The sequence below is a fragment of the Collinsella sp. CLA-JM-H32 genome (assembly GCF_040098165.1).
Lineage (GTDB): Bacteria > Actinomycetota > Coriobacteriia > Coriobacteriales > Coriobacteriaceae > Collinsella.
On record NZ_JBBNMZ010000007.1, the window covers coordinates 1 to 56782 of the forward strand.

The following is a 56782-nucleotide window of genomic DNA, read 5'->3' on the forward strand; positions in this document are numbered from 1 at the left end:
GCCTCCCAACCTCGTTGCGGCGCGGCTGCGCCTATGGCACTTCAACATCATTGTCGCAGCCCCGACCCGCGGTCACGAGCGGGGGCTCCTATCTTTTTAGTGCCCTCGGATTGGGTCATAGTGTCTGTCGGTAACGAATCACCGGCTATTTCGTTGCTGGTCAATATAAGATGATTAATTGCATTAAACGTAATTCGATGATCTTGAGGGTAGGGGATTGATTTGGGTCGTTCTGCGGATATGACGCCGCCTTTGCGTTGGCGGTTGGGTGTTGCTGGTGGGGTGGCGCTGGTTGTGCTGCTTGTTGACCAGCTGACCAAGCTTTCGGTTCGTGCCGTGGGCGACGCTTTGCATGTGACTGTCATCCCCGGTGTCATCGACTTTATGTTTGTCCGCAATATCGGTGCTGCCTTTAGCATAGGCGAGGGGCATGGCATCGCGTTTGCCGTGCTGGCGTTGGCGGTCATTATCGCTATTGCCGTGTACCTCGTTCGTGCACCCCAGCTCGCCCATCTTGAGGTTGTGGGCATGGCGATGGTTGCGGGCGGTGCTATCGGCAACGCTATCGATCGTTTGGCCTTTGGCTTTGTGACCGATTTTATTGCCACCACTTTCATCGACTTCCCTGTCTTTAACGTGGCCGATATCGGCATTACCGCGGGCGTCGTGCTCGCCCTCATCGGCTACATGTTCTTGAGCCCTGCGGCCCGCGAAGTTGATGCGACTGCCGAGCTCAATGCCCGTGATGAGGCACGCGCCAAGCGCAAAGCCAAGCAGCGTGGGGAGCGTGCCCGCAAGATTCGCGAAAGGAATGAGCGCTAATGGCCGACATCCATATCCTTGTTGCCGACGATTGCGCTGGCCAGCGTCTCGATGCCTATCTGGGCGCCAATGACGGCTGCCCTACGCGCTCTGCCTGCGCTCATCTGATCGAGGGAGGCGCCGTTGCCGTCAACGGTGAGACTTGTCTCTCTAAAAAGTACGCCTTGCGAGCCAGCGACCGTATTTCGGTTGATCTGCCCGAGCCTCACGATCCGACCGATGTGATTCCTGAGGCCATCCCGCTCGATATTCGCTATGAGGACGACTACCTCATTGTGCTCTCCAAGCAGCGTGGCCTGGTGTGCCATCCTGCCCATGGCCATGAGAGCGGCACACTTGCCAATGCTCTGGTTTATCACTGCGGCATCGACCATCTGGGGACCGTGCAGGGTGAGGATCGCCCCGGTATCGTGCATCGTTTGGACCGCGATACCTCTGGCCTTATGCTCGCGGCCAAGGACGACGACACACAGCGCGCGCTTCAAAATCTCATTCGCACGCGCACGCTCGATCGTCGCTATATCACGCTTGTCCACGGGCACATCGCCATGGACGAGGGCACCATCAATACCGGTATTGCCCGATCGACGCGCGACCGCGTCAAGATGGCGATTTCGGACGACCCCTTTGCCCGTCAGGCCATCACGACCTTTAAGGTCCTCGAGCGCTTCGATTCCACGCGTTTCGACGACGGCTATACGCTCGTCGAGTGCCACCTGTTTACGGGCCGCACACATCAGATTCGCGTGCATATGCGCCATATCAACCACGCCTGCGTGGGCGATCCGCTCTACGGTAAGTGCGATGCGCGTGCCGATCAGGGTCTGACCAGGCAATTCCTTCATTCTTGGCGCGTCGCATTCGACCATCCCGTGACGGGGGAGCGCATTGAGTGCCGTGATGAGCTGCCGTGGGATCTTGCCGCGGTTCTTGACGACCTGGCCCCGCGCTCGCTCGGTCGCACGGCCGTTGGAGATGAAATCGTTCCGCAGCTCGGTCTTCTCGAAGCCTAGCCAGTATTAGGTGGTTTCTTGAACTCGGTAAGCCTGCGGTAAGATATACGATTGTTTACGTTACGCGTTGCTGGGAGCCTGCATGCTCGCCTTTTTACAAACCAACACACCCATTGTGATCTTCAACCAGATTGTCGTCACGCTGCTCACGGTCTGCTTTCTGTACCAGGTGGTCTTCTTTGTCATTGGCGCTCTTCGTGGCGAGGTCGCGCCTCCCAAGGCCAAAAAACTCCATCGCTATGCCTTTTTTATCGCGGCGCATAATGAGGAGGCCGTGATCGCCAACCTCGTTCGCTCCATCAAGGACCAGGATTATCCGTCCGAGCTCATCGAGGTTTTCGTGGTCGCCGATGCCTGCACCGACAACACGGCGCAGCTCGCGCGCGAGGCCGGTGCCATTGTTTACGAGCGCAATGACCTGGCCCGCAAGGGCAAGAGCTGGGTCATGGACTTTGGCTTCGACCGCATTCTCAACGAGTATCCCGACACGTTTGAGGGCTACTTTATCTTCGATGCCGATAACGTTATCTCCCGCGATTATGTTTCCAAGATGAATGATGCCTTTGACCAGGGCTTCCATGTGGTCACGAGCTATCGCAATTCCAAGAACTTCGGCAGCTCGTGGATCTCGGCTGCTAATGCCACGTGGTATCTACGCGAGGCGCGCTTCCTCAACAACGCGCGTAATATCTGCAAGACGTCCTGCGCTGTTTCGGGTTCGGGCTACCTCATCTCCGCCAGCGTTATCGAGGGCATGCACGGTTGGCAGTTCCACACGCTGACCGAGGACATTCAGTTCACCACGTTCTGCGCCATTCACGGCATTCGCATTGGCTATGCGCCGGCGGAGTTCTTTGACGAACAACCCGTGACGTTTAAGGCGTCCTGGAAACAGCGCATGCGTTGGACCAAGGGCTTCTACCAGGTGTTCTTTACTTACGGTAAGCACCTGGTCAAGTCGACCTTCCGCTACCATCGCTTTGCCGCCTACGACATGTTCATGACGATCGCCCCGGGTATGCTGCTGTCGCTCATCTCGATGCTCGCCAATGCGACGTTCCTGATCGTGGGTGGACTCTCGCACGGCTTTTTGGCTACCGAAGTCGAGATGCAGGCCTGTGCCGCTTCGCTCATTATGACCTTCGCCATGATGTATCTGACTTTCTTTATCCTGGCGCTGCTCACGACTATCTTTGAGTACAAGCACATTCACTGCGCGCAAAAGTGGCGTCTGGTGACTAACCTGTTTACCTTCCCGATCTTTATGTTCAGCTATATCCCCATCACGGTGGCCGCGCTGTTCCTGAAGGTCGACTGGGTCCCGACGCAGCACGCCGTCAGCGTTACCCTTGACGAGGTCATGCAAGGCGCCAAATAACCACCACCAAAACCACCGCAAAGGGGACAGGCACCTTTGTGGTGGTTTTTGCTTTTGAGCAGCTGCTCAAGGAGGTTTTCGATGATCTATATCCCGTTTTGGATTTGCATCTTTGCCGGCGCGTGGATTGATGCCCGTGAGCGGCGGTTTCCCAATGAGCTTGCCGGCGCATGTGCCGTGGCGGCGTTAGCAGGCGTTTGGCTCGACAGGGGCGTTAACACTGCACTTGATCATGCCGGTCTTGCGGTCATCGTCTACCTTGCCCTTGTGCTTACTGAGTCGCTCTGGCGGCGCCTTCGTCAAGCCCCGGGGATTGGCATGGGGGACGCCAAAGCACTCTTCGCGCTTTGCACGCTCGACCCTATGGGTGGCATCGTGGCATTTGCCGTCGCACTCCTGGCCCTGGCCCTCTCCTGCCTCTTCACAAAATCGCGCTCCCTGCCATTGCTCCCGTTTTTAGTGCCGATTTTTGCCATAATCGAGGTCGTGGGCTGCACTCTGTAACCGATTGCGCATCGTTCTTAAGGAGCATGCCATGGCAACTAATCAAGAAACGGCCGCCATCAAGGCACGTATGGACCGTATTCCTTCGGCGTTGTCGCCCGAGCTCGTCGAGCGCATTGCCGCCAATCGTGCTTCGGCCACTGTCAATCCGTATCGTTGCAACGACGACCAGGTCATTCGTCGTGTCGATCGCGATGCGGACAAAGGCACGCTTATGCGTCCGGCGTTTATGCGCGATACCGAAAAAATCCTCCATCTACCGGCGTACACCCGTTATGCAGGCAAAACGCAGGTTTTTAGCTTTCGAAGCAACGACGACTTGTCGCGTCGTGGTCTACACGTGCAGCTCGTCTCGCGCATTGCGCGCGATATCGGTCGCGCCCTCGGGCTCAACTGCGATCTGATTGAAGCGATCGGTCTGGGTCACGACTTGGGGCACACGCCTTTCGGCCATGCCGGCGAGCGATTCCTCAACGATATCTATCACGAGCGCACGGGTCGTTATTTTTTCCATAACGTGCAGTCGGTCCGCGTGCTCGATGCGCTGTACGGTCGCAACGTGTCGCTTCAGACGCTCGATGGCGTGCTCTGCCACAACGGCGAGTACGAACAGCGTGTTTTTGAGCTTTCGGACATGGGCTCTTTTGAACAGTTTGATCAGACGGTTGAGGATTGCATTGCCGCGGGTTACGGCGCAATTGAGCACCTGCGTCCCATGACGCTCGAAGGCTGCGTGGTCCGCATCTCGGATATCCTTGCCTACGTGGGGCGTGATCGCCAAGACGCCATTGCGGCGGGCCTGCTGTCACCCGACGCTTTTGACGATGGGCTTGGCGGAGCATACAACAGCTGGATTCTCACGCATGCCTCTATCGATATCGTCGAGCACAGCTATGGCAAGCCGCGCATCGAGATGAGCGAGGACCTGTTCGAGGAAATCCGCCGCGCTAAGCGCGAGAACTACGAGAAGATCTATAGCAAGGGCGGCATCGAGGGCGACTCCGAAACGGAGCTGCGCGAGGCGTTCGAAAAGCTCTATGACCGTTGCCTGCAGGATATAAACGAAGGCGACGAGTCTTCGTATATCTTTAAGCATCACATTTCGCGCATTGAGCGGCAGCTTTCCTACTACAATCGCACCTATGCATGGCAGGATGATAAAGATCAGACCGTAGTGGATTACATTTCGAGCATGACGGACGGCTATTTCTGTGAGCTGACGAGCAAGCTGTTCCCGGGGCTGAAGTTTCCGCATCGTACCTATATTAACGAACGGTAGTTCGTATATTTTCGGTATACTGTTGAGGAACAACGATTTTGATGGATGCACGGGATGGCTATGGACGACCTTTTTTCTGCCTCGACGCGCGAGCGTTCCTTTAAAAATGCGCCGCTTGCGGTGCGCATGCGCCCCAATTCGCTCGACGAGTATGTGGGCCAGCAAAAGGCCGTCGGTAAGGGCTCATGGTTGCGTGCCGCGATCGAGCACGACGTGCTTTCGAGCGTGATTCTGTACGGGCCGGCCGGTACGGGTAAGACGACGCTGGCCCACATTATCGCCAACCATACCAAGAGCGAGTTTGTCGAGGTCAGCGCCGTCACGGGTACTGTGAAGGACCTGCGTCGCGTGATTGACGAGGCCAAGACGCGCCTGAATACCTACGACCGCCGCACCATTCTATTCATCGATGAGATTCACCGCTTCTCTAAGTCGCAGCAGGATGCCCTGCTGCATGCAGTTGAGAACCGTACCGTCATTATGATTGGCGCTACGACAGAGAACCCGTACTTTGAGGTCAACTCGGCACTGTTGTCGCGCGGGCGCGTGGTGGAGCTTGAACATCTGAAGGATGAGGATATCGCCACGCTTATTGAGCGTGCGCTCGAGGCACCACAGGGCTTGAACGGAAAGTTCTCGGCCGATGAGGATACGGTCAAGACCATTTGCACGCTGGCAGCGGGTGACGCTCGCTCGGCGCTCACGACGCTCGAGCTTGCGAGCGAGATTGCCGTCACGCGTCCCGATACCGAGGGAACGCCAGCGCCTGCGGCGGGGGAGCGCTATCCCATCACCGTGGATGACGTGAAGATTGCCAACCCGCGTCGCGGCTTTACGTATGACAAAAACGGCGACATGCACTACGACATCATCAGTGCGTTCATCAAGTCCATGCGCGGTAGTGACCCCGATGCCACGATCTATTGGCTCGCGCGCATGATCGATGCTGGGGAGGATCCTAAGTTTATCGCTCGCCGCATTATGATTCACGCTTCTGAGGATGTTGGCAACGCCGACCCGCAGGCGCTTTTGGTGGCGCATGCCGCGTTTAAGTCTGCCGAGGTCATTGGCTATCCCGAGTGCCGCATTAACCTGGCTCAGGCCGCTCTCTATGTGTGCTTGGCGCCAAAATCCAACGCGTGCGAGGCTTCGATCGATGCGGCGCTGGCCGATATCCATTCTAGTGGGCTTCGCGAGGTGCCGAGTTATCTGCGCGATCGCCATCGCCCGGGCAGCGATGAATACGGTATGTATAAGTATCCACATGATTATCCCGAAGGCTGGGTCGATCAGCGCTATTTGCCCGAGGGACTGGAGCGCGGCGCGTTCTGGCAGCCTGCCGGCCGCGGTTGGGAAGAATGGCGCGTAGAGCAAAGTGAACGTGACCGCAGCGGGAATGCACCGAAGTAGCTGCTGATAATTTTGTCCCACGTTGCTGCTCTTGGCATGTTCGGTCCCCTTTGGGGTACCATGGAAACCGTCTGTATATCGATTCCTTTGGGAGGCTTGTATGAGTCCCATTCAGATTGCCCTGCTGCTGCTCGCCGTTGCCGGCGTGTGGGCCATCGTTGAGCTCGCGCTTACCCTGCGCAAGACCCGCAATGTTGTCGACTCGCTCGATAAGACCGTGAACGACCTCAACAACACCATCGCCGAGGCTCAGCCTGTGGTGGCAAAGCTCGATGGCGCTGTCGATGAGCTTACGCCGGCGCTTGCCCAGATGGAGCCGCTGCTTAAGTCGAGCAAGACGGCAGTTGATGCCCTTACCTCCAATCTCGTAGAGGTCGAAGCCGTGGTTCGCGACATTTCCGAGGTTACGGGCAGCATGGCCGAGGCCAGCAATGCTGTGTCGAGCGTGACTGACTCTGCCGCTGGTGCTGTGCAGAAGCTCTTCAATAAGGTGAAGGCTCCTGCAGCCGATGCCGATCGCAAGCTCGCCGCTGCCGCTGCGGAGGCCGAGCAGCCTACCGAGCGCGTCCTAATTGGCGAGGACGAGGCCGCCGATGGCGCGGATGTGGCTCAGAATTCTGTAGCCAAGCCGGCTCAGTATTACACCTATACGCCCGCTGAGACCTCTGAGGAGTCCTGCGATGAGTAGCGAAGCAACCTGCCCTATCACGCTGACCGTTGCTGGTGACCCGCGTCTCGCTCGCCTTGTGCGCATGACGGCAGCCAACGTTGGTGCCCTGTGCTCTATGTCTGTCGATCGCATCGAGGACATCCGCATGGCTGCCGAGGAGGCTTTCATCTTTGGTTGCACCGCGGTCGACTGCGACGACATCACCATCAAATTCGATGTCGACGAATCTCACGTTGGCATGACCTTTACCTTTGGCGACCAGGCCACCGTCGACGAGGATGACCAGGCCGCTGTGTATGCCGAGCTCATTTTGGCGAGCGTGTGCGACTCCTACGAAAAGACTGCGGCGCCCCTGACGCTTTCCCTCGACCTCAAGGCGGATATCTAATATGACCGAACGTTCCCGGAGCGGTAAGACCGCTTGGGACAAGGAGAAAACCCGCGAGCTGTTTCGTCGCTATAAAGAGACCGGTGACCCGGACGCACGCGAGCAGCTCGTCATGTCCCACATGAACCTGGTAAGGTTTCTTGCCAACAAGTTTAAGAACCGCGGCGAGCCGCTCGATGACCTGATGCAGGTTGGTTATTTGGGCCTGCTCAAGGCTATCGACCGCTTTGACCCTGAGCGCGGACTCGAGTTCACCACGTTTGCCACGCCTACCATCTTGGGCGAGATTAAGCGTCACTTCCGCGACAAGGGCTGGAGCGTGCGCGTGCCCCGTCGCTTGCAGGAGCTCTCGGCCAAGGTCAACCAGGCTACCGATAAGCTCACCAACGAGCTACAGCGCTCGCCTAAGGTTGAGGAAATCGCTGAGTACTTGGACGTGACGGTCGATGAGGTGCTGGAGGCCATGGAATCGTCTTCGGCCTATACCTCGGTGCCCATCGAGGCTCCTGGTGCGTCCGATTCGGACGATGCCCCCTCGATTCTCGACCGTTACGCCGACGACGACAACGAGCTCGACTTTACCGATGACCGCCTAGTGATCGAGGAAGCCATCCGTGATTTCTCGCCGCGCGAGCGCGAGGTGATTGAGCTGCGCTTTGTGAAGGGCATGACCCAGATCGAGATCGCCAAGAAGCTGGGTATTTCTCAGGTACAGGTTTCGCGTCTGCTGCGCCGCACGCTTAAGAAGATTCAGGACAAGATCGACCCCGACGGAGTGATGATTCGTTCATGAGTGAGCACCCCCAACAAACCGATCGCGTGCTGCGCGACACCCGCATTCTGACGCTGCGCATTTGGGCTGTTGTCGGCTGCATTGTTATTGCTGCTGTCATCTTTAACCTTATGGGCATCCTGGCACCGGTTATTGAGTTTCTTGCCGTCGGCTCCATCATTGCTTTTGTGATGTCCCCGATCACCAACTGGCTCGAGCACCATGGCGTGAATCGCGGCATCGGTTCGCTTATCGCGCTTATTGTTGTTGTTGCCGTGCTCGTCGGTGTCGTTTGCATCTTGTCGCCGATTCTCTTTGGTCAGATCATGGAAGTACTGAGCCGCCTGCCCGAGCAGCTTCGTGTTGCGGGTGGCGATCTCAATGAGATGATCTCGCATGCCAAGACGCTCAACAACACACCGCTCAAGGAGTATCTGGACGATAATCTTTCGTCGCTGGTTGCCGTGGCATCGAAGTATGTGTCTCAGATTGCTGCCGAGCTTGGCCGCGGTGTGTTCCCGCTCATCACCAATACGGCCTCGCAGTTGTTCGTGATCTTCCTTGGTCTGGTGCTTGCGTACTGGATGGCCTGCGACTACCCTCGCATGCACCACGAGATTTGCACCATCATCGGTCAGGAGAAGGAGACCTCGTACCGCTTTATGGTCGCCATCCTTTCTCGCTCTGTCGGCGGCTACATGCGCGGTATGGTCGTGACGTCCATCTGCGGTGGTTTCCTCGCCTTTATCGGTTTTATGATCATCGGCCATCCGTATGCGGCGCTCATGGCTTTCTTTACCGGCATCATACATTTGGTTCCGGTCGTCGGTCCTTGGGTGAGCGCAGCAATCGCCACAGTGCTCGGTTTCATGTTCAGCCCCATGTTGGCGTTATGGACGCTCATCGTGACGATGATCGCGCAAAACGTCACCGATAACGTGATTTCGCCTAAGGTCATGCAGAGCTCGGTGCAGGTGCATCCCATCATGAGCCTCACGGCGCTCGTTATTGGCTCGGCACTCATGGGCCCCATCGGCATGATTATTGCTATCCCGCTTTGTGCGGCCCTCAAGGGTATCTTCCTGTACTACTTCGAGAATGAGACCGGCCGCCAGCTTGTGGCCTATGACGGTGCCGTGTTTAAGGGCACGCCGTACCGCGATGCCGCTGGCAACCCGGTCGCCGCCTACGACGCGCTCGGCGACGACACCTTCATCTACGAGTCCGAGCTCATCGGCAACGAGACTGCGCCCGAGGCCAAGGCCATGCCCAAGCCCGAGCTCGATAATCCCTGGATTAAGCTCTCTGGTCTGCAGCCCGATGCCACGGGCTTCTTCAAGAACCCCTTTGCCAAGGACGATGACTCCAACTCGGACGACGATACCAAAACCGGTATCGACGGCTCCATGGACGATGACGACAACTAGCGGGGTAATTCGGGTTAACATTCATACGTGCTAACATGCAATTTCGCTGGAGGGTCGCTGTTTGGCGACCCTCTTTTTTGCACAGGCGCGGTGGGATGGTAATATCGTTACGTTTGAACTGTTTCGATGTGAAACCGAGGAGATTCCCTCTATGAGTGCTGACTACCCGTCAATGACTACGGCCGAGATCCGCTCCAAGTTCCTCAACTTCTTTGAGGAGCGCGGTCTTAAGCTCTATCCTTCTTCGTCCCTCGTCCCCGATGATCCCTCGCTGCTGCTTGCCAACGCCGGCATGAACCAGTTTAAGGAGTACTACCAGGGCAAAAAGACCATGAAGGAGATCGGCGCGATCTCTTGCCAGAAGTGCGTTCGCACCAACGACATCGATTGCATCGGCGAGGACGGCCGTCACCTGTCCTTCTTCGAGATGCTCGGCGACTTCTCTTTCGGCGGCGTCTCCAAGGAGCAGGCTTGCGCCTGGGCCTTTGAGCTCATCACCAAGGAGTTCAAGCTGCCGCTCGACCGCCTGTACTTTACCGTCTTTACCGAGGACGACGAGACCCACGACGTGTGGCGTTCTCTGGGCGTTGCCGAGGACCACATCTCCCGCCTGGGCGAGGACGACAACTTCTGGGCCGCTGGCCCCACTGGCCCCTGCGGTCCGTGCTCCGAGATCTACTTTGACATGGGCGAGGAGGTCGGCTGCGGTAGTCCCGACTGCAAGCCCGGCTGCGACTGCGACCGCTTCCTGGAGTTCTGGAACCTCGTCTTTACCCAGTATGACCGCCAGGAGGACGGCTCCATGCCGGAGCTGCCGCACCGCAACCTCGATACGGGCATGGGCCTGGAGCGCATGGCCGCCATCATGCAGCACAAGACCGCCAACTACGACGGCGACTTGATGCAGCATCTCATCAAGCTGGGCGAGGAGATCAGCGGCAAGACCTATGACGCCGACGATTACTCTGGCGCCAGCCGCTCCCTGCGTATCATCGCCGACCACTCCCGTGCCGTCGACTTTATGATCTCGGACGGCATCCTTCCCGGTAACGAGGGTCGCGAGTACGTCCTTCGCCGCCTGCTCCGTCGTGCCGTGTTCCACGGTCGCCTGCTGGGCATCGAGGGCGCCTTCCTGACCAAGTTCATCGACGAGGTTAACGCTCAGATGGGCGAGGCTTATCCCGAGCTGCTCAAGAATGTCGCGCTCGTCAAGGGTATCGTCGCCTCCGAGGAGGAGCGCTTCTCCACGACGCTCGACAACGGCCGCGTCTATCTGGACGAGGCCCTGGCAGCGCTTGCCGAGGGCGCCGTGCTTCCGGGCGATGTCGCCTTTAAACTGCACGACACCTTTGGTTTCCCCATCGATCTGACCGTCGAGATCGCCGGCACCGCTGGCCACGGCGTCGACATGGACGGCTTCACTGCCTGCATGGAGGACCAGAAGGCCCGCGCCCGCGCCAATGCCAAGGGCGACGCCTGGGGCAGCTTCAACGACGTGTGGGTCGAGCTTTCGGACAAGGTCGCAGCGACCGAGTTCGACGGCTATGACAACGATGTGATCGAGGGCGCCAAGGTTGTCGCCATCGTGCGCAACGGCGAGTCCGTCGAGTCCGCTGCCGCCGGCGAGGATGTCGAGGTTGTGCTCGACCGCACCCCGTTCTATGCCGAGATGGGTGGCCAGCAGGGCGATGCCGGCAAGCTTTCCGCCGAGGGCGTTGTTCTGACCGTTGCCGACACCAAGAACCACAACGGCCTGTATGCCCACGTCGCGCACGTTGCCGAGGGCACGCTGGCTGTCGGTGCCGCTGTTACCGCCGCGCTCGACGCCGAGCGCCGTGGCTTCCTGCGCCGCAACCACACCGCCACGCACCTGCTCGACGCTGCCCTTAAGCAGGTCCTGGGCGAGCACGTCTCCCAGGCCGGCTCGCTGGTGACGCCCGAGCACCTGCGCTTTGACTTCACGCACTTCGAGGCCCTGTCCTCCGAGCAGCTCAAGGCTGTCGAGGACCTGGTCAACCAGCAGATCTTCGCTTCCAAGCCGGTCGTGACCCGTGTCATGGGCATCGACGAGGCTAAGGCTGCCGGCGCTGTCGCTCTGTTTGGCGAGAAGTACGGCGATGTCGTCCGCGTCGTCTCCGTGGGCGCCGAGGACCAGCCGTTCTCCCGCGAGCTCTGCGGTGGCACGCACGCTGCCAACACCGCCGAGATCGGCCTGTTCAAGATCATTTCCGAGTCCTCCACAGGCTCCAATGTCCGCCGTATCGAGGCTGTGACCTCTAAGGGTGCCCTCGACTACATGGCCGACCGCCTGGCGCTCGTTGACGCCGCTGCTACTGCGCTCAAGTGCCGCGTGGATGAGGTTCCCGCTCGCGTGGAGAACCTGCAGGCCGAGCTGCGCGAGACGTCCAATAAGCTCAAGAAGGCTCTGACCGGTGGCTCCTCCGACGCCATCTCCAGCGCCATCGAGGGCGCCGTCGAGCTCGACGGCTATAAGCTCGTTGTCGCTGAGCTCCAGGGCCTTGAGGCTGCCGACCTGCGCAACGTATGGGATACCGTGCATCAGAAGGTCGCCGGCCCTGTTGCTTGTGTCGTCGCCAGCGTGACTGAGAAGGGCACTCCGGCCCTGCTCGCTGCCGGCTCCGATGACGCCGTCAAGGCCGGTTTCCACGCCGGTAACGTGATCAAGCAGATCGCGGGTCTGGTCGACGGTCGCGGTGGCGGTCGTCCCAACATGGCCCAGGCCGGTGGCAAGAATGCTGCCGGCATCGCCGATGCCCTCGCGGCCGCTAAGACCGCGCTCGGCGCCTAAGAATCTAAGAAGTCGCTGTGGTTGCGCTCGCGCTGGACATAGGGGAGACCAGGATTGGCATCGCCGTCTCGAGCCGTGATGGCAAGATGGCGATGCCTGTCAAGGTGCTTCCGGCTGCCGAGGTCACCGGTATGGCCAAGACGTTCCGCTACCTGGTTGAGGACTATGAGCCCGACATCCTGGTAAGCGGACGTCCCCTGACCATGGCCGGTGAGCCCGGCCCTCAGGCCGAGCGCGTTGCCGCTGTGGCGCAAAAGATTGCCGACGAGCTCGATCTTCCGTTGGAGTTTGAGGACGAGCGTCTGTCCTCGCAAGAGGCCAAGCGTATCCTGCGCGAGCAGGGACTCAACGAAAAGCAGATGAGGGGCAAGATCGACATGATTGCCGCCAGCCTGTTTTTGCAGACGTGGCTCGATCGTAAAAACGAGGAGGTTTCGCATGCCTAGTGCTTCCGATCCGCGCCAGCCGAATCGTACACAGCAGCCGGCGTCGCGCCCTGCCCAGCCTGGCCAGCGTCCGGCACAGCCGACGCAGCGCGCAGCTCAGCCTGCCGCGCGCCCGGCGCAGTCCTTCTCTCGTTCGGCCCAACCTGTTCAACGGACGGGTCAGCAGCCTTCTGCTCGTTCGGTACAGCATTCGGCTTCTCACGCGGCTCAGCAGCCCACTGCTCGTACGGCCCAGCCTGCAGGCGGCACCCGCTTTAAGCAGCAGGCACCTACCCAGCGAACGCAGGCCCCCCAATCGCATTCGCATCACGCTCGTGGTTCGCATGGCGTTGCTCCGGCGACCCGCTCGAGCTACAACACGCATGCTCGTCGCGGTGCTCAAAAGAAAAGCTCCCCGGTGCCTATGATTATCGGTGGCGTTGTTGCCGTGCTTGCGCTTGTCGCGATCGTTTTCTTTGTCGTGCCAGCCGTCAAGGGCTTCTTTGGCGGTGAGGGTGCGAAAGTCGTTGCAGGCCAGCAGGTTACTATCACGATTCCCGATGGTGCCTCGGGTGACAGCATCGCTTCGATTCTCTCCGAGAACCATATCGTCGAAAATCCCAAGGATTACTATGCGGCGGTGAAAAAGCTCAACGCCGATATGTCGCTCAAGCCTGGTACTTATTCGTTCACCACACTCATGGATGCGACCAAGGTTGTTCAGCAGCTCATGGAAGGCCCCAACGCGGGCTCCAATGCGCTGACTATCCCTGAGGGCCTAACGGTCGATCAAGTCGCCGACCGTGTGGCCCAGGCCTACGACAGCATCTCTAAGGAAGACTTCCTCAACCAGGCCAAGGCCTCCAACTACGTGGACGACTATAGCTTCCTTAAGGGCGCCGCTAACGACTCGCTCGAGGGTTTCTTGTTCCCCAAGACCTATTCGTTGGGTGATTCGCCGACGGCCGATGGCGTGATTCGCGCTATGCTCGATCAGTTTAAGACCGAGTACAAGTCGTTTGACTTTGCGAGCTGCGAAGCCAAGATCAAGGAACGCTACGGTGTGGAGATGTCCGACTACGACATCGTCAACTTGGCCTCTATCGTTGAGCGCGAGGGCCTCAACGCCGATCAACGTGCGCATGTGGCCTCGGTCTTCTACAACCGCCTTGCCGGCAAGCTCGACGGTCTGCGCTATCTCAACAGCGATGCGACCATGATGTATGTCACCGGTGGCGAGGTTACCGCCGACGACCTGCAGAGCGATAGTCCGTATAACACCTATAAACACGAGGGTCTGCCGCCCACGCCCATCTGCTCTCCGTCGCTCGAGGCACTCAAGGCCACGCTTGAGCCGACCGACTCCGATGACCTGTATTTCTACATTACGCAGGACGAGGAGTACTTCTCGCAAACCTACGAAGAGCATCAACAGTCTTGGAATTAGCATGAGGATTTTTAGCCCCAAACGATACGTTGCCTCGGTCGATCGCATCGACCTCGATACCTTGTGGGCCGACGGCAAACGCGCCATTCTGCTCGATCGCGATAACACCCTGGTGCCGCGCGACACCGAGCAGGTTCCCGCCGCGGTTTCCGCTTGGCTCGATGCCGCCCGCGCCAAAGGCTTTAAGCTGTGCATGGTGTCCAACAACTGGCATCGCGACCAGGTCATGGCATCGGCACGCGAGCTGGGACTCGAGGCCATCAGCCACGCCATGAAGCCGGCACCGTTTGCCCTCAAGGCGGGTCTTAAGCGCCTCGGCGCCACGGCTAACGAGGCGGTGCTGATCGGTGATCAGCTCTACACGGACGTGTGGAGCGGCAATTTCGCCGACGTCGATACCATCTTGGTTAAGCCGCAGGCGACGCAGGACCTGTGGTATACGCAGATCTTCCGTATCTTTGAGCGCCGGGCCCTGCGCGACCTTCCCTGCGAGGAATAGGTCTCGTCATGTCCCAGCACACCAAACACGGCTGCGACCATATCTTCTTTATCGGCTTTTTGGGCGCGGGCAAATCGACGCTCGCGCGCAACGTCGGCACTATGTTCAAGCGGCGTTTTATCGATACCGACCGCCTAGTCGTGCGCCGTTGCGGCAAGTCGGTAACCGAGATTTTTGAGACCGAGGGTGAGGATCGTTTTCGCGAGCTCGAGACCTCGGCGCTCCGTTCGCTCCAAAGCGAGCGTAGCCTGTTGGTTTCGTGCGGTGGCGGTATCGTCGAGACGCCGGTGAATATTGAGCTGATGCACGAAATGGGTACGTGTGTGTACCTCGAGGGCGACTTCGAGGATTCGATTCGCCAGATTCGTCGGTCCGACACGCGCCCCGATTTTCGCTCGCCTGAGCATGCCGCGCGCCTGTTTGAGCATCGCCGTCCGCTGTATCGCCAGGCCGCCGACCTTACCCTTGATATTCGCAACAAGTCCTTCGGGGACGTTTCCTACCTTTGTGCCGAGATGCTTTTGGAGCGTGGGCTGCTATGATTCGCCGTCAACTGATCAATTTCCAAAACCGCAGCGTCGATGTCCGTGTCGGATTGGGTGCGTTCGATGAACTGTCGCGTATGTTTGCCTCGGCCGTGGGCAAGCCTAAGCGCGCGATGGTCGTTTGGAACACCGCCACATCCGAGCGTTTTGGTGAAGTCGTCGAGCATGCGCTGGTCGACGCCGGTTTTGCCGTGTCGCCGCTAGTCCTCGAGGTTTCGCCTGCTGGTGCCACGCTGGCTGATGCTGATGCTATGTTTGGCGCCCTGTCTGCCAACGGCATTACCTGCGACGATCTGGTTGTCGCCGTTGGCGATGCCGCAACCTGCTCGGTTGTTAGCTGGTGCGCCAACCAGTGGTGCGGCCGAACCGAGTGCGCGCTGTTGCCGACGACCTTCGACGCCATGCTCACGGTCGCGACGACCATGAAGCCGCTCGTCGCCTCGTCGGCCAATGCGCTTCCCGCTATCGCGTTCCGTCCCGAACCGGGCTTGGTCGTGTGTGACCTCGACCTTGTTCGTGAGGCGGACCCCGAGGACCTCAAGCTCGGCTTTGTGGTGCTTGTTGGCACCATGCTTTCGAGCAGTAAGTCCCGCTGGAATCAGTTTACTGAGACCGTCCCCGAGATTCTCGCGGGCGAGGAGGTCGCGCTCGTCAATGCCGTTCAATGGTCTCAGACTGCCCGTAAGGACGTACTGATGGCCACGAACCCGAGCGCTCGCCATGCGCTCGATTTTGGCAAGACGGGGGAGCGTACCCTGCGCGCCTGCTTGGGCGATGCCGCTTCGCAGGTCCCTGCCTATCAGCTGTTATCCGAGGGCATGCGCTTTGAGGCGCGCCTAGCACATGATGCCTGCGACTTTGATATCGATTACGTCTTTGAGGTCGATGACTGCCTGGAGGACTTTGGTATCGAGGAACTTGCCTTCGATCTGGAGCCTGTCGCATATATCGAGGAGTTCCGCAGGCAGCAGTTTGCCCGCTCAAACCGTAGCATGTTGCCGCTGCCCGCGGCACTCGGCGCCATTCGTCTAACGAGCGTTGAGGACGAGGTTCTTGAGCGCCATGTTCACGCCTACTTGGCTTCTCGCAAAGAACTTCTCTAAGATTTATTGACATCCATCGTCTTTCGTATCATGTTGAGGGGCGGGTTTTCAATCGGTTGCGGATCGCATGCGATTCCGTCGTTCGGTTGAGACCCGTCCCGTCTATATAGAGACAACAAGAAAGGAAACTGCATGTCTGAGTTTGCTGCCGGTCCTGCCGGTCGTATCGAGCGTGTCCGTGCCCTGATGGTCGAGCGTGGCTACGATGCCATCGTGGTGCGCGACGAGGCTAACCTTCGTTGGCTCACGGGCGTGAAGGGCGTCTTCGACTACACCTTCGAGTTCCCGCACGCCGCGTTTATTACGGCTGACCAGTGCCTGTTCCACACCGACTCGCGCTACCTCAACAGCTTTGAGGAGAACACGCCCGCCGGCAGCCCCTGGGTCTACGACATGGACGAGGGCACCATTCCCGGCTGGGTCGCCGGCAAGATCGCGGCCAACAAGTGCCGCGTCTGCGCTGTCGAGGATGACATGCAGATTAACTTCTACCAGGGCATTCAGCGCGGCCTGGAGGACCGCTCTGTCGCCTGCATGCTGCCGTTGATGCACGACGACATCCGCAAGATGCGCGCCATCAAGGATGCCGAGGAGATCGAGCTCATGCGCCATGCGCAGTCGATCACCGATGCCGCCTTCCAGCATATGCTCGGCTTTATTAAACCCGGTATGACCGAGAAGCAGGTTCGCAACGAGCTCGAGAACTTTATGTTCGCCAACGGCGCCGACAGCCTGGCCTTCGGTTCCATTGTGGCGAGCGGTCCCAACACCGCCAACCCGCATGCCGTGCCGAGTGACCGTGTCATCGAGAAGGGCGACTTCGTCCTCATGGATTACGGCGCGGGCTACTGCGATTATCGTTCCGACATGACGCGCACTGTCGTGATGGGCGAGCCTACCCAGGAACAGCTCGACCTGTACGCGCTCGTGCGCCGTACGCACGAGGAGTGCGTCGCCGCCATCCATCCGGGCGTCGAGGGCAACGACATTTTCAAGCTTTCCAAGAAGATCATCGGCGATGCCGGCTATGGCGATTACTACAACCATGGTCTGGGCCACGGCGTCGGTATCGACATCCATGAGCTGCCCAACTTCAACCGCAGCAAGAACACTATCGAGGTCGGCTCGGTTATCACCATGGAGCCCGGCGTGTATCTGCCCGGTGTGGGCGGCGTGCGCCTGGAAGACTACGGCGTGGTCACCGAGAACGGCTATGAGCCCTTCACCAAGACCCCGCACGACCTGCACGTCATCGATTGCTAGCCCATTTCGATAGATTTTTGGGGCGGGGCGTCCGGAGCAATTCGGGCGCCCCGCGTTCTCTTTTTATGCGCTCGCTGCAGGCGCCGCCTGCAAGTGTATAATTCCGGTCGTATGTAATTTGGACGCTTGTGCGTTCTGCCCATAACAAGAAAGGTTGCTATGCCTACCATTTCTACCGCCGACTTCAAGAACGGCCTCGGTCTCCGCATTAAGGACAAGGTCTACACCATCGTCGAGTTCCAGCATGTCAAGCCGGGCAAGGGCGGCGCGTTTGTGCGCTACAAGACCCGCGACATCAAGAGCGGCCGCGTCGTCGAGAACACCTGCAACGCCGGCACCAAGTTCGAGAGCGTTATGCTCACCACCCGTGAGTTCCAGTACCTCTACAACGATGGCGCCGACTACATCTTCATGGACAATGAGACCTATGAGCAGGTTCCCGTTCCTGAGGACATGGTGGGCGAGAACTCCAAGTGGCTGCGCGAGAACGACATCTGCCAGCTGCTCTTTGCCGACGATGAGCTCATGGGCGTGACCCCGCCGATGTTCATCGAGACCACCATCGTCCAGACCGACCCGGGCTTTAAGGGCGACACCGTCCAGGGTTCTACCAAGCCGGCCACGATCGACACCGGCGCTGTCATCCAGGTCCCCATGTACCTCAACGAGGGCGAGGTCATCAAGGTTGACACCCGCGACGGCAAGTTCGTCTCCCGCGTCTAGCAACCAACTCTTCTAGGAGGACTCATGCCCCAGGAAATCAAGATTGACGGCATCGGCATTTCGCCCGATGTTCTGACCGCCATCGTCTCGCGCGCCGTGTCGGATGTCGAGGGCATCGCCTCCGTTGGCGTCAAGGACCTTGCCACCAACCTTGTCTCCATGATGCTCTCGTCCAAGGCCCCGGCTTCCGAGCCGGCGGTCGAGGCCGAGGTCGTCGGCGACAAGCTCGCACTCACCGTGCGTGTCGTGGTGTTCTTTGGCTATCCGTTCAAGAAACTCGCCGAGGCCGTTCGCGCCGCCGTGGTCGCCGCCATCGATGCCCAGGTGGGCGTCGAGGTCGAGCGCGTTGACGTTTGCATCGATGGCCTCGTTTTCCCCAAGGAGTAACCTTTGAGCCTTAAGGTTTATCGCGGGCGCACGCTTGCCCGCAGTCAGGCGCTGCAGCTGCTGTTCCAGGCCGAGGCCACGGACAGCCCGCTCGAGCGCGTCCTCGAGGGCGATTTCCTGATCTCGAAGGGTCCCCTCGACCCCTATGCGCTGGAGCTTTGCCGTGGTGCCTACGAGCACATCGATCGCATCGATTGTGCCCTGCGAGCCGTCGCCAAGAACTGGGATCTTATGCGCATGCCAGGTGCCGACCGCAACCTTCTGCGTATCGCCGTCTACGAGATGCGCTTCCTCACCGACGAGGAGGTCTCGGACGCCATCGTCATTAACGAGGCGGTCGAGATTGCTAAGGCTTATGGTACCGACCAGTCCGCATCGTTTGTCAACGGTGTGCTGGGTAAGATCGCTCGCAGCGAGGAACTGCCGGGCGAGGACCTGTACCAAGAGCTGCTGGCCGAGGATCGCGCTCGCGAGGAGGCACAGGCTGCCGAGGCGGCCGACAAGGTCGCTGCTGCTCAGGCTGCCGCCGGTGTACTTGACGAGGATGCGGACGCCGCTGGGGCCGTCGAGGCCGACTCCGTCGAGGAGTAGCCATGCCAGAGTGTTCCGTCCGCAACTTCGATGAGATCTCGGATCGCCTGGACCAGATCATCGCCACCGTTCGCTCCAAGGATACGTCCTTGGAGCGTTCGCTCGATTTGTTTGACGAGGCGATTGAGCTGGGCTCCCGAGCGGTCGATATGGTCGACAAGTTTGAGCTGACGCCGCGTGAGGCCGACAAGCTCGAGCAGGAATACGATGAGGATGCGGCAAACGAGTCCCAAGATAGACAGGCTGCATCTCCGGATACGAATGGTTGATGGCATTCATGAAACGCGTGCGTCTCGATGACGAACTGATTTCACAGGGCATCTGCGCCGATCGCGCGGATGCCCTTCGCACTCTTATGGCGGGCTTGGTTTCGAGCGGCGGTGAGCGTTTGACCTCTCCGGGGCTCAAGGTGGCGCCGGGCCTGCCACTGCACGTTAAGGGGCGCATTCCGTACGTTGGGCGCGGCGGCCTTAAGCTCGAGGGTGCGCTCGATGCGTTTTGTATCGATCCCACGGGCTTTGCCTGCCTCGATGTGGGCTGCTCCACGGGCGGCTTTACCGATTGCCTGCTCAAGCGCGGCGCTGCGACCGTTGTCTCGGTCGACGTGGGCCGTGCCCAGTTTGATTGGTCGCTGCGCCAAGACGATCGCGTGACGCTCCACGAGCGCACGAATGTAACGCAGTTGCCCGAGCTCGGCTACGGCGGCGCTATCGACCTGGCCGTGTGCGATGTGTCGTTTACGAGTATCGCGAATATCGTCGATGCCGTGCTGGCGTGCCTGAAGCCTTCGGGCTCGTTTTGCACGCTCGTAAAGCCGCAGTTTGAGGCGCCGGCTGCGCTGGTGGGCGAGGGCGGTATCGTGACCGACCCCGCCGTGCGTGTCGACACGCTTGTTGCGGTAATCGAGCTGTTTGCTGCCAAGGGCCTGTTCCCGGTCGATGTGTGCGTGTCACCCATTCATGGTGCCAAGGGCAACGTTGAGTTTTTCCTGTACGGCACGAGATTTGACCCCGGCGACCGCACGCAAGACGAGCTGCAATCCCAGGTATCGGTTTTGAGCGAGAAAGCTGCAACGCTATGAAGGTCTTTCTGGTTCCCAATTACTACAAGCAAGAGGCGGTCGAGAGCGGCCTGATGCTCGAGCTTTGGCTGACGCGCCAGGGCTATGAGGTCGCATGGGCTGCCGACCAGCGATCCAAGATTCAGAACACGCCTGATATTGATGGCTCCGATTTGGTCATTACGCTCGGCGGCGACGGTACGTTGCTGCGCGCTGCCCGCATCCTCAACCATCGCGAGATTCCTATCCTCGGTCTTTCATATGGTCACCTGGGCTTTTTAACTGCTGCGAGCCCCGAGGAGCGCGACATTCTGCAAGTCGTGAGCGACGCCCTGTCCGGCGAGCTGCATGTGAGCCGTCGCGCTACCATCGCCGCGGATATCGTGTCCGTGCGCGAAGACGGTACGAAGGATGTCGTGCGCACCTTCGCCCTCAACGACATGGCGCTTACCCGCGGTCCGCTGTCCGATATGGTCGAGTTCGACATCACGGTGTCCGGCCATCATATCGACCGCCTGCGCGGTGACGGTGTCGTCGTTTCGACGGCGACCGGCTCCACTGGCTATGCACTATCCGCCGGTGGCCCCATCGTGAGCCCCGACTATACGGGCATGGTCTGCGTACCCATTGCGCCGCACACCATTCAGGCCCGTGCCTTCTTGACTTCGCCGAGTGATGTCGTCGAAATCTTTATGTCTGATGACCGTCCGAGCGTTCCGGCGATCGCTATCGATGGGCAGTTTATTACCTGTGATGGCACCGTTGAGAGCGTGGCTGTGCGCCGCGGGCCCGGTGATGTGCTGCTGCTTGATTACGGCCCCGAGAGCTTCTATAACTCGGTGAGCCGCGTGTTCTACGGAGTGCGTCATGATCGATGAGCTGCAGGTTTCTAACATTGCGCTCATTCGCGAGGCGACGTTGGTGCCGAGTGCCGGCTTGACCGTCCTGACCGGTGAGACCGGTGCTGGCAAGACCGCGCTGCTTTCGGCGCTCAAGCTTATTTTGGGCGAGCGCGCCGATTCGTCGACGGTTCGCGAGGGCGAGGCGCTTGCCAGCGTCGAGGCGCGCCTGTTCGACGGCCCGCACGACACGGATGGTTTCACCGTGCAGCGCAGCCTTTCTGCCGAGGGCCGCAGCCGCGTAAAAATTGACGGCCGCATTGCCAGCGTGCGCGAGCTTTCGGAGCGCGTCGGCGTGATGATGGATCTATGTGGCCAACACGAGCATCAGCGCTTTCTCGATCCATCGCATCACGTTGCGATGGTCGATGCCTGGGCGGGGCGCTCTGTGCTCGAGGCGCTGGATGCGTACCGCACCTGCTTTAAGGCTTCGCGCGCTGCCGCTAAGGAGGTTCGACGTGTCGAAGAGGCCTCGCGTGCGCAGGGGAGCCGCGTCGAGGAGGCACGCTTTGCGCTCGAGCGCATCGGCGAGGTCGACCCCAAACCGGGCGAGTATGAGGAACTCGAGGAACTGCTGCCGCGCTCCGAACATGCCGAGGTACTGGTTGCCACGGCTAACGATGCCCATGCATCGCTTGCCTCCGAAGGGGGAGCGCTCGACGCCGTGAACAGCGCCGTGGCAGAACTTTCCCGAATGGCTACCGTCGATCGCAAACTGGGCGACATTGCCGATGCGCTTTCGGATGCCTGTATTTCCCTTGAGGATTGCGCGAACGAGCTTCGTGCCTATCGCGATGGCGTCGCCTTCGACCCGCGCGAGCTCGCTCGCATGCGTGAGCGGTATTCCGACCTCAAGGGCCTGTTGCGTCAGTGGGGTCCCACCATGGACGATGTTTTTGCCATGCGCGATCGCTCGCAAGAGCTGTTGTCTCTGGTAGACGATGGTGATGAGCGGATCAAGAAGGCGCGCGAGGCACTCGGGAGCGCCGAGCGCGAGTTGTTTGCCGCTGCCAAGGCACTTAAGCGCGCACGCAATACGGCGGCCCCGCGCTTCTGCCACGAGGTTGGCCGCCAGATGGCGCGCTTGGAGATGGGTAGTGCCGAGCTCGTCTGGGAGTCGCGCGATCTTCCCCGTGCTGAGTGGACGCCCATTGGTCCTTCGAGCTACGAGCTGCTATACCGCAGCGGTGCCGGCTTGACGCCACGTCCCCTGCGCCGCATTGCGTCGGGCGGCGAGCTCAGCCGCGTCATGCTTGCAAGCAAGGTTGTCCTCGGTAACGCGGACGGTGCCGATACGCTGGTGTTTGACGAGGTCGATGCTGGTGTCGGTGGCTCCACTGCGCGTGCGCTCGCGGGCGTGCTGGCAGATCTCGCCTCTACGCATCAGGTGATTGTCGTAACCCACTTGGCGCAGGTCGCCGTCATGGCTGACAAGCATTACGTCGTCAGCAAGGAACCGGGCGATGTTCCCCAGACGCATTTGGACGAGGTAACCGGCGAAGCGCGTACCGCCGAGATCGCCCGCATGTTGAGCGGCGATCAGTCCGAGGCAAGCCTGGCGCACGCCAGGCAGATGCTTGCGGAGGCGCGTGCCTAGGTCGAGCCGCCACAAGCATGTCCAACCCGGCCGCCACGAAACGGGTCCATCTACTACGTTTGGTAGGGCATCGGCAACCATGCCAAGAATTGCAAAAAGAAAACCGCAGGTAGAACACCTGCGGTTTTCTCTATTTTGGGTGTATGGTTGGCAGTTGCGGTTAAAACGTAGTAGATGGGCGGGTTTCGTGACGAGAGGCGTCTATCGGCTCCCCAATCTATCTACTCAACGACCTTATCCGGCTGGATGAGCTCCTCGTAGTAGCTGATATGCTCACGTGCGTCTTCAATCTCGGGCAGCAGGAAGTTGTAGATGACTTCGATGATCATCGTGGCGCTGATCTTAGAGAACGCAAAGTCGCCCGTCGTCAGCAGCGCTTCGTGGTTGACGGTATTAAAAGTGTAGTCTGCCAGGCGCGCAAGTGGAGACTTGCTATCGCTGCTGATGACGACTACGGTTGCGCCGCAGTTGCGAGCCGCTTTTGCCATGCGATTCAGTCGGCGCGATTTGCCAGAGTTTGAGATTAGCACGATGACGTCACCCGGGCGTAACGTGAGCGCAAAACCGATTGATGTCTCGCTAATGGTGCTCGCCATGCAGCGCAGGCCCAGCTGCGAAAACTTAAACGTCGCATCGAGCGCGACCGCGTTCGTATTGCCCACAGCTGCAAACTCAATAACCCCTGCATGCTTAAGGGCATGCACAACAGCCGCCAGCGTATCGTGGTCGATCCCGTCGATGGTCGCATTAAGCTCGCTCACCTTGGCAGCCAGGATATTCTTAAGGCTCTGCTCCATATTGTCGAGCGAGACCTCGTCAGTCAGGCCCTCGTTACGCTGGCTTTCCAAATCCCTCGCCAACGAAAACTGAAAGCTGCGGAAGCTACCAAAGCCAAGCTTGCGGCAGAAGCGCGAAACGGTCGCCTCGGACGTGGCGGCGGCGCGTGAGAGCTGAGCCGCCGTGAGGCGTGGAGCCTCGGACTGGTGCTCCAATATATAGTCGACAATGCGCTGCTCGGATTCGCTGTATCCCTGATGGGTGCTAATGAGGGAAAGTGCGCTCTTGCTACTATCGGTCATGGATGGCTCCTGGTTGGCATGAAAATCTAATTTGATTCGTAATGTCATAGTATACGGGCATTTTCAATTACAAGATACACCTTGCCGTTTCAAGTGTTGATGGTAAACTTTCACTTACCGTTTACGGTTATGAAAGAACCTTTCACCGGAGATTTGCACCTTAGCTCTTCTCACGCGGACGGTAGGTTGGTATCTTTCAGTTGTGGAAAAACGCGCATCGAAGCGCGTGTAGGGGAGCGCCCGCGGGCGCTGTACTCAAGAAGGAGGGACACATGGCTAAGTTTGACATCATCGCCGCGACCGGTTGCCCTACCGGCATTGCGCACACCTTCATGGCGAAGGAGGCGCTGGAGAAGGCAGCTGCCGAGCGCGGTCTGACCATTAAGGTCGAGACTCATGGCCAGGTCGGTGTCGAGAACGAGCTCACCAAGAGTGAGATCGCTGGTGCCAAGGCCGTCGTCGTCGCAGCCGACAAGGATGTCCAGGCTGAGCGTTTCGCCGGCAAGCCCATGGTTTCCGTTGGTGTTTCCAAGGCCCTGTCCGTCGAGGCCGCCGGTAAGCTGATTGACCGCGCGCTCGCCGCCAAGGGTGACGACACGGTTGCGGCTGCTGCCGATGTCGAGGACGAGGTCGAGGAGAAGGAGTCCATCGGCCACATCATCTACAAGCACCTCATGAACGGCGTCAGCCACATGCTGGTCTTCGTCGTTGCCGGTGGTGTCCTGACCGCCGTTTCGTTCCTGTGGGGCATTACGTCCTTTGATTCGACGGCGTCTGACTACAACAGCTTTGCTGCGATGCTCAAGATCATCGGCGGCATCGCCATGAACCTCATGGTTCCGGTGCTTTCCGCCTATATCGCCGAGTCCATCGGCAAGCGCCCGGCGCTCGTCCCCGGCTTTGTTGCCGGTATGATCGCCATCCAGGGCCTGCCTGTTAACGCCGAGACCGGCATGATCGACGCCGGTGGCGCCGGCGTGGGCTTCGGCTTCCTGGGCGGCATCGTTGGCGGCTTCCTCGCCGGCTATGTCATCCTGCTGCTCGAGAAGGTCTTTGCCGGCCTGCCCAAGAACCTGGACGGCCTCAAGGCTATCTTCCTGTACCCGCTGTTCTCTACCGCCATCGTCGGTCTGGTCATGCTCGGCATTTCCGGCCCCATGGCTGCCATCAACACCGCCATGATGGACTTCCTCAAGGGCCTGTCCGCCTCTGGCGCCGTTGTCCTGGGTCTTGCCATTGGCTGCATGTGCGCCTTTGACATGGGCGGCCCGGTCAACAAGGCTGCTTACGTCACCGGTACCGCTATGCTCACCGAGGCTTTGGCCGCCGGTGTTGGCACCGATACCTACAACTTCGGCACCAACTTCATGGCTGCCGTCTCCGCTGCCTGCATCGTTCCGCCGCTGATCACCACCTTCGCTGTCGTTGTCGGCAAGAAGTACTTCAGCCAGGAGGATCACGACGCCGGTGTCGTCAACCTCATCCTTGGTTGCACCCACATCACCGAGGGCGCCATTCCGTTCATGACCAAGAACATCTGGCCCGCCATGCCCATCATGATGCTCGGTTCCTCTATCGCTTCGATCCTGACCATTATGTTCAACGTTCACGATCCGGCGCCTCACGGTGGCTTCCTGGTCCTGCCCGTTGTCGAGAACGGTCCGCTTTGGGTCCTCGCGATCCTCATCGGCGCTGTGGTCGGTGGCATCCTGTTCGTGGCCTTCAAGAAGTACGACTTCGAGAAGAACCAGAAGGCCGCTCCTGCAGCCAAGCCGGTTGAGGCTCCCAAGGCCGCTGCCGTCGAGGCCCCCAAGGCCGAGGCTGCCGACTTCGTTAAGGTCGAGAATGTCTTTGTTGCCGAGGACTTCGCTTCTCGTGACGAGGCTCTGAGCTTCGTTTCCAACCAGGCTGTTAAGGCCGGTATCGCCTGCGATGCCGACGCCGTGATGAACGCCTTCCTGGCCCGCGAGGCCGAGGGCACCACGGGCATGATGGAGGGCTTCGCTATTCCGCATGCCAAGTCCGACGCCATTACCGAAGCTGCCGTCATCGTCGTCAAGGACGAGTCCGGCGTGACCGGTTGGGACACCATGGACGGCGCTCCCGTCAACGTGGCTATCGCCCTGCTCATCCCCGGTGCCCAGGCCGGCACTACGCACCTCAAGATCCTGTCTAAGGTCGCCGAGGCGCTCATGGACGAGGACTTCCGTGCCACCGTCAAGGGTTCTACCGACGCTGCCGAGATCGCCAAGACGATCAACGCCCGTCTGGTCTAATCCCCCAGCTCGCGAATAACATCGCCCCCTGTATATAAGGCGGAGTCCCTCTCCAGGGCCTCCGCCTTTTTCATCCTCAAATAAGTTGCGGTGAAATAGGGACTGTTTAAACGATTCAACCCATAATTCAGTCCCTATTTCACCGCAACTTATAAAAGGGCATAGAGGGGGCCGCCTGTCGAGTCCTTGTCGCGAACAGATCATCAGCCAGAATTCCTTTCAGCCGACATTACTTTGGACCGACTGGGTTTCCGCAGCTTGCTCGCCCACAGGGGCCCGTGCACGGCCTGTGAGATTTATCGCGAGTTCCGCACGAGCCGAAGAGCACTTAATGTGCTCTTCGTGCGAGCAGGACTGTAGAGCAGGAAATCTCACAGGCCGCGCACGGGCCCCTGTGGGCGAGCAAGCGGACGACAAACACATCTGTCCAATAATTCGTCTGAAACACAATGAAAAACCGTTTGATGTGAGTTAATATAAACAACGTCGTGAATCTGACTCCTGCCACATGCATGACAGGGGTTAAACACAAAAAGGAGTCAATTATGGTTTCTGAGAAGCCTACCCTCGTTAATCCTCAGGGTCTGCACATGCGTCCGGCTGGTCTGTTCGCCTCCACCATGGGCAAGTACGCCTGTGACGTGACGGTCGTCACCCCCGAGAAGGAGGTCAACGGCAAGTCCCCGATGGCCCTCATGGCTGCTGGTATCCCCTGCGGCACCGAGGTCGAGGTCAAGTGCGACGGCGCTGACGAGGCCGAGGCTCTGGCTGCTGCCATCGAGCTCATCAAGAGCGGTCTTGGCGAGTAGAACTCAAACGGGTCGCATGTTGAACAACTAAGTTCATATTTGGGGGCGCAGTGACCTGTTGTAAGGTAGCTGCGCTCTTTTGTCATGGATATGGCAAAACGCTTTATCACATGACACGGAGAGAGGAATGGGAATGTATCAGGGAGTCAACGCTTCCGAGGGCATCGGTATCGGCACCGTCATGGTCGCCGTCGATCCCGACTTGACGTTTGAGCCGCACGAGGTTGCTGATTCGGCAGCAGAGAAGGAGCGCTATCAGTCCGCTCTTTCGGTCTTCTGCGAGAAGACCCAGGCTCAGGCCGACCACATGAAGGAGACGGTGGGCGAGGCCGAGGCCGAGATCATGAGCGGACACATTGTCCTGGCTCAGGACCCGGGGATGACCGACGCCATCAACGCCGCCATTGACGGCGGTACCTGCGCCGAGCAGGCGCTCATGGACACCTCGACCATGTTCGAGAACATGTTCCTGTCCATGGACGACGAGATGTTCCGTCTGCGTGCGGCCGACATCGCCGACATCCGCACCGGTATTCTGGCTGAGCTGCTGGGCAAGGAGGTCGTCGACCTCTCCGTCTTGCCCGAGAACACTGTCGTTGTCGTGCACGACCTCACGCCGTCCATGACCGCCACGATCGATAAGGCCCACGTTGCCGGTATCGTCACCGAGACCGGTGGCCGCACGTCGCACTCCGCAATTATTGCGCGCGCCCTCGAGATCCCGGCTGTCCTTTCGGTTTCCAACAGCTGCACCGCGCTGCGCAACGGTATGACCGTTGTCGTCGACGGTGGCAAGGGTATCGTCGAGGCCGATCCCGACGAGGAGACGCTCGCTGCCTACACCGCCAAGGCCGAGGCCTTCGCTGCTGAGAAGGCAGCCCTCGAGGCCTTCCGTGGCAAGCCGTCCGTGACTGCCGATGGCATCAAGAAGATCATCGCCTGCAACATCGGTAACCCCGATGACGTGCCCAACGCGCTCGATCACGACGCCGAGGCCATCGGTCTGTTCCGCTCCGAGTTCCTGTTCATGGATTCTGCTGAGCTTCCTTCCGAGGAGGAGCAGTTCAACGCCTACCGTAAGGTCGCCAGCGCGCTCAAGGGTGCTCCGGTCATCATCCGCACGCTCGATGTGGGTGGCGACAAGGAGATTCCGTATCTGCACATGGTCAAGGAAGATAACCCCTTCATGGGCTTCCGCGCCGTGCGTTACTGCCTGGCCAATCCCGACCAGTACAAGGTCCAGCTCCGCGCTCTGCTGCGCGCTAGCGCCTTCGGTGACGTCAAGATCATGATCCCGCTCGTCACCTGCGTCGAGGAGGTCTTGGCTGTCAAGGAGCTCGTCGAGCAGTGCAAGGCCGAGCTGACCGAAGAGGGTCGCAAGTTCAACGAGAACATCGAGGTCGGCATCATGGTCGAGACGCCCGCCGCTTCGCTGCTCGCAGACCGTCTGGCCGAGGTCGCCGACTTCTTCTCCATCGGCACCAACGACCTGATCGGTTACACCATGTGCGCCGACCGTGGCAACGACACCATCTCCAACCTGTACCAGGTGTACTATCCCGCCGTGCTCCGCTCGCTCAAGAACATCATCGAGAGCGGCGTGAAGGCCGGCATCATGGTCGGTATGTGCGGCGAGGCCGCTGCCGATCCGCTGCTCGAGCCGCTGCTGATCAGCTGGGGCCTGGAGGAGTTCTCGATGAGCGCTCCGTCGATCCTGCGCGCCCGCAAGACCATCAGCCAGTGGACCAAGGCCGAGTGCGACGAGCTCGCCGAGAAGGCACTCGCCTGCAACACTGCCGCCGAGGTCAAGGCACTGCTCGAGTCCGCAGCTCGCTAATTTGGTATCAGAGGTAACCGCGTGGTTGGAATGGGCCGGCCACGCGGCCCTCACATATACAGGGGGTACTGTAAATGTTCTACACGCTAACCGCTAACCCGGCTGTCGACATGACGGTTTCGAGCTCTCCGCTCGAGCCCGACGAGAACGTCCGCACCGGTTCGGCCAGCTACACGGCTAACGGCAAGGGCCTCGACGTGTCCTTCGCCTTTAAGAAGATGGGCGTCGACACCGTCGCGCTCGGCTTCTTCGCCGGCTTCACGGGTAAGTTCATCGTCGAGGAGGTCATGAACCTGGGTTGCCTCTGCCGCCCGGTCTGGACCGACGGTATCACGCGCATTAACACCTACGTCAACGATGGCCAGCACGAGTACGGCATCCTGAACCCGGGTGCTCCGATCACGCCGCAGCACCAGGAGGAGCTCTACAACATCCTGGACACCGCGGGCGATCTCGAGTGCCTGATCGTTTCCGGCTCCGTGCCTCCCAAAGCTACGCCTGACTTCCTGGCTCAGGTCATGGAGCACGCTCAGGCTCGTGGCGCTGATGTCGTCCTGGACCTGTCCTCCGACAAGCTCAAGGAGCTCGCTCACAAGAAGCCTCTGCTCATCAAGCCGAACCATCACGAGATGAAGGCCATCTTCGGCGTGCCGGTCGACACCGACGACGAGGTCCGCGTTGCCATGAAGATGGCTCACGACGCCGGCGTTCAGAACGTGCTGCTCACCCGTGGTAGCCGCGGCGACGCTTACTTCTCCAACGGCGAGGACATCTGGTACGCCAAGCGTGAGTTCAACATCAAACTGGTCTCTTCCGTCTGCGCCGGCGACTGCACCCTCGCTGCGTTCCTTCACAAGTGGTACAGGGATCGCGACAACGTCGAGGAGGCCATGAAGCTCGCTATGGCCACCGGCGCCAACGTTGCCGAGTCCGTCGGCATCGGCGACTTCGGTCACGTCGACGAGTACAGCAAGCGCGTTGCTGTCCGCAAGCTCGATCGTCAGTAATCGAAACGCGACATATTCGTGCGCATGCGGCGCCCCGGTTTCGGCTGGGGCGCCTTTTTGTTCCGCCACGGGGGAGAGGTGTCCCGCCGTACTTCATCGCTTCCACACCGTTCACCGAGTTGTCCTAGCCTTTTACCGATACGTGGAATATACTTTCATTAACACGTTGCTTCGTGAAAGGAACATTCATGATTTACACGCTCACTGCAAATCCCGCCATTGACTACAACATCGCCTGCGACGGCCTTGCTGCCAACACCGTCACGCGTACTCGCAACGCCGTCTATACGCCCAACGGCAAGGGCCTCAACGTCTCGTTTACGCTTGACCACTACGGTGTCGACACCACGATCCTGGGCTTCTTCGCTGGCTTCTCGGGCGAGTTCATCGTCAAGGGCGCCGAGGCCCTGGGCGTGCCCGTCAAGCCCGTGTGGACCGACGGCATCACGCGCGTCAACGTGTTCCTCAATGCCGGCCCCGACACCGAGTACAACATGGTCAACGCCGGTGCCGCCATCAACGAGGCCAATGAGCAGGAGATGTTTGAGCTCATCGATTCGCTCGATGACATGACCTGCCTGGTAATCAGCGGCTCGCTGCCTCCCAACACTTCCGAGGGCTTCCTGGCCGAGGTTCTGCGCCGCGTCAAGGCCAAGGGTGCCGAGTTCGTTCTCGACATCTCGAGCCATCAGCTGGCAGATCTCATTGCCATGGAGCCGCTGCTGATCAAGCCCAATGACGACGAGTTGCTCGATATCTTTGGCATTAAGGTGAGCGGTGGCGACGATGAGTCCGTCAAGGGCGCTATGGCTGAGCTTCATGCCAAGGGCGCCAAGAACGTGCTGCTGACCCTCGGCGGCGCCGGTGCGTACTTCTCCAACGGTAAGCACATCTGGTTTGCTAACCGCACCTTCGACGTCAAGCTGCTGTCGACGGTGTGTGCCGGCGATTCCTCGCTCGCTGCCTTCCTGTCCGTGTGGCATGACGCCCCCGAGCGCGTCGAGGACGCCCTGCGCCTGTCGATGGCCACCGGTGCCAACGTGGTCGAGTGCCCCGGTTTGGGCGATTTTGCCAAGGTGGACGAATATAAGAAGCACATCGAGGTTCGCCAGGTCTGCTAGCCGCATCGATACATCGTTGCCGAACACCCGCTTTGGATTACCAAGGCGGGTGTTTTTTGCGCGCTGAACATATGTGGTGTCTGCTGTCTCGTTTTATCTAATCAACGACGCGATTGCGTGTGCGCGCTTTCTCGTTTCTTGTTAGACTTCTTGAGAACCATCGATTAACGCTCACAAGAGCAGGAGGCCATAGGCATGTGCAATGTTTCGCTCAACGGTACGCAACCGTCTGATGCGTCCCTACGCGTCCTGCGCGCGCTTGAGGCGGCTGGTCTTGAGGCTTGGTACGTGGGCGGTTGGGTGCGCGACGCCCTGATGGGGTGCCCCAGCCACGATGTTGATATGTGCTGTAGCGGCCTGTGGCAGGAGTCCAAGGCGGCGCTCGAGGCCGCCGGCATCGTGGTTGTGGAGTCGGGCATTAAATTTGGCGGAATCACGGCTATTTCCGATGGCGAGCGTATCGAGGTCACCACGTACCGTCTGGATGGCTTCTATACCGATGGGCGCCATCCTCAGAGCGTCGAGCGCGCCGCCTCGCTCGAGGACGATCTGGCGCGCCGCGACTTTACCGTCAACGCCATGGCCTGGCATCCCGAGCGCGGGCTTGTCGACCGCTACGACGGCCAGGGTGACTTGGAGCGCAAGCTGATTCGCGCTGTCGGCGATCCCAAGCGTCGCTTTAACGAGGACGCCCTGCGCATGCTGCGCGCGGTGCGCTTTGCCTGCCGCCTGGACTTTATGATTGAGCCCGAGACCAAGCGTGCGCTTGCCGAGTGCGCGCCGCTGCTCGATGCCGTAGCGCGCGAGCGTGTGGGTATTGAGCTCGAGGGCATTCTTTCGACCGGTCACGGGGGAGACGCCATGTTGCGCTACCCTGAGCTCATCTGCGCCGCTGTGCCCGAGTTGGCAGCGGGTCGCGGGTTTGATCAGCGAAGTGTCTATCATGCGTTTAACGTCTACGAGCATATCGCCCGTGTGCTGACGGTGGCAGGGGAGCTGGCGCTGTGCGACGGCGTCGCGCCATCGTCGAGCCTTATGTGGGCGGCGTTTTTGCACGATGTCTCCAAGCCCGAGTGCTTTACGGTCGATCACGCCGGCAGCGGACACTTCTACGGTCATCCCGAGCTCGGCGCTAAGAAAGCGCGCGTCATTATGGATCGCCTGGCGCTCTCGCACGACTTGGTGCGTGACGTGTGCCTGCTCATCAAATATCACGACAAGCCGCTGCGCCCCGAGCGCACTTGTCTGCTCAATATGATGCGCGCGCTTTCGGGTGAGGGCGTCGACACGGCCCGCCTGATTGACGAGCTCATGGACCTTAAGCGTGCCGACACACTTGGCAAGGCCCCGTCGTGCTTCTATTACGTTGAGACGATTGAGGAGATGCGCGCGATGGCGCACAAGCTGCTGAAGGCAGGGGAGCCCTATACGCTCAAGATGCTCGCCATCAATGGCGGCGACCTGATCCGTGCCGGAGTCAAGCCCGGGCCGGAACTGGGTCAGCTTCTCAACTCCGCCCTCGACGCCGTGATCGAAGACAACATTCCCAACGAGCGCGAAGCTCTTTTGGTCCAGCTCAACTTGAATTAGCTACCAAGTTTACCTGCGTGTTCCATAACCTGCCGACAATTTTTCGGCAATTTGGAATTTCTTCTTGCGCTGACGTTTTTTGTCCCGTAATATATTTCTTCGCAGCACGGCAGTGCAGATGTCATGTGGCCCGTTCGTCTAGCGGTTTAGGACGCCGCCCTCTCAAGGCGGAGATCACCAGTTCGAATCTGGTACGGGCTACCACTTCTTTTCTGCTGAGGCTTATGGCCCGTTCGTCTAGCGGTTTAGGACGCCGCCCTCTCAAGGCGGAGATCACCAGTTCGAATCTGGTACGGGCTACCACGCATCTGATACCCGGTCTTCCCATGGAAGGTCGGGTTTTTATTTTCATACAGCCCTCTGCAATTCCCGTTTGAACCAGAGCTTTGCGTTCTGCTTATGGCCCTTACGGGTACAATATCCAAGATATTTTGACTGTTAGAAGGAGTCTCATGACGGAGTCCTCTCAGCATACGTCTAAGCCCCAGGTCGAGGTTGAGGCCTCGGGCGGAGATGACAATAAGAGCGCACGCCGCGGCGCCATCTTTATCGGCGTCGTGCTGGTAGGTTATATCGTCTATCTGGTGGTAACTGGGCAGATGGGGCAGTTCTGGGCCGCTATGTCGAGCGTCCAGGTTTCATGGCTCGTTGTCGCGTGTCTTTGCATGTTCATGTACCTGTTCTTTGGCATTGTGGCCTATGCGATCGCCGTCTGGCTCGATCCCAATTCGCCCGTCGGCATCCGCGACCTGATCTCGGTCGAGGCGAGTGGCATCTTCTTTGGCAACCTGACGCCCATGATGATGGGCTCCACCCCGGCTCAGATCTATCGCCTGACCAAGGCCGGCCAAAACGTGGGCGAGGCCGGCGCCACGCAATTCACTCGTTTTATCGTGTACCAGTTTGGCCTGGTCGCCTGGGGCGCTATCCTGCTGCTCGCCCGTATGCCGTTTTTTGCCGAACGCTACGGCGACATGACGCTGCTGTGCGTCTTTAGCTTTGGTGGACACTGCTGCATCTTGCTTGGCATCTTCGCCGTCGCGCTCATGCCTAAGACCGTCACGCGCGTCGCCCATTGCATCATCAATTGGCTCGAGCGCATTGGTGTCTCGGTCACTAAGATCGAGAGTTGGCGTACGTTTGTCGATGGCGAGATCTACTCCTTCTCCGAGAAGTTCAAGCTTTCGGCCGGACATTTTTCTTCCATGCTGCTCACCGTGTTTATCACCATGCTGCAGCTCGCGTTTTTCTATCTGGTTCCGTATTTCCTGATGCTTGCCTTTGGCCACCACGAGGTCGACTTTTTCTCGGTCATGGCCGCGAGCGCCTTTGTCCAGCTGCTGAGCTCTGCGGTTCCCTTGCCCGGTGGAACTGGTGGCGCTGAGGGCGGCTTTGCATTGTTCTTGGGTCATTTCTTTGGGTCGGCTTCGACCGCCGGCTATCTGCTGTGGCGCCTCATTACGTTTATTGCGCCGACCATTTTGGCTGCGCCCCTGCTGGGACTTAAGAGCGCCCACAACGAGAGCATCCATGCGCGCTGGGATCGTGTGATGCGCAAGCTCGGCCGCACGCCTCAGACGCCCTCTGCGCCCACTATGCCGCACCCCACGAATGCTGTTACCGTTGATCCCAAGAAGTGCGCTCAGAAGGCTTCTGGGACCGCTAAGCCGGCTCATAAAGCCTATGTGCGCCAGACAGGCGATGGTATTCGCGTATCTCCGTCGGCACTCAATAAGAAGAAGCATCCCAAGTCGTAGTAGGGCAGTCGTGCGTTCTTCATGATGCGGGGCATATTTGTGCTGTATGGGGGATAATCCTCTTACGTAGATTATCTCTCATCTGTTGATGAATGCTTGCATATCGAAGGGACACGCCCATGGCAACCAGCAAACCGCGTCTTGATCGCCGCATCGTTCGCAGCCGTAATGCCATCCTTTCGGCTTTCGAGCGCCTGCTCATGGAAAAGCCGCTGGCAGACATTACGGTGAGTGCCATCGCGCGCGAGGCCAATGTCGACCGCAAGACCTTTTACGTTCACTTTGGTACGGTTGACGGCCTGCTCGATGCCATTGCCGTCGATGTGGTGGAGATGATTGTCGACTCGGTCGAGAAAACGCTTGCTTCTATGGACGGTGACACCAGCGAGCGCGCTCTTGGCGCGGCGGCGACCTTCTTTAAAACCGTTAATGAGGCACTGTGCAACAACTTAGTGCTCAATCGTCAGCTGATCGAGAATATTCCGCTCGATGATTTCATGGCTCGTCTTCGTGCGCCGCTCGAACATGAGATTGCCGAGCGCGATCTGCTGCCCCAAGGTCTCAAGGACGAGATGTTCGACTACTATCTGGCGTTTTTGCTGTCGGGTATTATCGCTATCTATCGCACGTGGGCGCTGTCTGACGGCTCGGTTCCTATCGAGCGCGTCTCTGAGGTCGCCAACGATCTGACTCTCAATGGTCTGTCGAGTCTGGAATCTCGCTTGGATTAGGCCTAGTTGGGCTCGTCGGCGTGGAAATTCCTGTTCCTGAGGTTCTCCGGCGCCTTGGAGACCTTGCCGGCGTAGGAGCTGTAGCCTGAGGATCCTTAAAAGAAAGTCCAGTTTATCCTTCCCACTCCAATTTTGGAATCCTCCGATGCGCCTTCGCACGCTCGCATGACCTCGATACCATGCGAGCGTGCAAACTCGACGAGCTCTGCGTTGCGGGCGTTTATGGTGCCGAAGGCGGCGGGGCACACGATAAGGCGTGCGCAGTGGACGAGGAGCTCTTTGGCGCGGGCTATGGTTTTATCCCCGATTGGCTCGAAGGCGCGCTCGGCCACGCATTCCGTCGCTAGGTCGCGCGCGAGCTCGCAGTCGATGTCCCCTTCGTGCAGAACGCCCGCGTAGAACGCCTTGCCCTGCCGGATGAGCTGGCGAAACACAGCCGACCCCGTACCTGCGCCAGCGATGACGAACGTGTGCGCATCGCCGTGTGGGCGCCCAATTTCCACGCTGCCGAAGCGCTCGTTGAAGGTGCCATGTTGAAGGCCGTAGAGCTCGCCAATCGTCTCGCGCGTGAATATGTCCTCGGGTGCGCCGGCGCGGAAGACCCGGCCGTCCTTCACGCAAATCACCTTGTCGGCGCTTTTCTGCGCGAGCTCGAGTTCGTGGATGGACATGATGACAGCCACATTCCGCGATTTCGAAAGGTGGCGAAGTATTCGCAGCAGGTCGATCTGGTAGCGGATATCGAGATACGACGTGGGCTCGTCGAGCACGAGCACACGCGGATCCTGCGCGATGGCTCGTGCGAGCATGACGCGCTGGCGTTGCCCGTCGCTTATCTGCATGAAGTCGCGCTCGGCGAGCTCTTCCACATGTGCGGTTTTCATGGCCTCATCGACCCGACTATGGTCGTCGGGCGAGAGTGTGCCCATTCGCCCGGTGTAGGGATGCCTTCCCGCCTCTACGATATCGCGGCAGGTGAGGAGCTCGGTCCGGGGTCGATCTGTCAGCATAACGGCAAGGTTCCTTGCGAACTCCGCCGTCTTCCATCGGGAAATCTCCCGCCCGTCGAGCTCGACCGCGCCGGCAAGCGGTGCCAGATGGCGTGTAATGGTTTTCAAGATGGTCGACTTGCCCGAGCCGTTCGGCCCGATGAGCGCCACGACGTCGCCCGCGCGAACCTCCAGCTCGACGCCTTCGACTACGACCTTCTTGTCGTAGCCCGCCGACAGGTCGCTTATGCGGAAAAGCGGCGCTCCGTCAGCCTGCGTTTTTACCGGGGTTTCGAGGTTCGACTCCCCTCCGAGCGTTTTGGGCCGCGGCACGAATTCCCCCATCTACCTCACCCGCTTCTTCAACATGAGTGCGATAACCACCGGCGCGCCGAAGATGGCGGTGACGGCGCTGATGGAAAGCTCGACGGGGGAAAACAGCGTGCGCGCGATCAAATCGCAGCCCGCGCAGAAGATGGCGCCTCCCAAGAAGCTCGCAGGAATCACTCGGATGGGCTTCGACGACTTCAGCGCCGACTTAACGAGATGCGGAACCGCGATGCCTACGAACGACACCGGACCAGCGAACGCGGTCACGCAGGCGGAGAGCATGCTCGCTAGAAGGACGAGCACCACGCGGAAGCGTGCGACGTTCACGCCGACGCTTTTTGCGTAGGCTTCTCCCAGCTGGAAGGCGGAAAGGGGCTTCGATATCGCGAATACGCATGCGCTCACGGTGATCACCACGACCGCGATGACCGCGACGTCGTCCCAGCTCGAACCCGAGAAGCTACCCAAAGACCAGTTGTGCAGGTTCACGATGGACTGGTCGTCGGCGAAGGTGATGAGGAAGTTCGTCGCCGCCGAGCAGATGTATCCCACCATGACGCCCGCCACGATGAGCATGGCCATGGAACTTATGCGCCGTGCGATGAGGAGCACGAAGCCGATGGTGATAAGCGAGCCCAGAAACGCTGCGACCACCATGGCCGGCGAGGACATGGCCTGGTTCGCGCCCAGAAGTACGATCATCGTAAGCGCGACGACGAACTTTGCGCCCGAGGAGACGCCCAAGATGAACGGGTCGGCGATGGGGTTGTTGAAAAACGTCTGCAGCAGGAACCCGGAGAGGGAAAGCGCCCCGCCGAGAAGCACGGCTGAAAGCACACGCGGCAGGCGAATCTCCCAGATGACTTGGCTTTCCATGGAATTGGCCGCGCCGCCCGAAAGGATGCCGGGGATGTGGTCTGCGGGCACGAGCACGCTCCCGATGCACAGGTTGGCCCCGACGAGCACGATGAGGGCAACGGCGAGCAGCGCCGTCACGACGCGACACCGCGCGGCGCGCCCCGATTCGTCGTATGTCATGAAAAGTCGGCTTCTCATGGTGCTAGCCGAGCTTCCTCAGATAATGGAAGTCGCTCGCGTCATCGCCGGTGAACGCCCCGTGCAGCTCGTCGATAATGTCGGCGGTAGAAGTCATCTGCTGGTACATGTCGGCGCTTGTGACCCAGACGTTGCCGTTCTTCACGGCTTTGAACTGCGACAATAGCGCGTTTTTGCCTACGAAGTCGTTCAAGGTGGCAACCGATTCGTCGATGGTGCCGTTGTAGACGATGATGTCGGCATCCTTCGCCGTCGCGTAGAAGCGCTCCATTTCGAGCGTTACTGACGAACCTGACGTCGACGCCGTCTGCGCGTCATCGAGCGCGTAGTTGCCGCCTGCAAGCTCGATCATCTGCGCCACGTAGTCGCCCGCCCGCCGCGTGACGGCGGCCCCGTTCGAGTTAATGTAGAAATACGCCACGGTTTTACCTGACGACGCGAGCCTCGACGTTTGCTCGACGCGGGCCTTCTGCTCGTTGAACAGGTGCGCGGCCTCGTCTTCCTTGTCGAATAGGACGCCGAAAAGCTTAATCCACTCGACGCGCCCGAGTGCTTCGGGCTCGCTCGACGACTGTTCGGTGAGCACGACGAGCCCGAGCTTCTGCAGCTTTCCCTTCACATCGGGCGTGTGGTTGATCATGGTGTTCTCGATGGCGAGCGTGCAGCCCGAGGCCGATATTCGCTCGTAGTCGGGCGCGCTGTACTTGCCGCCGTAGGCGATCGCCCCACTTTCGAGTGCGCTTTTGAAGCCCGCGACCGAGCAATCGTCGGCCTTCGTGCCCGACATGATGATATTGTCGTTCGCATCGAGCGCGTCGACCAGGCACATCGTCGCCGACGACACGAGGTACACCTTGTCGGCGGGGCGCCTTATGACCGCGATGTCGGAGCTCAACCCATCAGGTACCTTCGCATCTTGCGGCACCACGAGGAAGCGCTCCCCGTTCGAAATGCAGATAAGCCGCAGACCGCCTTCGAACTCGTCGACAGTGAAGTGCTCGGCGTATTCAAGCTGAAGCGTCCCCGTCGGCTTCCAGCCGCAGCCCAAATCGGCGTTGTGGAAGTCGGCCGCGGCGCTTGAAGCCGTTCCCGCAGGGGAGCCGCCGCTTGCTTCGTCGCCCGATTTCTCCTTCATGGTGGATGAGTCGAAGTAGAGCGTGTAGTCGATGGTGTGCGGCGTCGACATGGCGACGGTCTCGGCCGACACGGCGATGTCCTCGTCGAGCGTGACGGGTATCTCGAACGTGGAGTTGCCGCCGTCGTTTACGGGCGCGTAGTCCACGCCGTCGACGGTCATCTTGTCGTAGTTCGAACTCGACCAGGTGATGGTCGCGGTGTAGGTGTCGCCATCCTTCACAATTGTGGTTGGTGAGGCGATGCTTGCACGCCCTGACCCACCGGAAAGCGAGACGCTCACAGTGTATTCCTGAGAGCCCGCCGTGTCACCGGGCGCGTTCGGGCTCGCACTGCACCCCGCGAAAGGAAGCGCGAGCAGGGCGACGAGAACGCAGACAATCGCGCGCGCCGCGATGCTGTGGCGCTTCCTGTTTTCCCCCTTGGGAAGAATCGACCGCATGGCGTTACTTCAGTGCGTCGGCGTGCAGATCGACGCCGGCGGATTCGAACACGAGCGTGCGGTCGTACCACTGCTCTTTTCTAATACTCCACGCGGCGCAGGCGGTGTCCTCGTCGAGCGCTTCAACGGGCACGTCGTAGGTGTACTTGCCTTCCGCGTTTTCCACATAGGGGATGAAGTCGGCCTCGCTCGCGGTGGCAGCCTCGTCACCCGTGCCCATGAAGAGCTTGCCGTAGCCCGTGCCGGAAAGTGTCATCACGCAGTGCATGGAGCCGTTTTCCACGATGAGCTGGGCGTCCACAATCCTGAACATGTTCGAGCTGGAATCTACGGTGATCGGATAGGTGCCGTCGGCCACCTTGTCGGCGGTGATGGGGGCAGCGCTTGCGCCCTCGGGCGCATCGGCCGCCTGTTCGGTCTTTTCCTGGGAATCGGCATCGCTTGCCTTTGCACTGTCGATTGAATTTCCGCCGCAGCCGGCGAGCGAGAACGCGAAAAGCGCCGCCGACAGGGCGAAGGCGAGGGTTTTCTTCAACATGGAGGGGTTCCTTTCAATCGCTTCGACCGCCCGCGCCGTGCGGTGGGCGGGCGGGATGCGAATGCAACGAGCATGCACCGTCAGTTGGGGAAGGCGCATGCCCGTTGCACGGGGACGCGACCGGCGCCCCCGTGCGCGGCGAGTTTACAGCTTGGCGATGGCGTCGTCCACGTGCGAGACGTAGATGTCGTCGACCGCGACGTTCTGTCCCAGACCCTGGAGCAGGCACGTCACTTCGAAGCCGGCGGCCACGAACTTCGCAGCCCAGCTGTCGGGGTCGGTCTCGTCTGCCATGTCGTTGTTCGCGTGGTCGCCCGCGACCACCATGAACGGCGCGAGCACGGCCTTCTTGTAGCCTGCGGCGCTCGCGGCGGCGATAACATCCTCGCAGGTCGGTTCAGCCTCGACGGTACCGACGAAGAACTGCGTCAAGCCCTCGTTCTTAAACACTTCCTGCATCTTGGCATAGTCGGCGTTGGAATCGGCTTCGGTGCCGTGGCCCATGAGGCACAGCGCCGTCTTGCCGTCGTCGAAGGACGCCATGTTCTCCTTAATGGCCGCGGCCACCTTCTTGTAGTCGTCGTCGGAGGTGAGCAGCGGGTCGCCGAGCGAGATTTTGTCGAACTTGTCGGCGTACTTGTCGAGCTCGTCTTTCACGTCGGTGTATTCCAGGCCACCCATGAGATGCGTCGGCTGCACGACGATTTCCTTCACGCCGTCTTTCACGCAGCGGTCGAGCGCCTCGGTCATGTTGTCGATCGTGATGCCGTCGCGCTTCTTCAGCTTGTCGATGATGATCTGCGCGGTGAAGGCGCGGCGGATGTCGTAGTCCTGCCAGTACTTCTCGCGGATAGCGTCTTCGATGGCGCCGATGGTGATGTGGCGCGAGTCGTTGTAGCTCGTGCCGAAGCTCGTGACGAGGATGACCGGCTTCACGGCCTTCTCCTTTTCACTCGATTTCTCGGAACTCGCGGAGGTGTTGGAGCAGCCCGCGAGCGCGACTCCGGCGAGCGCGACGGCTCCGGTTGCTGCGGCGCCCATGAAGCCGCGGCGTGACATCTGGTCGGACATGGTTTTTCCTTTCCTCGGTTTGCCGGTCCCCCGGCGACAGTTGCTTGTCGGCACAAGCGAAAGAAAAGCGCACCCCTCGGGGTTCACAAGGAGCTAACGCCACGGCGATGCCGTGAGGAAAAGGCGAAGCAGTCTGGCTTGGGGCGCGAGGCGGTTCGCCCGCGCGTCCTATACAGTAATGTCCCTTGCCCAGGATTCCCACCTGGTTCCCTCCGCAAGCCAGCGCGGGCTGTGCGGGCGCCGCGCCGGTCATTTCCTTTTATCCGATTGTCATATGCTCGTTGCCGAAACTTTTACTATGATAGTGGGCACTTGTGAACGTGTCAAAGCCAGGGCGGGCGGCATTGCGGCTCCTGCCTGCGTATTTGCGCCGATTGTCGCCGCAGGCGCCGTGTTTTGCCCGCTGCGCGAATGGCGGCGTAAACAGTTGCGATGAGAAACGGGAAGGGAAGGCTCGGATGATTCATATCGTTGGCGCAGGCTCGGGCGCCGCCGACCTTATCACGCTGCGCGGGGCGCGTCTTCTGCGCGCGGCCGACGTGGTCGTTTGGGCGGGGAGCCTTGTGAACCCCGAGCTGCTCGCCGAGTGCAAGGAATCCTGCGTCGTCTACGACAGCGCGCACATGACCTTGGAGGAAGTGCTCGACGTGATGTGCGCGGCGGATGCGCGGGGCGAGGAAGTTGTGCGCCTGCACACGGGCGACCCGTGCCTGTACGGCGCCATCCAGGAGCAGATGGACGCGCTCGACGCGCGCGGCGTGGACTACGAGGTGGTGCCCGGCGTATCGAGCTTTTGCGGTGCCGCGGCGGCACTTCGCCAGGAATACACGCTGCCGGGAATCAGCCAGTCGGTCGTGATCACGCGGCTTTCCGGACGCACTCCCATGCCCGCGGGCGAGGGCATGCGCACCATGGCGGAAAGCGGCTCGACCATGGTCATCTTCCTGAGCTCGGGTATGCTCGCCGAGCTTTCCGCCGAGCTTTTGGCCGCGGGCCGCAGCTCCGACGAGCCGGCGGCGCTCGTGTACAAGGCGACCTGGCCTGAGGAGCGCGTGGTGCGATGCACAGTGGGCACGCTCGCTGATGCGGGCGCGCGAGAGGGCATCGACCGCACGGCGCTCGTGGTGGTGGGCCGCGTGCTCGGAGCTCGCGGCGGGCTTGCGCACAACGGCGCGCAAGCGGAGTCGTACGAGCGCAGCAAGCTTTACGACCCTTCTTTTGCCACGGGATATCGGAAGGCGAGCAGCTAGCGTGGCCTTCGAGCACTATATATATACCGGGACGACCCGCCTGCGCTGCGGTTACACCACGGGGAGCTGCGCCGCGCTCGCGGCGAAGGCGGCCTGCGAGATGCTCTTGTCACGAAAGCCCGTCGGCCTCGTTTCGATCGTCACCCCCGGTGGGCTGCCCGTCGAGGCGAACGTGGTCGACGCATGCATCGGCGAGGGGTGCGCCCAGTGCGCCGTGCGAAAGGACGCAGGCGACGATGCCGATGTGACCGACGGCGTGCTCGTGTACGCGCGCGTGGAACATGCGGGTTCGGGCACGGGTGCTGCGGGCAGCAAGGACGTGCCCGCGCACGAATCGGAAGTTTCCGTCGATGGCGGCGTGGGCGTGGGGCGCGTGACGTTGCCCGGGCTCGAGCAGCCGGTGGGGGCGGCCGCCATCAACGCGACGCCGCGCGCGATGATCACTTCGGCGGTGCGCGAGGTGTGTGCCGCGCACGGCTTTTCTGGAAATATTGCTGTGACGATTTCGGTACCCGAGGGTGTTGCCCTTGCCGAAAAGACCTTTAACCCGCACCTGGGGATAGAGGACGGCATCTCCATCCTGGGTACGACGGGCATCGTCGAGCCGCGCAGTCTCGCTGCCTTGCGCGACAGCATCGAGCTCGAGATCCGGCAGCATGCGGCTATGGGGCGGCGCGGAGTCGTGCTCACGCCTGGCAACTACGGCGGGCAGTTCATCTCGGGGCATTTTCACCTAAACGGTGCGCCGGTGGTCTTCATCTCCAACTTTGTGGGCGATGCGATTGATTGCTGCGTTCGCGAGGGATTCACCAATGTCCTTCTTGTGGGACACATCGGCAAGCTGGTGAAGGTCGCTGGCGGCATCATGGACACCCATTCGCGTACTGCCGACTGCCGCGCGGAGATTCTGGCCGCCCACGCGGCCTTGGCCGGCGCGGGCGCGAAGACCGTGCGCGAGATCATGTCGTCGGTCACGACCACGGCGGCGCTCGAGGTAATCGAGGCCGCCGGCGTGGGGGACGCTGCGCGCGCCTCGCTCGCTGCGGCAATCGAGGACAGGTTGCGCCGCCGCGCGGCGGGCGCATGCGACATCGCCGCGGTCGTGTTCGACGCCGAGCGCCGCGAGCTTTTCCGCACGTCGGGCGCCGAAGCAGTTATCGGGGAATTGGGGGCGACGTATGAGTAAAGGCGTGCTGTATGGGGTGGGCCGCGCAATCGGCTGGCCAGGGACGAAGGTGGTCATGAAGGCGCGCCGTTCGCTTGCGGACACGAAGCGCATCCTTCGCGAGGAGGGCGCCTTCGACGGTGCCGAGCTCGTAGAGGACTGTGGGCTTCCGGGCGAGCGCGTGTACCGCTCGCTCGACGATGTGCCCGATCGGGGCAGCTACTTCTCGACGATGGTGGTGCGCTAGATGAGGGTTTCCTGTATAGCGTTCACTGAGAGGGGGTATGCGTTGGCGGTGCGCACCGCACGCGCGCTTTCCGATTGCGCGCAGACAGGTGACGATGACCCTGGCTGGGACGTTTCCGTTTCGCGCGGGTTCGGCGAGGGGAAGGCCGACCTGCGCGCATGGACGGCGCTCGCGTGGGAAGCGTCGGACGCGCTTCTGTTCGTGGGCGCGGCGGGCATCGCCGTGCGGGCGATCGCGCCGCATGTCGCCTCGAAGGTAAACGATCCCGCGGTTGTGGCGATCGACGAGGCGGGGCGCTTTGCCGTCCCGCTTTTGTCGGGGCATTTGGGCGGTGCGAACGAGCTTGCGCAAACTGTGGCACGCGCGGCAGGGGCCATCCCCGTCATCACCACGGCGACCGACGTCCGCGGCGTGTGGGCGGTGGATACGTGGGCGCGCTGTGCGGGGCTCCCCGTTTCGAATCCCGAGGCCATCAAGCGAGTGTCGGCGCGGCTGCTTTCTGGCGGGCGCGTGGCGCTCTATTCCGACATGCCGATTTCGGGACAACCGCCTGAGGGAGTTGACATTGCGTCCGACCGCGCTCGGGCCGATATCGTCGTGTCGCCGTTTGCTGGCGCGAATGAAGGTGCGTCCGTTCGCGTGGCGGAGACAACGGGCAAGGTCGTGCCCGCCGGTGAGACGGGGAAGCCGGCGGGCGTGCGGGCGCAGGCGCCTGCGCCCGAGCCGCTTCGCCTTGTCGTGCCCTGCATCGTTGCGGGCATAGGGTGCCGTCGCGGTGCGTGCGCCGAAGCGATCGAGGAGGCGTTTCTTCTCGCGTGCGGGCAGGCGGGTATCTCGCTTTCGGCCGTGCGCAAGGCGGCGACGATTGACGTGAAGGCGCACGAGGAGGGTCTGCTCGCCTTCTGCCGCGCGCGCAATATTCCGCTTGCGACGTATTCCGCAGATGAGTTGTCGCAAGTCGAAGGCAGCGTTTCGCCATCTGATTTCGTGCGCGCGACGGTGGGGGTTGACAACGTGTGCGAGCGCGCGGCGCTCGCGGACGGGGGCAAACTTATCTTCCCGAAGCTCGCTCATGGCGGCGTGACCGTCGCGTTTTCCAAGGTAACTATCGAACTTTCGTTTAAGGAGCGGTGATGGGAAAGCTCTTCGTGGTGGGGATCGGCCCGGGCGGCCCCGACGGCATGACGATTGCGGCCCGGCGCGCGCTCGAGGCGGCCGACATCGTTGTGGGGTACACGAAATACGTGGAGCTCGCGCTCGCCGCCGTGCCCGACGCGGCGCATCTCGCGACGCCGATGATGCACGAGGTCGAACGGTGCCGCCTGGCGCTTTCGCGCGCGCAGAGCGGAGAAGCCGTGGCGCTCGTGTGCAGCGGTGACGCGGGCGTGTACGGCATGGCGAGCCCCGTGCTGGAGCTTGCGGAGGACTACCCCGATGTAGACGTGGAAGTTATCGCCGGGGCCACCGCGGCTCAGAGCGGGTCGGCGGTGCTCGGCGCCCCGCTTGCCCACGACTTCGCGGTCGTGTCGCTCTCCGACCTGCTCACGCCGTGGGAGGTCATCGAGCGCAGGCTCGCCGCCGTGGCGAGCGCCGACTTCTGCATCTGTTTGTACAACCCGCGCAGCAGAAAGCGCGCCGACAGGCTCTCACGCGCGGCGAAGATTATGCTCGAATGGAAGGCCCCCGACACGCTCTGCGGCTGGGTACGCAACATCGGGCGCGAGGGGCAGCAGTCGGGCATGTGCAGGCTCTCCGAGCTGGGGGAGATCGACGCCGACATGTTCACCACCGTGTTCGTCGGCAACGCGGACACGAAGCTCGTAGGCGGCCGTATGGTCACGCCGCGCGGGTATCGGGAGATTCCATGCGAAAGGTAACGATCATCGGGGCGGGGCCCGGAAACCCCGACTTGCTCTCGCGCGCGGCGCTCGACGCGATCGACATCGCCGATGTGGTCATCGGCGCTCATCGCGCGCTTGCCGGCATCGACGTGCCGCCCGACGTGGTGAGATGCGAGCTCGTGAAGACGGCGGACATCGTCGCCGCGCTCACCGATGCGGCGTCGTGGCAGCGCGCCGTGGTCGTGATGACGGGCGATGTGGGGCTGTTCAGCGGCGCGCGCCGCCTGGTGGAGGCGCTCTCCGGCAACGCGCAGGTGGACGTGCGCGTCATTCCCGGCATAAGCTCAGCGTCGTATCTCGCCGCGCGCCTCGCGCGTCCATGGCAGGATTGGCGCTTTGCGAGCGCTCACGGCGTGGCGTGCGACATCGTGGCCGAGGCCGAGCGCGCAGGTGAGCTCTTCCTCGTCACGTCGGGCGGGGAAGACCCCTCGCGGCTTTCCGGCGAGCTTGTGCAGGCGGGCTTCGGGGACGCGCGCGTGACGGTGGCCGAGCGCCTGTCGTACCCCGACGAGCGCATCATCTGTGCGACCGCAAGTGAAATCGCAGGTCAGACGTTCGACGACTTGAACGTGATGCTTATCGAGCCCGCAGGCGGCGCCGGGTCGCCTGCGGGCTCTAGCGCAGCCTCCGAGGCGCCGGCCGGCGCGTCTGCGCCCGCGGCGACTTCTTCCGTGGTGGACTCTGCGGGCGCATCCCGCGCCGCGAGCTCCCGCTGGCCGTACGCTTCCTCGGGCATTCCCGACGAGCTCTTCATCCGCGGTGACGTTCCCATGACCAAGCAGGAGGTGCGAGCCGTCGCGCTCGCGAAGCTGCGCCTTACCGCGACCGACACCGTGTGGGACGTCGGCGCCGGCACGGGGAGCGTGTCGATCGAGGCGGCGCTCGTCGCGCGAGCGGGGTCGGTATGGGCGGTCGAGCGCAACGCGACCGGCGTGCGGCTCATCCGAGAGAACGCGGATGCATTCGGGTGCGGCAACGTGTATGCGGTCCCCGGCGTCGCTCCCGAAGCGCTCGCGAAACTGCCCGTCCCCGACGCCGTGTTCGTCGGCGGGAGCGCGGGCGAGCTTCCCTCCATCGTGGAGGCGGCGCTCGAGAAGAATTCGCAGGTTCGCCTGTGTGTGCCATGCGTCACCATTGAGACACTCACTGAGGCGTGCGCGCTCCTCTCGGGTTCGCGCTTTAAGGGGTTCGAGGCGTGCCAGTTGTCGGCCGCCCGTGCCGAGGCTGTAGGCTCGCATCATCTTATGAAGGCGCAAAACCCCGTGTTCCTCGTCAGCGCGCGTGGTGCAGGTGGGGAAGGCGGTGCCCGGTGAGCACGTCCATCCCGCGCTTCATGGTCGCTGCGCCCTCGAGCGGGAGCGGCAAGACGGTCGTAACGTGTGCGCTCCTGCGCGCGCTCGCGCGCCGCGGCCTTGCATGCGCGGCCTTCAAATGCGGCCCCGACTACATTGACCCGCTCTTTCATCGCCGCGTCGTGGGTGCGCGCTCGGGCAACTTGGACGGTTTCTTCACCGACTCCCCGACGCTGCGCGCCCTACTCGCACGCGGCGCCGCGGGCGCGGATGTCGCGGTGCTCGAGGGGGTCATGGGCTTCTACGACGGCATGGCGCCCGGCGTGGCCGACGCGAGCAGCTACCAGGTTGCGCGCGACACGGAAACGCCGGTCGTTTTAGTGGTGAACGGGCGCGGGGCGTCTTTATCGCTCGCCGCCGTAATCCGCGGCATCGCCGAGTTCCTGCCTTGTGCGAACGTGCGCGGCGTCGTGCTGAACAAGACGAGCGCCGCTGCCTGCGCCTACGCGAAGCCTGCGATCGAGAAGCACACGGGCGTCGCGGTTTTGGGTAATATCCCCGCCGACGAGGCGTTCTTGCTCGAAAGCCGGCATCTGGGGCTTGTGACCGCCGACGAAGTCAAGCAGCTCTCCGCGCGCATCGACAAGATGGCCGAGCTGGTGGAAAAGAGCGTCGACGTCGACCGCTTGCTCGAAATAGCGGCGACGGCACCCGATATCCGCGAGGAACCATACCGGTTGGAGCCGATCGCGGGAGCGCGGCCCATCGTCGCCGTCGCGCGTGACGAGGCGTTCTCGTTCTACTACGAGGAGAACCTGCGCGCGCTCGAGGACCTGGGTTGCGAGCTGGCCTTTTTCAGCCCTCTGTGTGATAGCGAGTTGCCCCGGGGGACAAGCGCCCTCTATCTGGGGGGCGGCTACCCGGAGCTCCATGCGCGGCAGCTCTTCGAGAACGCGCCGATGCGCGAGGCGGTGCGGCGCGCGGTGGAATCCGGCATGCCGACGGTCGCCGAATGCGGTGGGTTTCTGTATCTGCAGCGCGAAATCGCCGATAGCGAGGGGCGGCGCTGGCCTGTTGCGGGCGCCCTTGAGGGCGCAAGCGAGAACGGGGGAAGGCTGTCCCATTTCGGGTACGTGGAGCTCACTTCTCAACGCGACGGGCTCTACGGGCCGCGCGGCACACGCATCCGCGCGCACGAGTTCCACTACTGGCAGTCCACCTGCCCGGGCGGCGACTTTTGGGCGCAGAAGCCCCGGCGCGACAAGGGCTGGCCGTGCATGACGACCACCCCGTCCCTGGTTGCGGGCTTCCCGCATGTGTACTATCCTGCGAACCCCGACGTTGCGCGCGCGTTCGCGTCTGCCGCAGCGTCGTTCGCAGAGAGGAGACGGCATGGCTGAAGCAACCGAAACCGCGCTTGCCTGCATCCGCGAGGAAGTCGAGCGCGCGTTCTCGTCGGCGCCGGGCGCCGTGCTCGAAGCCGCGCTCTCCCGGATCGCGCCCGCAGACGAGTGCGCCCGCGCCGCCGCGTACGCCGCGTGGGACTCCATCGCGCACCCCTTGGGGGGATTGGGCGACTTTGAAGACGCCGTCGCGTGTATCGCCGCAGCTCAGGGGAGCGCCGAGGTGGCCGAGTTTCCCCGTGCGCTCGCGGTATTCTTCTCCGACAATGGGGTCGTTGCCGAAGGCGTGTCGCAAAGCGGACAAGACGTGACGCGAGCCGTCGCGCGCAACATGTGCGAGGGGGCCACGAGTGCCTGCCGCATGGCGGCGTTCGCGGGTGCCGAGGTCGTGCCCGTCGACGTGGGTATGGCCCGGGGCATAGAAGACGCGCGCATGGTGCTCGCGAACGTGCGGCGGGGGAGCGGTAATATCGCGCACGGTTCCGCTATGTCTCGCGATGGGGCCGTGCGCGCGATCGAAGTCGGAATCGCCGTCGCGTGCGGGTTTGCCCGCGCCGGCGTGCGCCTTCTCGCCGCGGGCGAGATGGGCATCGGCAACACGACCACCTCGGCGGCGGTGGCCGCAGTGCTCCTCCGGGCGGACGCACGGAGCCTCGTCGGGCGCGGCGCGGGGCTCTCGGACGCCTCGTTCGCGCGCAAGCGCGACGTGGTCGAGCGCGCTATCGATGCGAACTCGCCCGATCCCGCCGACCCGATCGACGTGCTCTCGAAGGTGGGCGGCTTCGACATCGCGGCGATGTGCGGTTTCTACCTGGGGGCCGCTGCCTCGAAGGCGCCGGCGCTCCTCGACGGGGTCATATCCTGCACGGCGGCCCTGTGCGCAGCGCGCCTGTGCCCCAACGCCTTGGGCTACCTCGTGGGCACCCACGCATCAAGTGAACCCGCAAGCCAGGAGCTCCTTCGCGAGCTCGGCATAAAGGCACCCCTCGACGCAGGCATGCACTTGGGCGAGGGCGCGGGCGCCATGGCGTATCTGCCCCTTCTGGATTCTGCGCTGCGCGTGTACCGGGATGGGAAGACGTTCACGGCGACTGGCATGGCTGCTTACGAGCATTTCGAGGCTGGGAAATGACGGTGACGTTCGTTATCGGCGCCGCCGCGAGCGGCAAGAGCGCCTATGCCGAGTCCCTGTGCCTTGGGCACGACGGCCCCCGCGTGTACCTGGCAACGATGGAGCCCTTCGGGGAAGAGGGCGCCCGCCGCATCGCGCGCCATCGGGCGCTGCGCGAGGGCAAGGGGTTTTCCACCCTCGAGCGCACGCGTGACGTGGGTGCCGCAGTGTCCGGGCTTCCGCGCGGCTGCACGCTTCTTTTGGAGGACGTGGGCAACCTGGTTGCGAACGAGCTCTTCGCGGAAGGCGGCTTGTCCCCACGTGACCCCGACGCTACGGCGCGCGAGGTGCTCGGAGGCATCGAACGGCTCGTTCAGGCGGCTGCGTATACGGTGGTGGTCTCCGTCGACGTGTTCGGCGATGGGATGCGCTACGATGAGGGGACCGAGGCATGGAGGCGCGCGCTCGCGCGCGTGAACGCGGGCGTGGCGGCGCTGGCCGACCGCGCAGTCGAAGTGGTATGCGGGATTCCCGTGTGGTTGAAAGGCGAAGGACCTACAAGGTGAAGATAGCAGAGGCAATTGGCGCGGCGTTCGGAACGTTCTCGCGCATCCCCGTCCCGAAATCGGCCTGGACCGATTTCGGGTCAACCCATGCGCTTGCCGCGTTTCCCCTGGTGGGCCTCGCGGAAGGCTTCCTCATGACGGCGTGGGGGCACGTGGCGAACCTGCTCGGCGTGCCCGCGACCATCGTCGCGGCCGTGCTCGTGGCGTTGCCTGTGGCGGTGACGGGAGGCATCCACCTAGACGGGCTCTGCGACACCTCCGATGCGCTTGCAAGTTGGGCCCCGCGCGAGCGAAAGCTCGAGATCATGCACGACCCGCGGGCGGGCGCCTTCGGGGTCATCGGTGTTGTTGTGTACCTTATTCTGCAGTTTTCCCTGTTCACCGCGCTGCCGCTTACGGCGGGGGCGTTCCTCGCGCTTCTGTGCTCGCTCGTGTTCTCCCGCGCGCTTTCGGGGCTCGCCGTAGAATGCTGGCCTGCCGCGCGGGCGGACGGCATGGCCGCAGGACTCTCGCCTACTAAGAAGCGCGCGGCGATCGTCGTGCCGCTTTGCGCTTTCGCTGCGGCTTCGGCTGCAGGGATGGTCGCGTGCGCTCAGGCCGTCGGCGCCCTTATGGCGGTGGCGGGGCTTTTGGCGCTCGCATGGTACCGTCATGTTGCCCTGTCCCGCTTCGGCGGGGTGACGGGGGATTTGGCCGGATGGTTTCTGCAATGGGCCGAGCTCGCGATGCTTGCCATGCTGGTGGCGGGGGGTATGCTCCTATGATTCTCGTGGTAGGTGGCGCGCATTCGGGGAAGAGGACCTTCGTGCGCGAAAAGCTCGGGATCGCGGCGGACAATTTCGTCGACGCGGCGCAGCTTGCGGAGGGCGGCGTGCCCGCGGCTTTTGCCGGCCGTGTCGCGTACCGTGCTGAGGAACTCGTACGCGCGCTCGACGCTGACCGGGCGCTCGAGCGGCTGATCGGCTTCGACGCAGTGATTCTGCCCTTGGTCGGCTCGGGGGTCGTCCCTATGCGTGCGGAAGACGCCCAATGGCGCGAGCGCGCGGGGCGCCTGGGATGCGCGCTTGCTGCGCGCGCCGACGTCGTCGTGCGCATGACGTGCGGGATTTCCCAGGTCATCAAAGGAAACCTTGCCGATGCGCCTCGAGGGACGCAGGGCGCGGGCGCGCCTTTGGAAGTCGTCTTCGTGCGCCATGGTGCCACGGCGGGCACGGAAGACCATCGCTACAGCGGGGCGGGCACCGACGAGCCCCTGTCGAGCGCGGGCGAGCGCGCTTTGCGCGAGCTCGCGTGCGATCGTGAGGTGTTCCGTGTTATCACGAGTGGCATGGCCCGCACCGACCAGACGGCACGCATCCTCTTCCCGAATGCGGAGCTTATGGCATGCCCCGGTCTGCGCGAGATGGATTTCGGTGACTTCGAGGGGCGAAGCGCCGCCGAGCTTAAAGAGGATGCGCGCTACCGCGCCTGGGTAGACTCCTGGTGCGAGACGCGCTGCCCGCATGGCGAGGGCAAGAGCGATTTCACCCGCCGCGTCGTCGCGGCGTTTCGGGAGGCGTGCGAATCGGAGCGCGCCCAGGGGAGTGAGCGCGCCGTCTTCGTCGTTCACGCGGGTACCGTGAAAGCGCTGCTTTCCGAGCTTGCTGTCCCGAAAATGGAATACTTCGACGTGCATACCGAGCCGGGCGGCGCATGGGCCGCCACCTGGGATGGGCGCTGCCTTCGCGACGTTCGCCCCGCTTCGGGGGGCGATGCCCGGTGATGACGATTCTTGCCGTCGCCGCCGGGTTCGCGGCCGACCTTGCCTTCGGCGACCCGCGCTGGCTTCCCCATCCCGTCGTCGCCATGGGGCGCGCGATCACGTGGGCCGAAGGCCGCCTGCGGGGCGCATTCCCGCAAACGTCCGCGGGCACGCGCGCCGCAGGGCTTGTGCTCGCCGTGGCGCTTCCGCTTGCGTGTGGGCTTTTGACCTGGGGAATCCTGCATCTTTGCGGCATGGTTCACCCCGGCTTGCGCTTCGTGGCCGAGGCATGGGCGAGCTATCAGATTCTTGCGGCATGCGAGCTGCGCCGCCAGAGCCTGGCCGTGGCCCGCGCGTTCTCGAAGGGCGGCCTTGTCGCGGCGCGCGAAACCGTCGGGCTCATCGTGGGACGCGACACGTCTGTTCTCGACGAGCAGGGCGTTGCGCGCGCCGCCGTGGAAACGGTGGCGGAGAACGCGAGCGACGGCGTCATCGCGCCGCTTTTCTACCTTATGATCGGGGGTGCGCCCTTGGGCATGGCGTACAAGGCTGTGAACACGCTCGACAGCATGGTGGGCTACAAAAACGCGCGCTACATCGACTTCGGCTGCGCCTCGGCGCGCCTCGACGATGCGGTGAACTGGATTCCCTCGCGCTTATCGGCCCTGCTCATGATCGTCGTGTGCCCGATCGTCGGGCTCGACGCGTGCGGGGCGGCGCGCATCTGGCGCCGCGACAGGCGTCGCCATGCGAGCCCGAACGCGGCGCAGACCGAGTCAGCGTGCGCGGGCGCGCTCGGGCTGCGCCTGGCAGGACCCGCGGTGTATTTCGGCAAGCTCGTTGAGAAACCGACGATAGGCGACGCGTCCCGCGAAATCGAGTGGGGCGACATCGCCCGGGCGACAAGGCTCATGCTCGCCGCGTCCGTATGCGCGCTCGTCGTCTTCGGCGCCGCGCGCGCGGCGGTCGTGCTCGCCGTGGGGGCGATGGTATGAGGGAAGACCACGCCGCGCCCCGGGCTGCCGGGGGAATCCTCCGCGCCCGTACGCATGGGGGCAGCTCGCAATCGCTCGGCATCGCTTGCGAAGGGGGCGCATCCGACCTCATTGACTTCTCGGTGAACGTGAATCCGGCAGGCCCATCGCCGCGCGCCGTCGCCGCAGCTTGCAAGGCGCTTTCTCGAATCGACGCCTACCCCGATAGGGAAAGCCTCGCCCTCGTTCGTGCCCTAGCGCGCACCCAGGGCATTCCCGAAGATACTATCGTTTGCGGCGCGGGCGCGTCCGACATCATCTGGCGGCTCGCCGCGGCGGTGCACCCGAAACGCATCGTCGTGTGCGCGCCGACGTTCTCTGAATATGCGGAGGCGGCATCGTACTACGGCGCATGCGTGCAGGAGTTCCCGCTCTCCGAAGCGGATGACTTCGACGTGCCCGCCTCCTTCGCCCGCGCGATCGAGGGGCCGGGAGACGTGGCGTACCTCTGCAATCCGAACAACCCGACGGGGCGTCTCGTCGACCCCCGCGTGATCGATGCCGCGGCTTGCCGCTGCGAGCAGGTGGGCGCGCTGCTCGTCGTGGACGAGTGCTTCCTCGGATTTGCGACCGACGCCCGCGAAAGGAGCGTGGCCGCACGCGCCGCGTGTTCGCACCATGTGGCCGTGCTCTCCGCGTTCACCAAGCTCTACGGAATGGCAGGGTTGCGGTTGGGGTATCTGATCAGCGGAAACGCCCAACTCATCGAGGGGATTCGTCGGGCGGGGCAGGCGTGGCCCGTCTCCTCGGTCGCCGAGGCCGCGGGCATCGCCGCCCTGGAAGACGTCGAATACGTCTCGCGCACGCGCGATGTATTGGCGGGCGAGCGAGCGTGGCTTTCCCACGAGCTCTCCTCGCTCGGGCTTTCCGTCGTGCCGTCGGATGCGAACTTCCTTTTAGTCCGCACGCCGGCGAAAGACATCCCCGAGCGCCTGTATAAACAGGGGGTTTTGGTCCGCACATGCGACTCGTTTTCGATACTGTCCCGTTTCTGGTGCCGCGTCGCCGTGCGCACGCACAAGGAGAATGCCCGGCTTGCGATGGCGTTCAGCCGCGCGCTTCGGGCGGAAGGTGCATCGGGCGAAGGCGAACCCGACGAACGGGGCGGCGCTTCTTGCAGCGGCGCTATGGCGGGCGCGGATGGCCGAGGCTCGGCGAAGGAGGTCGATACCCGTGGGTAGGGCGAAGCCCATCATGATCCAGGGTACCATGTCGAACGCGGGGAAGAGCCTGCTTGCGGCGGGGCTGTGCCGTGTGCTTTCGCAGGACGGCCTGCGCGTGGCTCCCTTCAAGAGCCAGAACATGGCGCTCAACAGCGGTGTCACGGCCGACGGGCTCGAGATGGGGCGCGCTCAGATCATGCAGGCCGAGGCGTGCGGCATCGCGCCCGACGTGCGCATGAACCCCATCCTGCTCAAGCCCGAAAGCGATCACCGAAGCCAGCTCATCGTGGCCGGCAAGGCGCAGGGAGCCTTCGCCGCGAGGGACTACTTCGCGCGAAAGAAGGCGCTCATGCCGCAGATTTTGGAGGCGTTCGATTCGCTCGCGGAGGAAAACGACGTCATCGTCATCGAGGGCGCCGGCAGCCCCGTCGAAATCAACCTTGCCGAAAACGACATCGTCAACATGGGGCTCGCGCGCGCCGTGTCCTCCCCCGTGCTGCTCGCGGGCGACATCGACCCAGGCGGGGTGTTTGCCCAGCTCTACGGCACGGTCGCGCTCCTTGCGCCCGAGGATCGCGCGCTTTTGCGGGGGCTTGTGGTGAACAAGTTCCGCGGCGATGTGGAAATCCTGCGCCCGGGTTTGGCCCCGCTCGAGAAGATGTGCGGGGTCCCCGTCGTGGGGGTCGTGCCGTATCTTACGCTCGACCTGGACGATGAGGACTCGCTCGCGCCGCGCCTATCTGCCCGCGAGGCGCGCGGCGTCATCGACGTCGTCGTCGTGCGCCTTCCGCATCTGTCGAACTTCACCGACTTCGACCCGCTTTCGCGCGTGCCCGGCGTGGGCGTGCGCTACGTTTCCTCGACGACTGATCTGGGCCGACCCGACCTGGTGGTGCTCCCCGGCTCGAAGACCACGCTCGACGACGCGCGCTGGCTTGCGGCTAGCGGCATCGGAGCCTGTGTACGCGCGCTTTCGGGCGCGGGCACGCCGGTGCTCGGCATATGCGGAGGCTACCAGCTTTTGGGAGACGAGCTTTCCGACCCGCACGGCAGGGAAGGCGCTGGCACCGCGCGCGGGCTTGGGCTCATTCCTGCAAGTACGGTGTTCAAGGAGGAAAAGCGCCTCGCCCAGTCGGAACTGCGCATCACGGGCGCCCAAGGCGCGTTCTCGGTGTGGAACGGCATGACGGCTCGCGGGTACGAGATTCACGACGGCGAAACGACCGTCTCCTGCGCCCATGCGGGCACGATTGGCGGCAAACCAGAAGGCGCGGCCTGCGGAAACGTGTTCGGAACCTATCTCCACGGCCTGTTCGACGAACCGGGGGTGGCGCTCGCCCTCGCGCGCTCGCTCGCGCGCATGCGCGGCCTGCCCGAGAGCGTCGTGGGTGCCGCGGGCGCGGCGTCCGCGGCCGATCACCGTGTGCGCGAGTTCGACCGCCTGGCCGACGTCGTGCGCGGGGCGCTCGACATGGAGTATATCTACCGCATTATCGAGGAGGGCGTATGATCCACGTGTATCATGGCGACGGCAAAGGCAAGACCACGGCGGCGATGGGCCTCGCCCTTCGCATGCTCGCCGCAGGCCGCCGCGTCGTCGTCGTGCAGTTCCTGAAAGACGGCGAAAGCGGGGAGGCGCGACTGCTCGCCGAGCATTTCGGCGTGCCCGTGTTCGCGGGGAAGGTGTCGGATAAGTTTACCTGGTCCATGACGTCGGAAGAACTTGCCGCGACGCGCGAGCTACACGATGGGAACCTCGCTTCCGCGCTCGCCGAGCTCGAGGGCGCGCAGGAGGGGCTGCTCGTGCTCGACGAGGCGCTCGACGCGCTTTCGAAGGGGCTTGTCGACGAGGCGCTCGTGGACCGCGCGCTCGATATGTCCGCGTGCGGCGTCGAAGTAGCGCTCACCGGGCGCGCGCCTTCCCGCAAGATCGTGGAGAAGGCCGACTACATAACCGAGATGCGGTGCGAGAAACACCCCTACGAGCAGGGAACATGTGCAAGGGAAGGAGTGGAGTACTAGATGGATTCCAAGGAGATGGCGCCCGGCGACATCGAGCGGCGCAGCTTCGAGATCATCACCGAAGAGCTCGGCGGCCGCACGTTCCCGCCGCTCGAAGAGCCCGTCGTGAAGCGCGTTATCCACACCACTGCCGACTTCACGTACGCCGATTCCCTCGTGTTCACCCATGACGCCGCGCACTGTGCGCTCGACGCACTGCGCGCAGGGGCCACGGTGCTCACCGACACGAACATGGCGCTTGCAGGCATAAGCAAACCCGCGCTCGCGAAGCTCGGCTGCAAGACCGTGTGCTACATGGCCGACCCTGATGTCGCCGCGGCTGCGCGCGCCGCGGGCACGACTCGCGCCGTTGCGAGCATGGACAAAGCTTGCGGCATCGAGTGTCCGCTCATCGTGGCCGTCGGTAACGCTCCCACAGCACTTCTGCGCCTCGTCGAGCTCATGGACGCGGGGAAGATCGCGCCCGCGCTCGTCGTTGGGGTGCCGGTCGGGTTTGTGAATGTGGTCGAGGCGAAAGAGGAGCTACTTGCGCGACGCGTGCCGGCCATCGTCGCGAGGGGTCGCAAGGGCGGTTCGACCGTGGCGGCCGCCATTATGAATGCGCTGCTATACCAGATCACGCGCCCAGGCGGCCCGAAGTGACGGCGCCCGCATCCGCGCCGGCGCTGCGCATCTTCGCCGGCACCACCGAGGGCCGTCTTCTGTGCGAATGGGCGAGCGGGTCGGGCATCCCCGCCCGTGCCTACGCGGCAACCGAGTACGGAGGCGAGCTTTTGGGCGAGCTTCCGGGCATCGAGGTGCATGCGGGCAGGCTCGACGAGGCCGACATGGAGCGCGAGCTTTCCGGCGCGCGCATCGTCGTCGACGCCACGCATCCCTTCGCTACGCTCGCAAGCGGCAACATCCGGGCCGCTTCGCTCGCCGTGGGTGCACGATGCCTGCGCCTTGCGCGCCCGGTCGAGGCGCTGCCCAAAGGCGTCGTGTCGGTCGCGTCGATCGCCTGCGCAGCGCGCTTTCTCTCTGAGAACCCGGGTCGCGCGCTTCTCACGACGGGGAGCAAGGAGCTTGCTCCCTACACGCGCGTCGCCGATTTCGCGGAGCGCTTCTTC

General features: G+C 62.1%; 55 protein-coding genes and 2 tRNA genes (1 of these 57 cut by a window edge). 51 read left to right on the forward strand and 6 right to left on the reverse strand.

The window, feature by feature from the left end:
• The first annotated feature begins 222 nt into the window (after positions 1-222).
• The 24 genes from lspA to AAA021_RS05490 all read left to right on the forward strand — a co-directional run bounded on the left by lspA (position 223) and on the right by AAA021_RS05490 (position 23011).
• Positions 223-822 (forward strand): signal peptidase II, encoded by a 600-nt coding sequence (gene lspA, locus AAA021_RS05375; RefSeq protein WP_349088306.1) that lies wholly within the window; start codon positions 223-225, stop codon positions 820-822.
• Positions 822-1835, forward strand: a complete 1014-nt coding sequence (locus AAA021_RS05380) for an RluA family pseudouridine synthase (protein WP_349088307.1) — start codon at positions 822-824, stop codon at positions 1833-1835. The genes lspA and AAA021_RS05380 overlap by 1 nt, the downstream gene beginning before the upstream one ends.
• Before the next feature lie 82 nt (positions 1836-1917).
• On the forward strand, positions 1918-3213 hold the full coding sequence (locus AAA021_RS05385; protein WP_195245800.1) for a glycosyltransferase family 2 protein: 1296 nt from the start codon (positions 1918-1920) through the stop codon (positions 3211-3213).
• Between the two features lie 81 nt (positions 3214-3294).
• Positions 3295-3717, forward strand: a complete 423-nt coding sequence (locus tag AAA021_RS05390; protein WP_195625080.1) for a prepilin peptidase — start codon at positions 3295-3297, stop codon at positions 3715-3717.
• Between the two features lie 31 nt (positions 3718-3748).
• Positions 3749-4996 (forward strand): HD domain-containing protein, encoded by a 1248-nt coding sequence (locus tag AAA021_RS05395; protein WP_349088308.1) that lies wholly within the window; start codon positions 3749-3751, stop codon positions 4994-4996.
• 60 nt (positions 4997-5056) lie between these two features.
• A complete protein-coding gene (locus AAA021_RS05400) occupies positions 5057-6406 on the forward strand; it encodes a replication-associated recombination protein A (protein ID WP_349088310.1) in 1350 nt (449 codons plus the stop codon).
• Positions 6407-6506: 100 nt separating this feature from the next.
• Positions 6507-7094 carry a hypothetical protein gene (locus AAA021_RS05405; RefSeq protein ID WP_349088311.1) on the forward strand — a complete coding sequence of 196 codons (588 nt, stop codon included), beginning with the start codon at positions 6507-6509 and terminating at the stop codon, positions 7092-7094.
• Positions 7087-7464: an ATP-binding protein gene (locus AAA021_RS05410; protein ID WP_349088313.1), complete on the forward strand. Its 378-nt coding sequence runs from the start codon at positions 7087-7089 to the stop codon at positions 7462-7464. The genes AAA021_RS05405 and AAA021_RS05410 overlap by 8 nt, the downstream gene beginning before the upstream one ends.
• 1 nt (position 7465) lies before the next feature.
• Positions 7466-8257: an RNA polymerase sigma factor SigF gene (locus AAA021_RS05415; RefSeq protein ID WP_022094589.1), complete on the forward strand. Its 792-nt coding sequence runs from the start codon at positions 7466-7468 to the stop codon at positions 8255-8257.
• Positions 8254-9663, forward strand: coding sequence for an AI-2E family transporter (locus AAA021_RS05420; protein WP_349088314.1), 1410 nt, complete (start codon positions 8254-8256; stop codon positions 9661-9663). Before AAA021_RS05415 ends, AAA021_RS05420 begins: the two co-directional genes overlap by 4 nt.
• 151 nt (positions 9664-9814) lie before the next feature.
• Positions 9815-12472, forward strand: a complete 2658-nt coding sequence (gene alaS / locus AAA021_RS05425; RefSeq protein WP_349088316.1) for an alanine--tRNA ligase — start codon at positions 9815-9817, stop codon at positions 12470-12472.
• 17 nt (positions 12473-12489) lie between these two features.
• On the forward strand, positions 12490-12918 hold the full coding sequence (gene ruvX, locus AAA021_RS05430; RefSeq protein WP_035138185.1) for a Holliday junction resolvase RuvX: 429 nt from the start codon (positions 12490-12492) through the stop codon (positions 12916-12918).
• Positions 12911-14344, forward strand: coding sequence for an endolytic transglycosylase MltG (mltG, locus tag AAA021_RS05435; protein ID WP_260698957.1), 1434 nt, complete (start codon positions 12911-12913; stop codon positions 14342-14344). Before ruvX ends, mltG begins: the two co-directional genes overlap by 8 nt.
• Position 14345: 1 nt before the next feature.
• A complete protein-coding gene (locus AAA021_RS05440) occupies positions 14346-14843 on the forward strand; it encodes a YqeG family HAD IIIA-type phosphatase (protein ID WP_349088317.1) in 498 nt (165 codons plus the stop codon).
• Between the two features lie 8 nt (positions 14844-14851).
• Positions 14852-15385, forward strand: coding sequence for a shikimate kinase (locus tag AAA021_RS05445; protein WP_349088318.1), 534 nt, complete (start codon positions 14852-14854; stop codon positions 15383-15385).
• A complete protein-coding gene (locus AAA021_RS05450) occupies positions 15382-16491 on the forward strand; it encodes a hypothetical protein (protein ID WP_260698960.1) in 1110 nt (369 codons plus the stop codon). The genes AAA021_RS05445 and AAA021_RS05450 overlap by 4 nt, the downstream gene beginning before the upstream one ends.
• A gap of 132 nt (positions 16492-16623) precedes the next feature.
• On the forward strand, positions 16624-17754 hold the full coding sequence (locus AAA021_RS05455) for a Xaa-Pro peptidase family protein (protein ID WP_117769618.1): 1131 nt from the start codon (positions 16624-16626) through the stop codon (positions 17752-17754).
• A gap of 159 nt (positions 17755-17913) precedes the next feature.
• Entirely contained in the window at positions 17914-18477 is a 564-nt protein-coding gene (gene efp, locus AAA021_RS05460; RefSeq protein ID WP_117806186.1) for an elongation factor P, read from the forward strand.
• A gap of 24 nt (positions 18478-18501) precedes the next feature.
• Complete coding sequence (locus tag AAA021_RS05465) at positions 18502-18864, forward strand: Asp23/Gls24 family envelope stress response protein (protein WP_006233982.1); 363 nt, start codon at positions 18502-18504, stop codon at positions 18862-18864.
• A 3-nt stretch (positions 18865-18867) separates the two neighbouring features.
• The gene (gene nusB / locus AAA021_RS05470) at positions 18868-19455 is read left to right on the forward strand and encodes a transcription antitermination factor NusB (RefSeq protein ID WP_349088319.1); all 588 of its coding nucleotides are present in this window, start codon (positions 18868-18870) and stop codon (positions 19453-19455) included.
• Between the two features lie 2 nt (positions 19456-19457).
• Positions 19458-19724, forward strand: coding sequence for an exodeoxyribonuclease VII small subunit (locus tag AAA021_RS05475; RefSeq protein ID WP_349088321.1), 267 nt, complete (start codon positions 19458-19460; stop codon positions 19722-19724).
• Between the two features lie 8 nt (positions 19725-19732).
• Positions 19733-20536, forward strand: a complete 804-nt coding sequence (locus tag AAA021_RS05480) for a TlyA family RNA methyltransferase (protein ID WP_349088413.1) — start codon at positions 19733-19735, stop codon at positions 20534-20536.
• On the forward strand, positions 20533-21393 hold the full coding sequence (locus AAA021_RS05485; protein ID WP_260698963.1) for an NAD(+)/NADH kinase: 861 nt from the start codon (positions 20533-20535) through the stop codon (positions 21391-21393). The genes AAA021_RS05480 and AAA021_RS05485 overlap by 4 nt, the downstream gene beginning before the upstream one ends.
• Entirely contained in the window at positions 21383-23011 is a 1629-nt protein-coding gene (locus AAA021_RS05490; protein WP_349088322.1) for a DNA repair protein RecN, read from the forward strand. Before AAA021_RS05485 ends, AAA021_RS05490 begins: the two co-directional genes overlap by 11 nt.
• A gap of 221 nt (positions 23012-23232) precedes the next feature.
• Here AAA021_RS05490 and AAA021_RS05495 read toward each other — a convergent pair whose 3' ends face one another.
• Positions 23233-24090 carry a MurR/RpiR family transcriptional regulator gene (locus AAA021_RS05495; protein ID WP_226790721.1) on the reverse strand — a complete coding sequence of 286 codons (858 nt, stop codon included), beginning with the start codon at positions 24088-24090 and terminating at the stop codon, positions 23233-23235.
• Positions 24091-24362: 272 nt separating this feature from the next.
• On the opposite strand from AAA021_RS05495, the gene AAA021_RS05500 reads away from it, so the two are divergent.
• The 10 genes from AAA021_RS05500 (at position 24363) to AAA021_RS05545 (ending at position 35218) form a co-directional block, all read left to right on the forward strand.
• On the forward strand, positions 24363-26366 hold the full coding sequence (locus tag AAA021_RS05500; RefSeq protein ID WP_349088324.1) for a fructose-specific PTS transporter subunit EIIC: 2004 nt from the start codon (positions 24363-24365) through the stop codon (positions 26364-26366).
• Positions 26367-26911: 545 nt separating this feature from the next.
• On the forward strand, positions 26912-27175 hold the full coding sequence (locus AAA021_RS05505; RefSeq protein WP_349088326.1) for an HPr family phosphocarrier protein: 264 nt from the start codon (positions 26912-26914) through the stop codon (positions 27173-27175).
• Positions 27176-27308: 133 nt separating this feature from the next.
• The gene (gene ptsP / locus AAA021_RS05510) at positions 27309-29012 is read left to right on the forward strand and encodes a phosphoenolpyruvate--protein phosphotransferase (protein WP_035138206.1); all 1704 of its coding nucleotides are present in this window, start codon (positions 27309-27311) and stop codon (positions 29010-29012) included.
• A 74-nt stretch (positions 29013-29086) separates the two neighbouring features.
• The gene (locus AAA021_RS05515; RefSeq protein ID WP_006233969.1) at positions 29087-30019 is read left to right on the forward strand and encodes a 1-phosphofructokinase family hexose kinase; all 933 of its coding nucleotides are present in this window, start codon (positions 29087-29089) and stop codon (positions 30017-30019) included.
• A 188-nt stretch (positions 30020-30207) separates the two neighbouring features.
• Positions 30208-31140 (forward strand): 1-phosphofructokinase, encoded by a 933-nt coding sequence (locus AAA021_RS05520; RefSeq protein WP_195361479.1) that lies wholly within the window; start codon positions 30208-30210, stop codon positions 31138-31140.
• 195 nt (positions 31141-31335) lie between these two features.
• On the forward strand, positions 31336-32730 hold the full coding sequence (locus AAA021_RS05525; protein WP_349088328.1) for an HD domain-containing protein: 1395 nt from the start codon (positions 31336-31338) through the stop codon (positions 32728-32730).
• A 127-nt stretch (positions 32731-32857) separates the two neighbouring features.
• Positions 32858-32934: transfer RNA gene (locus AAA021_RS05530), tRNA-Glu, on the forward strand.
• A 22-nt stretch (positions 32935-32956) separates the two neighbouring features.
• Positions 32957-33033, forward strand: a tRNA-Glu gene (locus tag AAA021_RS05535).
• A gap of 149 nt (positions 33034-33182) precedes the next feature.
• Complete coding sequence (locus AAA021_RS05540; RefSeq protein WP_349088330.1) at positions 33183-34487, forward strand: lysylphosphatidylglycerol synthase transmembrane domain-containing protein; 1305 nt, start codon at positions 33183-33185, stop codon at positions 34485-34487.
• Between the two features lie 119 nt (positions 34488-34606).
• Entirely contained in the window at positions 34607-35218 is a 612-nt protein-coding gene (locus AAA021_RS05545; RefSeq protein WP_349088332.1) for a TetR/AcrR family transcriptional regulator, read from the forward strand.
• Between the two features lie 95 nt (positions 35219-35313).
• Here AAA021_RS05545 and AAA021_RS05550 read toward each other — a convergent pair whose 3' ends face one another.
• The 5 genes from AAA021_RS05550 to AAA021_RS05570 form a co-directional block, all read right to left on the reverse strand.
• Positions 35314-36552 carry an ABC transporter ATP-binding protein gene (locus tag AAA021_RS05550; protein ID WP_349088334.1) on the reverse strand — a complete coding sequence of 413 codons (1239 nt, stop codon included), beginning with the start codon at positions 36550-36552 and terminating at the stop codon, positions 35314-35316.
• Positions 36553-37575: an iron ABC transporter permease gene (locus tag AAA021_RS05555; RefSeq protein WP_349088335.1), complete on the reverse strand. Its 1023-nt coding sequence runs from the start codon at positions 37573-37575 to the stop codon at positions 36553-36555.
• Positions 37576-37597: 22 nt separating this feature from the next.
• Positions 37598-39169, reverse strand: coding sequence for an ABC transporter substrate-binding protein (locus AAA021_RS05560; RefSeq protein ID WP_349088337.1), 1572 nt, complete (start codon positions 39167-39169; stop codon positions 37598-37600).
• 4 nt (positions 39170-39173) lie between these two features.
• Positions 39174-39707, reverse strand: a complete 534-nt coding sequence (locus AAA021_RS05565) for a hypothetical protein (RefSeq protein ID WP_349088339.1) — start codon at positions 39705-39707, stop codon at positions 39174-39176.
• A gap of 144 nt (positions 39708-39851) precedes the next feature.
• Positions 39852-40778 (reverse strand): sirohydrochlorin cobaltochelatase, encoded by a 927-nt coding sequence (locus AAA021_RS05570; protein WP_349088340.1) that lies wholly within the window; start codon positions 40776-40778, stop codon positions 39852-39854.
• A gap of 458 nt (positions 40779-41236) precedes the next feature.
• On the opposite strand from AAA021_RS05570, the gene cobM reads away from it, so the two are divergent.
• The 17 genes in view from cobM to cobK are tightly spaced (at most 41 nt apart) and all read left to right on the forward strand, a layout consistent with a single transcriptional unit that may run on beyond the window.
• A complete protein-coding gene (gene cobM, locus AAA021_RS05575) occupies positions 41237-42028 on the forward strand; it encodes a precorrin-4 C(11)-methyltransferase (protein ID WP_089571784.1) in 792 nt (263 codons plus the stop codon).
• Between the two features lies 1 nt (position 42029).
• The gene (cbiD, locus tag AAA021_RS05580) at positions 42030-43214 is read left to right on the forward strand and encodes a cobalt-precorrin-5B (C(1))-methyltransferase CbiD (protein WP_271738064.1); all 1185 of its coding nucleotides are present in this window, start codon (positions 42030-42032) and stop codon (positions 43212-43214) included.
• Positions 43207-43440, forward strand: coding sequence for a hypothetical protein (locus AAA021_RS05585; RefSeq protein WP_195503385.1), 234 nt, complete (start codon positions 43207-43209; stop codon positions 43438-43440). Before cbiD ends, AAA021_RS05585 begins: the two co-directional genes overlap by 8 nt.
• A complete protein-coding gene (locus tag AAA021_RS05590) occupies positions 43441-44574 on the forward strand; it encodes a cobalamin biosynthesis protein (protein WP_349088342.1) in 1134 nt (377 codons plus the stop codon). It abuts the gene before it with no gap.
• Entirely contained in the window at positions 44574-45317 is a 744-nt protein-coding gene (gene cobJ / locus AAA021_RS05595; protein ID WP_117769633.1) for a precorrin-3B C(17)-methyltransferase, read from the forward strand. The genes AAA021_RS05590 and cobJ overlap by 1 nt, the downstream gene beginning before the upstream one ends.
• Positions 45305-46654, forward strand: coding sequence for a precorrin-6y C5,15-methyltransferase (decarboxylating) subunit CbiE (cbiE, locus tag AAA021_RS05600; protein WP_349088343.1), 1350 nt, complete (start codon positions 45305-45307; stop codon positions 46652-46654). The genes cobJ and cbiE overlap by 13 nt, the downstream gene beginning before the upstream one ends.
• Positions 46651-48033 carry a cobyrinate a,c-diamide synthase gene (locus AAA021_RS05605; RefSeq protein WP_349088345.1) on the forward strand — a complete coding sequence of 461 codons (1383 nt, stop codon included), beginning with the start codon at positions 46651-46653 and terminating at the stop codon, positions 48031-48033. The genes cbiE and AAA021_RS05605 overlap by 4 nt, the downstream gene beginning before the upstream one ends.
• Positions 48026-49168 carry a nicotinate-nucleotide--dimethylbenzimidazole phosphoribosyltransferase gene (locus AAA021_RS05610; RefSeq protein WP_349088347.1) on the forward strand — a complete coding sequence of 381 codons (1143 nt, stop codon included), beginning with the start codon at positions 48026-48028 and terminating at the stop codon, positions 49166-49168. The genes AAA021_RS05605 and AAA021_RS05610 overlap by 8 nt, the downstream gene beginning before the upstream one ends.
• Positions 49169-49170: 2 nt before the next feature.
• Positions 49171-49713: a bifunctional adenosylcobinamide kinase/adenosylcobinamide-phosphate guanylyltransferase gene (locus AAA021_RS05615; protein ID WP_349088348.1), complete on the forward strand. Its 543-nt coding sequence runs from the start codon at positions 49171-49173 to the stop codon at positions 49711-49713.
• Positions 49710-50477 carry an adenosylcobinamide-GDP ribazoletransferase gene (cobS, locus tag AAA021_RS05620; protein ID WP_349088350.1) on the forward strand — a complete coding sequence of 256 codons (768 nt, stop codon included), beginning with the start codon at positions 49710-49712 and terminating at the stop codon, positions 50475-50477. Before AAA021_RS05615 ends, cobS begins: the two co-directional genes overlap by 4 nt.
• A gap of 41 nt (positions 50478-50518) precedes the next feature.
• Positions 50519-51475 (forward strand): histidine phosphatase family protein, encoded by a 957-nt coding sequence (locus tag AAA021_RS05625; protein WP_349088351.1) that lies wholly within the window; start codon positions 50519-50521, stop codon positions 51473-51475.
• Positions 51475-52449, forward strand: a complete 975-nt coding sequence (gene cbiB, locus AAA021_RS05630) for an adenosylcobinamide-phosphate synthase CbiB (protein ID WP_349088414.1) — start codon at positions 51475-51477, stop codon at positions 52447-52449. Before AAA021_RS05625 ends, cbiB begins: the two co-directional genes overlap by 1 nt.
• On the forward strand, positions 52446-53669 hold the full coding sequence (locus tag AAA021_RS05635; protein ID WP_349088352.1) for a histidinol-phosphate transaminase: 1224 nt from the start codon (positions 52446-52448) through the stop codon (positions 53667-53669). Before cbiB ends, AAA021_RS05635 begins: the two co-directional genes overlap by 4 nt.
• Entirely contained in the window at positions 53662-55161 is a 1500-nt protein-coding gene (locus AAA021_RS05640; protein WP_349088354.1) for a cobyric acid synthase, read from the forward strand. The genes AAA021_RS05635 and AAA021_RS05640 overlap by 8 nt, the downstream gene beginning before the upstream one ends.
• Positions 55158-55673: a cob(I)yrinic acid a,c-diamide adenosyltransferase gene (locus AAA021_RS05645; protein ID WP_349088355.1), complete on the forward strand. Its 516-nt coding sequence runs from the start codon at positions 55158-55160 to the stop codon at positions 55671-55673. The genes AAA021_RS05640 and AAA021_RS05645 overlap by 4 nt, the downstream gene beginning before the upstream one ends.
• A complete protein-coding gene (locus AAA021_RS05650; RefSeq protein WP_349088356.1) occupies positions 55674-56315 on the forward strand; it encodes a precorrin-8X methylmutase in 642 nt (213 codons plus the stop codon).
• Positions 56312-56782 carry the 5' portion of a precorrin-6A reductase gene (gene cobK / locus AAA021_RS05655; RefSeq protein WP_349088357.1) on the forward strand. Its footprint extends 303 nt past the window's final position, so only the first 471 of its 774 coding nucleotides appear in the window; its start codon is at positions 56312-56314; its stop codon lies off the right edge, out of view. The genes AAA021_RS05650 and cobK overlap by 4 nt, the downstream gene beginning before the upstream one ends.

What these genes read in the sequence shown, in the direction of transcription:
- AAA021_RS05525 (WP_349088328.1), top strand. Translation starts at nt 31,336, where the DNA reads ATGTGCAATGTTTCGCTCAACGGTACGCAACCGTCTGATGCGTCCCTA.
- AAA021_RS05550 (WP_349088334.1), bottom strand. Translation starts at nt 36,552, where the DNA reads ATGGGGGAATTCGTGCCGCGGCCCAAAACGCTCGGAGGGGAGTCGAAC.
- AAA021_RS05480 (WP_349088413.1), top strand. Translation starts at nt 19,733, where the DNA reads ATGAAACGCGTGCGTCTCGATGACGAACTGATTTCACAGGGCATCTGC.
- AAA021_RS05465 (WP_006233982.1), top strand. Translation starts at nt 18,502, where the DNA reads ATGCCCCAGGAAATCAAGATTGACGGCATCGGCATTTCGCCCGATGTT.
- AAA021_RS05450 (WP_260698960.1), top strand. Translation starts at nt 15,382, where the DNA reads ATGATTCGCCGTCAACTGATCAATTTCCAAAACCGCAGCGTCGATGTC.
- AAA021_RS05555 (WP_349088335.1), bottom strand. Translation starts at nt 37,575, where the DNA reads ATGACATACGACGAATCGGGGCGCGCCGCGCGGTGTCGCGTCGTGACG.
- AAA021_RS05515 (WP_006233969.1), top strand. Translation starts at nt 29,087, where the DNA reads ATGTTCTACACGCTAACCGCTAACCCGGCTGTCGACATGACGGTTTCG.
- ptsP (WP_035138206.1), top strand. Translation starts at nt 27,309, where the DNA reads ATGTATCAGGGAGTCAACGCTTCCGAGGGCATCGGTATCGGCACCGTC.
- AAA021_RS05380 (WP_349088307.1), top strand. Translation starts at nt 822, where the DNA reads ATGGCCGACATCCATATCCTTGTTGCCGACGATTGCGCTGGCCAGCGT.
- AAA021_RS05505 (WP_349088326.1), top strand. Translation starts at nt 26,912, where the DNA reads ATGGTTTCTGAGAAGCCTACCCTCGTTAATCCTCAGGGTCTGCACATG.
- AAA021_RS05520 (WP_195361479.1), top strand. Translation starts at nt 30,208, where the DNA reads ATGATTTACACGCTCACTGCAAATCCCGCCATTGACTACAACATCGCC.
- AAA021_RS05440 (WP_349088317.1), top strand. Translation starts at nt 14,346, where the DNA reads ATGAGGATTTTTAGCCCCAAACGATACGTTGCCTCGGTCGATCGCATC.
- AAA021_RS05485 (WP_260698963.1), top strand. Translation starts at nt 20,533, where the DNA reads ATGAAGGTCTTTCTGGTTCCCAATTACTACAAGCAAGAGGCGGTCGAG.
- AAA021_RS05635 (WP_349088352.1), top strand. Translation starts at nt 52,446, where the DNA reads ATGAGGGAAGACCACGCCGCGCCCCGGGCTGCCGGGGGAATCCTCCGC.
- cbiE (WP_349088343.1), top strand. Translation starts at nt 45,305, where the DNA reads ATGCGAAAGGTAACGATCATCGGGGCGGGGCCCGGAAACCCCGACTTG.
- AAA021_RS05560 (WP_349088337.1), bottom strand. Translation starts at nt 39,169, where the DNA reads ATGCGGTCGATTCTTCCCAAGGGGGAAAACAGGAAGCGCCACAGCATC.
- efp (WP_117806186.1), top strand. Translation starts at nt 17,914, where the DNA reads ATGCCTACCATTTCTACCGCCGACTTCAAGAACGGCCTCGGTCTCCGC.
- AAA021_RS05445 (WP_349088318.1), top strand. Translation starts at nt 14,852, where the DNA reads ATGTCCCAGCACACCAAACACGGCTGCGACCATATCTTCTTTATCGGC.
- AAA021_RS05490 (WP_349088322.1), top strand. Translation starts at nt 21,383, where the DNA reads ATGATCGATGAGCTGCAGGTTTCTAACATTGCGCTCATTCGCGAGGCG.
- AAA021_RS05385 (WP_195245800.1), top strand. Translation starts at nt 1,918, where the DNA reads ATGCTCGCCTTTTTACAAACCAACACACCCATTGTGATCTTCAACCAG.
- AAA021_RS05500 (WP_349088324.1), top strand. Translation starts at nt 24,363, where the DNA reads ATGGCTAAGTTTGACATCATCGCCGCGACCGGTTGCCCTACCGGCATT.
- AAA021_RS05650 (WP_349088356.1), top strand. Translation starts at nt 55,674, where the DNA reads ATGGATTCCAAGGAGATGGCGCCCGGCGACATCGAGCGGCGCAGCTTC.
- AAA021_RS05590 (WP_349088342.1), top strand. Translation starts at nt 43,441, where the DNA reads ATGAGGGTTTCCTGTATAGCGTTCACTGAGAGGGGGTATGCGTTGGCG.
- alaS (WP_349088316.1), top strand. Translation starts at nt 9,815, where the DNA reads ATGAGTGCTGACTACCCGTCAATGACTACGGCCGAGATCCGCTCCAAG.
- AAA021_RS05610 (WP_349088347.1), top strand. Translation starts at nt 48,026, where the DNA reads ATGGCTGAAGCAACCGAAACCGCGCTTGCCTGCATCCGCGAGGAAGTC.
- AAA021_RS05405 (WP_349088311.1), top strand. Translation starts at nt 6,507, where the DNA reads ATGAGTCCCATTCAGATTGCCCTGCTGCTGCTCGCCGTTGCCGGCGTG.
- AAA021_RS05395 (WP_349088308.1), top strand. Translation starts at nt 3,749, where the DNA reads ATGGCAACTAATCAAGAAACGGCCGCCATCAAGGCACGTATGGACCGT.
- AAA021_RS05390 (WP_195625080.1), top strand. Translation starts at nt 3,295, where the DNA reads ATGATCTATATCCCGTTTTGGATTTGCATCTTTGCCGGCGCGTGGATT.
- cobM (WP_089571784.1), top strand. Translation starts at nt 41,237, where the DNA reads ATGATTCATATCGTTGGCGCAGGCTCGGGCGCCGCCGACCTTATCACG.
- AAA021_RS05495 (WP_226790721.1), bottom strand. Translation starts at nt 24,090, where the DNA reads ATGACCGATAGTAGCAAGAGCGCACTTTCCCTCATTAGCACCCATCAG.
- AAA021_RS05420 (WP_349088314.1), top strand. Translation starts at nt 8,254, where the DNA reads ATGAGTGAGCACCCCCAACAAACCGATCGCGTGCTGCGCGACACCCGC.
- AAA021_RS05585 (WP_195503385.1), top strand. Translation starts at nt 43,207, where the DNA reads ATGAGTAAAGGCGTGCTGTATGGGGTGGGCCGCGCAATCGGCTGGCCA.
- AAA021_RS05565 (WP_349088339.1), bottom strand. Translation starts at nt 39,707, where the DNA reads ATGTTGAAGAAAACCCTCGCCTTCGCCCTGTCGGCGGCGCTTTTCGCG.
- AAA021_RS05415 (WP_022094589.1), top strand. Translation starts at nt 7,466, where the DNA reads ATGACCGAACGTTCCCGGAGCGGTAAGACCGCTTGGGACAAGGAGAAA.
- AAA021_RS05545 (WP_349088332.1), top strand. Translation starts at nt 34,607, where the DNA reads ATGGCAACCAGCAAACCGCGTCTTGATCGCCGCATCGTTCGCAGCCGT.
- AAA021_RS05455 (WP_117769618.1), top strand. Translation starts at nt 16,624, where the DNA reads ATGTCTGAGTTTGCTGCCGGTCCTGCCGGTCGTATCGAGCGTGTCCGT.
- mltG (WP_260698957.1), top strand. Translation starts at nt 12,911, where the DNA reads ATGCCTAGTGCTTCCGATCCGCGCCAGCCGAATCGTACACAGCAGCCG.
- AAA021_RS05475 (WP_349088321.1), top strand. Translation starts at nt 19,458, where the DNA reads ATGCCAGAGTGTTCCGTCCGCAACTTCGATGAGATCTCGGATCGCCTG.
- cobJ (WP_117769633.1), top strand. Translation starts at nt 44,574, where the DNA reads ATGGGAAAGCTCTTCGTGGTGGGGATCGGCCCGGGCGGCCCCGACGGC.
- AAA021_RS05410 (WP_349088313.1), top strand. Translation starts at nt 7,087, where the DNA reads ATGAGTAGCGAAGCAACCTGCCCTATCACGCTGACCGTTGCTGGTGAC.
- cbiB (WP_349088414.1), top strand. Translation starts at nt 51,475, where the DNA reads ATGACGATTCTTGCCGTCGCCGCCGGGTTCGCGGCCGACCTTGCCTTC.
- AAA021_RS05570 (WP_349088340.1), bottom strand. Translation starts at nt 40,778, where the DNA reads ATGTCCGACCAGATGTCACGCCGCGGCTTCATGGGCGCCGCAGCAACC.
- AAA021_RS05400 (WP_349088310.1), top strand. Translation starts at nt 5,057, where the DNA reads ATGGACGACCTTTTTTCTGCCTCGACGCGCGAGCGTTCCTTTAAAAAT.
- AAA021_RS05645 (WP_349088355.1), top strand. Translation starts at nt 55,158, where the DNA reads ATGATCCACGTGTATCATGGCGACGGCAAAGGCAAGACCACGGCGGCG.
- AAA021_RS05540 (WP_349088330.1), top strand. Translation starts at nt 33,183, where the DNA reads ATGACGGAGTCCTCTCAGCATACGTCTAAGCCCCAGGTCGAGGTTGAG.